We start from the raw sequence: 56,810 nt of genomic DNA on the forward strand, positions 1-56,810 counted from the left end.
GTTCCCGGACCGCCTCACGGATCGTCGACCGGCCCACGCCGAGCTGCGCGGCCAGCGTGGTCTCGCCCGGCAGCTTCTGGCCGAGCGCCCACTCGCCGCTGCCGATCCGGCGGAGCAGCTCCTCGGCGGCCTGCTCGGCCAGTGGGTGACGGCGGATCATGCCGCTCAGTGTAGGGCTCGCCAGGGTCGGAAGTTCTCAGCTTGTCTGAGGAGTTGGTTTCGGGTTAGCGTGGTCCGCATGTCCTCGAACCTCCTGCTTGCGGGCCGCCTCCTTCTTGGCCGCCACGGCGGGAGCTGATTCGACCGGCACCCCCTCCGTGGAGTGCTCTCGCCTGCCGGTCCCGCCTCCCGCACGAGCCGAAGGACCCACCATGGACTGGAACCGCCAGCAGCACTCCCCCATGCCCAGCCACCGCTATCGCGACATCTTCGCCAAGGTCCCGGTCGCCCCGATCGACCGTGAGTGGCCGGACCGCCGGATCACCACCGCACCGCTGTGGGTGCCGGTCGATCTGCGCGACGGCAACCAGGCGCTGGCAGATCCGATGGACCCCGAGCGCAAGCGCCGCTTCTTCGAGCTGATGGTTGCCATGGGCTACAAAGAGGTCGAGGTCGGCTACCCGTCCGCCTCGCAGACCGACTTCGACTTCGTCCGGCTGCTGGCCACGAGCGACCTGGTCCCGCCGGACGTCACGATCGTCGTCTTCACTCCGGCCCGGCCCGAGCTGATCGAGCGGACCGTCGAGTCGATCGCCGGGATGCGCGGCCAGGTCGTCATCCACATGTACGCCGCGACCGCGCCGGTGTGGCGGGACGTCGTACTGCGTCGTACCCGGGAGGAACTGGCGTCGCTCATCTATGCCGGGGCCGAGGACATCCTCAGGCTCGCGGGAGGGCAGGAGAACGTGCGGTTCCAGTTCTCACCGGAGGTGTACAACCTGACCGAGCCGGACTACATCCTCGAGCTGTCCGACCAGCTGACCAAGCGGTGGGACGCGACGCCGCAGCGGCCGGTGATCCTCAACCTGCCGGCCACGGTCGAGGCCGCGACGCCGAACGTGTACGCCGACCAGATCGAGTACATGGACAAGAACCTGCCGCGGCGCGACAGCGTGATCCTGTCGGTGCACCCGCACAACGACCGCGGTACCGGCATCGCCTGCGCGGAGCTCGCCGTACTCGCCGGTGCGCAGCGGGTCGAGGGCTGCATCTTCGGCAACGGCGAACGCACCGGGAACGTCGACATCGCGACGCTCGCACTGAACCTGCACGCGCAGGGCGTCGACCCGATGGTCGACTTCTCCGCCATCGACCGGATCCGGGAGACGGTCGAGTACTGCACCCGGATGCCGATCCACCCGCGGCATCCGTACGTCGGTGAGCTCGTTTACACGGCGTTCTCCGGGACCCACCAGGATGCGATCCGCAAGGGGTTCGCCGAACATCACCGGCGGGCCGCGGAGGTCGGCGTACCGGCGTCGGAACTGGCGTGGGATGTGCCGTATCTGCCGATCGACCCGGCGGACGTCGGGCGCGGGTACGAGGCCGTCGTCCGGGTGAACAGCCAGTCGGGGAAGGGCGGGATCGCGCATGTGCTGGAGTCGTCGTACGGCGTGCGGATGAGCGCGACGGAAGAGGCCGAGTTCGCCCGGCACGTGCAGCGGCACACCGACGAGACCGGCCGGGAAGCGAGTGCGGTGGAGTTGAAGGGTCTTTACGAGGAGGTTTTCGGGTGCTCGAACTGAAGGACGTCGACTTCGTCCGGGACGGCAAACTGCTGCTCGGCGAGGTGTCCTTGACCGTCGGCGAGGGGGAACGTTGGGCGCTGCTCGGGCCGAACGGCGCGGGCAAGAGCACCCTGCTGAACCTCTGCGGCGCCATCACCCACCCGACCCGGGGCACGGTCGAGATCCTCGGCCGTCGCCTCGGCGCGGTCGACATCCGGACCCTGCGCGAGTCGATCGGGCACGTGAACCCACGTCATCCGCTGCGGTCGCCGCTGACGATCCGGCAGGTCGTCCTCACCGGTCTGACCGGGACGATCGAGCTGATGCCACGCTGGGAGCCGACGCCGGACCAGGACGCCCGGGCCGCGGAACTGGTCGAGCTGCTCGGGATCGGTACGCACCTCGACGCGTCCTGGACCAACCTGTCCCAGGGTGAACGCGGTCGCGCGCTGATCGCCCGTGCGCTGATCTCCGACCCGCGCTTACTGCTCCTGGACGAACCGACGACGGGTCTCGACGTCGCCGCCCGCGAACAACTCCTCGAAACCCTCGACCAGGTCCACGCCTCGCATCCCCACCTGGCGTCGATCCTCGTCACCCATCACCTCGAGGAACTCCCGACCTCCACCACCCACGCAGCCCTCCTCCGCGAAGGCCGCCTCCTCACCGCCGGCCCCGCCGAAGACGTCCTCACCACTCCCCTGATCACCCGAACCTTCGCCCACCCCATCACCATCCACCGAACCGCCGGCCGCTGGCGAGCAACCGCCTAGCTAGCTCAGGCCGAGGCGTTTGGTGAGGCGGGGGCCTCGTTTGATTTTTATTTCGCCGAGGATGGCGGTGCCGCGGATGTGGAAGGTGGTGGGGGTGGCGGGCGTGGTGGGGTCGGCGGCGGAGAGGGCGGACTCCTGTTCGGAGATCGAGCCGAGGATGGGGTTGCTGTCCAGGTGGACGATCGCGTTGCGCGGGACGCGGATCTTCACGTCGGCCAGGATCGACTTCACCTCGACGAAGACCTCGGCGGCCGGGAGCTGGGCTTCGGTGTAGTCCAGGGTGACGTCGCCGAGGACGGCGTTGATCTCCTGGCGCTGCGGGACCAGCCAGTTGCCGGTGCGCTTGGTCTCCGACATGAACACGTTGATCACCGGGCCGGCCTCGACCATCGCCCCGCCGTAGTGCGGGCTCACGGCCGGCACCTCCGACGCACCCGGGACGCGCGGGCCGTTCGGCAGGTCCGCGGTGATCTCGACCAGTTCGCCGTACGTCTTGGAGGCGTACAGCTGCTCCAGCCGCTCCTCGAGCTCGGCGTACGACAACCGGCCCTCGCCCGCGGCATCGCGCAGTACGTCGGCGACCTCCTCCCGCTCGAGGTCGGAGACCCGGCGCCGCAGCGCGAGCTCGTCACCCGTCACCGGCGCGGGCTGCGCGGGCACCGAGTCCTGCGGTCGGTTGTCCTGAGGAACCTCATCCTGGGCCACGGCAGCACGATACGCGCGGACAGCACCGCCCGCCGACGGGAATCATCCCCGATTCACCCCTGATCCCGTCCCTGAGTCCGCCGGATAAAGTTGGCTCATCCAGACCACATGCCATGGAGGTACGCCGGTGTCCGCCGACTTCAACTACTCCGATCTGTTGCCCCTGGGCGCCGACGACACGGAGTACCGGCTGCTGACGACCGAAGGTGTCAGCACGTTCACGGCCGGCGACCGGACGTTCCTGCGGATCGAGCCCGACGTACTGCGGGCGCTGACCGCGGAGGCGATGCACGACATCTCGCACTACCTGCGGACCGCGCACCTGGAGCAGCTGCGCCGGATCATCGACGACCCGGAGGCGTCGGGGAACGACCGGTTCGTCGCACTCGATTTGCTGAAGAACGCGAACATCTCGGCCGGCGGCGTACTGCCGATGTGCCAGGACACCGGGACCGCGATCGTGATGGGCAAGAAGTCCGAGGGCGTGCTCACCGGCGCGGCCGACGAGGAGTGGATCAGCCGCGGGGTGTACGACGCGTACACCAAGCTGAACCTGCGCTACTCGCAGATGGCCCCGCTGACCATGTGGGAGGAGAAGAACACCGGTTCCAACCTGCCGGCCCAGGTCGAGCTGTACTCGACCCCGGACCACGGCGACCCGGCGTACAAGTTCCTGTTCATGGCCAAGGGCGGCGGCTCGGCGAACAAGTCGTTCCTGTTTCAGGAGACCAAGGCGGTGCTCAACCCGGACGGGATGATGAAGTTCCTGGACGAGAAGATCCGCTCCCTCGGTACGGCGGCCTGCCCGCCGTACCACCTGGCGATCGTGGTCGGCGGCACCTCGGCGGAGTACGCGTTGAAGACCGCGAAGTACGCCTCCGCGCACTACCTCGACTCGTTGCCGACCTCGGGATCGCCGGTGGGGCACGGGTTCCGCGACCTGGAGCTGGAGGAGGAGGTCTTCAAGCTCACGCAGGAGTTCGGGATCGGCGCGCAGTTCGGCGGCAAGTACTTCTGCCACGACGTGCGGGTGATCCGGCTGCCGCGGCACGGCGCGTCCTGCCCGGTCGCGATCGCGGTGTCGTGCTCGGCGGACCGGCAGGCGCTTGCGAAGATCACGCCGGAGGGTGTGTTCCTCGAGCAGCTCGAGCGGGACCCGGCGCGGTTCCTGCCGGACACCACCGACGAGCACCTCGCCGACGACATCGAGGTGGTCCGGATCGACCTGAACCGGCCGATGAGCGAGATTCGCGCGGAGCTGACCAAACTGCCCGTGAAGACCCGGCTGTCGCTGAGCGGCCCGTTGGTCGTCGCGCGGGACATCGCGCACGCCAAGATCAAGGAGCGGCTGGACGCGGGCGAGCCGATGCCGCAGTACCTGCGCGACCACGCCGTGTACTACGCGGGTCCGGCGAAGACTCCGGAGGGGTACGCGTCCGGGTCCTTCGGGCCGACCACGGCGGGTCGGATGGATGCGTACGTCGATCAGTTCCAGGCCGCCGGTGGATCGTTCGTGATGCTTGCCAAGGGCAACCGCTCGGCCAAGGTGACGCAGGCGTGCAAGGAGCACGGCGGGTTCTATCTCGGGTCGATCGGTGGTCCGGCGGCCCGGCTCGCGCAGGACTGCATCAAGTCGGTGGATGTGATCGAGTACGCCGAGCTCGGGATGGAAGCCGTCTGGAAGATCGAGGTCGAGGACTTCCCGGCGTTCGTGGTGGTGGACGACAAGGGCAACGACTTCTTCACGGACACGCGCAAGCCGGTCCCCCTGACCGTCCGCCCGAGAAGCTGAACCTGCAGGCCATCACAACTGGCTCTCGCCGGCGCGGCTGAGCGTGAGCGTCACGTGGTTGCGGCGATTGTGATGGCCTGGCGGTCCGCGGGTCGCAGGGGTGCTTGACGTCGGCGGGGGATCGCCGGACCCTCGGGAGCGGGGGTGGTCGTGATGGGTCGGCGGATGCTGCGGATGGGGAATCGGATCGGGGTGTGGATGTATCGCACGCTCGATGGGCGGATGGCGAGTGGGAGCAAGGACGTGCACGTCCTGATGCTGACCACGCCCGGCCGGCGGACCGGAGTACCGCACTCGACCTGCGTGCGGTACCTGGAGGCGCCGGACGGGCTACTGGTGTGGGGAACCGGGTCGGGCTCCCGGCAGGATCCGGACTGGTTCTGCAACCTGCGCGCGGTCGAGGTGACCAACGTGCAGATCGGCGCGAAGCACGTCCGGATGCGTCCGCGGGAGTTGACCGGGGTGGAGCGGCAGACCGCGTGGACCGACGTCATCCTGCGCGAGGACCCAGGCATCGGTCGGTACGCGACCAAGGCCAAGCGCACGATACCGGTCGCCGTACTGGAACCGGAGCAGCGCTGACCTCAGCTGGCCTGGCTTTCGACCGGCTCGGGGAGCTTCACCAGGACGGCCCTGGCGGCTCGCACGAGGTCGGCTTCGTTGTGCCCGAAGGCCTGGAGGTAGCACCCGAGGGCGGATCGCAGTAGCTGCAGCTCCTCGGTTTCCAGTTCGATGGTGTACATGATTCCAAGGTAAGTCCGAACCCGGCAGATGGAACCGCTCGTGATGCACCCGTTGTGAGCGGTCAACCGATGGACCAGCCGGCCTTGCCGAGGATCTCGGCCGCGGTCTCCGCGGGGGAGCCGTCGTTGGTGACCGTGAAGTCCTCGATCGGCTGGTGGGCTGCCGCCTCAGCCAGCGCGGCCTGCAGGTCCCAGCCGGGTCCACGGGTCGACCGGGTCCGCGCCGCCACGAGGTCCGGCGGAGTCACCACCCTGACGATCCGTACGTCGCAGTCGGCGAGCGCCTCCATGTACGCCGCTTTGAGCTCGGCGGTCTCGACATGCCCGCTCACGATCAGGAAGCGGGCGCCTGCGTCGCGGTAGGTGGGCCAGACGGCCGCAAGGTTGCGCGCCTTGAGCCGGTCATGAAACCGGAGCCCCAAATCCGACGCTGTACCCGACGCCGCATCCGGTGCCGAATCCAGTGCCGCGGCCGGTGCCTGGGGCGGCGGGCCGAACTGGCCCACGGCGTCCAGGTCGACGACGGCGGTCGGGTGACGATCGGCCGTCAGGAGGCGGGCAATCGCCTGAGCGACCGTGGTCTTGCCAACTCCCCCACCGCCGGCGAGGAGCAGCGCCTTCGCGCTCAAGTGTGCAGCTCTTCGGCGATCAGGACCGGCTGATGTGATGTCGGCGCCGTCGGCAGCCGCCAGTCCGGTGGGGCGGTCCACGTCTGCCAGCCGTCCGAGAATGGCGACGTCCAGGACTCGATGTCACGGACGGCCGCGTGGGCGTCGGCGATGATCCGCTCAGCCTCGGCCGCCGTGAAGCGCCCCGCGGTGACCGCACCCTCCAGTTCGTCCTCGTCTTTCCAGTCGATCGTGCGGTCCGGCCGGATCCACAGGTCAAGGACGTGGTCGACCGTGCTGGTCCGGCGCGCCGCCGCGTCGCGCACGTGCGGGGCCTCGAGGTTCACGTACCAGCCGCGGAAGCTGCCGTCCTCGGCCCAGAAGTGCCACACCGACCACGGCTTGCCCGGCGGCAGCACCTTGAGGATCCCCGTCCCGCGCCAGACGTCGAGCTTCAGCACCCGGTCCTCGGTGAACATCGCGACCGGACCGGCGTGCCTGGTCTCGCGGCCGTCCACCAGCACCGGCTTGATCAGCGGCGTGCCCGGGGCGAGCCAGGCCACCAGGCCGTCCTCGTCGTCACGCACCACGGTCATCGGCCGGACGTTCGGCTTGTCCGCGTGCTGTCCGATCCCCTCGTACACCCACTCGATCGTGGTCCCCGGCTGCCAGAAGCGCGCCTGCGCCGCGGCTGCCGTCACGGCTGGGCCGGCCGGGTCATGGACAGTACGTCGAGGGCCGCGTCCAACTGCTCCTCGGTCAGATCGCCCTTCTCGACGTGCCCGTTCTCGATCACGACCTCGCGGATGGTCTTGCCCTGTTTGAGCGCGCTCTTCGCGACCGCGGCGGCGTTCTCGTAGCCGATGTAGCGGTTCAGCGGCGTCACGATCGACGGCGACGACTCGGCCAGCGCACGGGCGTGGTCGACGTTCGCGGTGATGCCGTCGACGCAACGGTCGGCCAGCAGCCGGGAACTGTTCGCCAGCAGGGTGATCGACTCGAGCAGGTTGCGGGCGATCACCGGCAGCATCACGTTCAGCTCGAAGTTGCCGCCGGCACCGGCCACGGTGATCGTGGTGTCGTTGCCGATCACCTGGGCGGCGACCATCAGCGTCGCCTCGCAGATCACCGGGTTCACCTTGCCCGGCATGATGCTCGAGCCCGGTTGCAGGTCCGGCAGGGCGATCTCGCCGAGCCCGGCGCGCGGCCCGGATCCCATCCAGCGCAGGTCGTTGCAGATCTTGGTCAGGCTGACCGCGATCGTCTTCAGCTGCCCCGACAACTCGACCAGACCGTCGCGCGCACCCTGCGCCTCGAAGTGGTCGTCGGCCTCGCGCAACTCCAGACCGGTACGCCGGTTCAGCTCCGTGATCACCTTGGCCGCAAACCCTGGTGGTGTGTTGATCCCGGTCCCGACCGCCGTGCCGCCCAGTGGAAGCTCGGCGACCCGCGGCAGCGTCGCACGCACCCGCTCCGCACCGCGCCGCACCTGCTGCGCGTACCCGTTGAACTCCTGCCCGAGCGTCACCGGTGTCGCGTCCATCAGGTGGGTGCGCCCGGACTTGACCACCTCGCCGAACTCGGATCCCTTACGGGACAGGGATTCCGCCAGGTGCTCCAGCGCCGGCAGCAGCTCCTCGACGACGCCCGCGGTCGCGGCGACGTGGATCGAGGACGGGAATGTGTCGTTGCTCGACTGCGACGCGTTCACGTGGTCGTTCGGATGTACGTCGGTGCCGAGGGCACGGGTCGCGAGCGTGGCCAGCACCTCGTTCACATTCATGTTCGTCGACGTCCCGGAGCCGGTCTGGAACACGTCGATCGGGAACTCCGCGTCGTACTCACCGCCGGTCACTTGGTCCGCGGCGGCCACGATCGCGGCCGATCGCTCGCTGTCCAGTACGCCGAGCTCGGCGTTCACCACCGCCGCCGAGGCCTTGATCTGGGCGAGCGCATGGATGAGCGCCGGCGCCAGCGGCCGGCCGGAGATCGGGAAGTTCTCCACCGCACGCTGGGTCTGCGCCCGCCACAACGCGTCCCGAGGCACCTTGACCTCGCCCATCGTGTCGTGCTCGATCCTGAATTCCGCATTGTCACCCATACCAGCAGAGTACGTCGCTCCACGCAGTCGCCGACGACCGATTGTCAAACTGTGGATAACGAACCCTGGTACACGTAGTACGTCTCCGCTCGCCCCTGCAAAGTCACCGGGACGGCCGTGACCGCACACGCCCCGAAGACCGCCGTGACCGCGGTCTCCAACGCGTCCGACGCCGACGAGGACCAGACCGTCAGTACGCCGCCAGTCCGCAGCTTCGACCGGCAGACGGTCAGGAACGGCGACGCGTAGATGGCCGAGTTCTCGTTGTAGACAAGGAAGTCCGGGCCGTTGTCCACATCCAGCAGGATCCCGTCGAGCGACGCATCGGACGACGCGGCAACGACCGCACGTACGTCGCCGACGACCACGGACACCCGCGGATCGTCCAGCACCGACGGCACCAGTCCCGACCGCATCCACGCCACCAGGTCCGGCTCGATCTCCGCGACCACGACCTCACCGAGCCGGTCGTCGGTCAGCAAGGCACGGACGGTGTAGCCGAGCCCGAGACCACCGACCAGGACGCGATCAGGACGTCGTACCGAGGCCAGGGCGGCGGACGCGAGCAGCTCCTCGCTGGAGGTCTCACGGTCGTCCATCACGAACACGCCGTTCACCCGCAGCTCGAGGGCTCCGTCGTCGTCACGCCGCCGCAGGACCAGCTCGCCCCGTTCACTGCTCCCCCGCGCGATCTCCGGCACGCCGACATCCTGCCAGGCCTCAGTAGTGCACCTTGAACCGTAGGTGCGTCGCGTTGCCCGACGGTACGACGTCGGTCCGCTCCAGCTGGTACTGCCGGCCGCCGAGGTTCTCGAACAGCGGGGTCCCCGACTGCAGCAGAACCGGCACCAGGTGAATCTGGATCTCGTCGAGCAGTCCGGCGGCCAGGCACTGCTGCGCCGCGCTCGCACCGTGCACCCCGACGACCCCGTCGCCGGCCGCGTCCTTGGCCGCCTTGACCGCCGCCTCGATGCCCTCACTGACGAACGTGAACACCTCCGGCGCCCGCACGGTCTCGGCAGCGGGCGGGTTGTGGGTGAGCACGAAGCACGGCAGCTGCCCGGCCGGACCACCGTCGCCCCAGCCTCCGTCACCCTCGGCCAGGTCGTAGGACCGCCGGCCCATCAGGATCGCTCCGGCCGAGGCGACCATGCCGTCGAGAACCGCGGTGTCCTCCGGGAACGGTTCCCACAGCCAGCGGTGCAGGATGTCGCCGCCGACGCCGAGCTGGTGTTCCCTGGTCACGTCCGGACCGGTGATGTAGCCGTCCAGCGACATCGAGATGCCCGAGATGACGAGTGCCATGATGACTCCTTCGAAGAGAGGATGGTTCCTACTCCTCGAAGCCTGCCGGTCAGACGCCCGTACGCGCCTCCGCGATCAGCACGGAAACACCACGGATCGGGCTCAGTACCAGCCCTTGGCCTGCGAGTGGCCCCAGGCCGAGCACGGGGAGCCGTACGCGTCCTCGATGTAGTCCAGGCCCCACTTGATCTGGGTGACCGGGTTGGTCCGCCAGTCCGAGCCGTACGCCGCCATCCGGTTGCCGGGCAGCGCCTGCGGGATGCCGTACGCCGAGGAGGTCGGGTTGTCGGCGTCGACCCGCCAGCGGGACTCCTTGTTCCACAGCTTCTCGAGGCAGCTGAACTGGCTCTCGCCCCAGCCGTGGTCGGGCAGGAGGTTCATCGCGACCTCCTTGGGCGTGCCCTCGAGCTTCTTCCGCTCGGCGTCGCGGCTGGCCCGCTCCTCGCGCGAGTCGTTGTCCTTCTCCTGTAGCGCCTTGTACCGCTTCAGGGCTGCGTTCTTGGCCGCGCGGACCATGGCGGCCTTGTCCTGGGTCGCCTTGCGCTGGGCCTCGACGGCCTCGATCTGGTTGCGCAGCCGGATGACCTCCTGGGCCTGCTCCTCGGGGGACAGTCCCTTGGGCGAGGGGGTCTTCACCGCGTGGGCCTTCTCGCTGTTCAGCACGGCCATCTCGGCCCGGCCGGACACCTGTTCCGAGGCGACGCTGCTCCCGGGGGAGCTGAAGAGGTCGATACCGGCGACAACGGAGACGACGACGATTCCAGTCACTGAGAGAACCGCGACGGAGCGCTTCGCTTTCATCTGTCCTTCCGAGAAACCCGACCCCCGTCGGCTGGCAACAGGAACATACTCTGGCGTAAACCGACCGTGATCACAAGCAGGTCACAGACAACGGTGCGGCCGCCCGACGGGCGACCGCACCGTGCACGCGCAAGTCTTACGCGTGCTTTACAGACAGAGATTACCTAAAAGTAGAAACGCTCCTTACAGCTGCAGATCGTCCAGCATCTCGGTGACCAGGGCGGCGATCGGCGACCGCTCCGAGCGGGTCAGGGTGACGTGGGCGAACAGCGGGTGCCCCTTCAGTTGCTCGACCACCGCGACCACTCCGTCGTGCCGGCCGACCCGCAGGTTGTCGCGCTGAGCGACGTCGTGGGTGAGCACCACCCGCGAGTTCGCACCGACCCGCGAGAGCACCGTCAGCAGCACGTTGCGCTCCAGCGACTGGGCCTCGTCGACGATCACGAACGCGTCGTGCAGCGAGCGGCCGCGGATGTGGGTCAGCGGCAGCACCTCGAGCATGCCGCGGTCGATCACCTCGTCGATCACGTCACTGCTGGTCAGCGCGCCGAGCGTGTCGTACACGGCCTGCGCCCACGGCTGCATCTTCTCCGACTCCGAGCCGGGCAGGTAGCCGAGCTCCTGGCCGCCGACCGCGAACAGCGGCCGGAAGACGACCACCTTCTTGTGCTGCCGCCGTTCCATCACCGCCTCGAGGCCGGCGCAGAGCGCGAGTGCGGACTTGCCGGTGCCGGCGCGGCCGCCGAGCGAGATGATCCCGACGTCGGGGTCCAGCAGCAGGTCGAGCGCGACCCGCTGCTCGGCCGACCGACCGCGGATCCCGAACGCCTCCCGGTCACCGCGGACCAGCCGGACCCGCTTGTCCGGCATCACCCGGCCGAGCGCACTGCCCCGCTCGGACAGCAGCACCAACCCGGTGTGGGTCGGGAACTCGCCGGCCTGCGGCAGCTCCAGTACGCCGTTCTCGTACAGGTCGTCGACGACGTGGGTCTCGACCTCGAGCTCGCTCATCCCGGTCCAGCCGGACTCCAGCGTCAGCTCGGCCCGGTACTCCTCGGCCATCAGGCCACAGGCCGACGCCTTGACCCGCATCGGCAGGTCCTTCGAGACCAGCGTGACGTCCCTGCCCTCGGACTTGAAGTTGCAGGCCACGGCCAGGATGCGGCTGTCGTTGTCGCCGAGCCGGAAACCGGCCGGCAGGCTCTCCGGATCGGTGTGGTTCAGTTCGACCCGGAGGGTTCCACCCTTCTCCCCCACTGGCAGGGGCGCGTCCAGACGTCCGTACTGGATCCGGAGCTCGTCGAGCAGCCGCAGCGCGGTGCGAGCGAAGTAGCCGAGTTCCGGGTGATGCCGTTTGGCCTCCAATTCGGTGACGACGACCACCGGGACGACCACCTCGTGCTCGTCGAACCGCAGCATCGCGTGCGGGTCGGACAGCAGCACCGAGGTGTCCAGCACGAAGGTGCGCTGGGCCGGTGTGGATGAGGTACTTGACGCCTTGGCGTGGGTGGCAGCCATGTCGCACGTCCTCTCGGGCCGCGACGTGCACCACGCCCGGCCCACCAGTGTTAGGTGATGGACCGGGAACTGACCCCGGGGTCTGGTGCAGACCCCACCCGCCGCGCTGCACGAGCGACGACGGGAACCAGTGAGATCGAGACGCGAGGTCTCGGGCACTCCGTTCTGCCCCTCATGGGGCAACCGGCTGGCGAACGATTCTCAAGCTGATCGGGCCTCCCGGACAGCCGGCTTCCCCTCCGACCGTCACTAAGGAGCGTAGGTCGGCGGCGCAAACCCCGCATTCCGACACGCCCGGCCACGGGGTTAACGGCGTGTTACTTCTTCCCCCCAGGCGGGGGAGGTCGTTCACCCTGCGGAGTGATCCGGTCCGCGACCCCCCGCGACAGTCTCGTCACATGCGGAAGAACTGGCCGGTGTGGACCGGGTACGCGACGGCTCTGTGGTCCCTGACGTACGGCGTTCTGGGCGTCTACTGGGCCTTCGGCGGAACCGGCTATCCGTTCGCGAAAGTGACCGATGATCGTGCAACCGCCTCGATCCTGGAAGGCACGCCCGCCCACGTCGTCGCCCCGGTCATGGCGGCCGTCGGCCTCGGTGGCGCTGTGCTGGCAATCGTGATGACCAGACGCCCGGCCCGAGGTTGGGTGCTCCAGGCAATCGCCGCCGTACTGGCCGTCGGGCTCGCGGTGGTGATCCCTGACTACACACTGATCGCGATGGTTGCCCTCGCCCCCGCACTGGTCGTCTTCGCGTTCACCGGCGTACCGGGTGAACAGGGCGGCGTGGGCGACATCCTCTATTGGCACAGGGTGAACCTGATCATCGTGTTCGTCGGTGGTCTGCTGTGGGCGGCCACCGCGATCGCGTACCACCGCCGCAGCCGGGGCGCCTGTGTTTCCTGCGGTCGCAGCGATCGCCCCGATCCGGCCTGGACGACACCGCGGGAAGCCCTTCGCTGGGGTCGCATCGCGGTCACCGTCGCGGTGGTTGCCAACCTGCCGTACGAGTTCACCCGGGTGGCGTGGTTCTTCGGCTGGCCGGTGGGGATCAGCGACGAGTTCCACCGGATGATGGCCGACACGCCCGGCATGCTGGCGATGGGCCTCGGCCTGGCTGTGATGGGCGTCGGCGGCGGCATCCTGACCCACGGGCTGGTGCACCGCTGGGGCGAGGTCTATCCGCGCTGGATCTGGTTCATGGCGGGCAACCGCGTCCCACCACTCCTCGCGATCATCCCGGCCTCGGTGGTGGCCGTTGTACTCGTCCCGGCCGGTTTGATGAACACCCAGCTCCCCTTGGACGGCGACAACTGGGCCCTCAACGGTCCCGGGATCCTCTGGGTGGTCTGGGGAGCCGCTCTGGGTACGGCGACGTACGCCTACTACCTGCGACGACGTACGACGTGTGCACGCTGCGGACGCGGGGTCACGTCCCGAAGCGGCGCTCCCGTTGTGCGTAGCTCCGGATCGCCCGCAGGAAGTCGACGTGCCGGAAGTCCGGCCACAGGGCTTCACAGAAGTAGAACTCGCTCAGCGCGCTCTGCCAGAGCAGGAAGCCGCCGAGCCGCTGCTCGCCTGACGTCCGGATGACCAGGTCCGGGTCCGGCTGGCCCTTCGTGTACAGGTGCCGCGCGATGTGCTCGACGTCGACGCGCTCGGCCAGTTCCTCGATGGAGATGCCCTGCGCGGCTTCCTCCAGCAGGAGCGACCGGACCGCATCGGCCAGCTCGCGGCGGCCGCCGTACCCGACCGCGACGTTGACGAGCATCCCGTCGACTCCGTGCGTGGCCGTCTCAGCCGCCTTGAGCGTCTCGGCGGTGGCGCCGGGCAGCAGGTCGAGCGCGCCGACCGGGTGGATCCGCCAACGGCCGATCGCTGTCAGCTCGTCAACGGTCTGCTCGATGATCCGCAGCAGCGGCTCCAGCTCGTCGCTCGGCCGGCTCAGGTTGTCGGTGGACAGCATCCAGACGGTGACCACCTTGACGCCGACGTCGTCGCACCAGTCGAGGAACTCGACGATCTTGTTCGCCCCGGCCTCGTGACCGCGCGACACCGGGTCGCCGACGGCCCGGGCCCAGCGCCGGTTGCCGTCGATGATGACGCCGATGTGCCGCGGGATCCGGTCCGGCGACAGCGATCGGACCAGCCGGCGTTCGTACAGTCCGTACACCGCGTCGCGCAGCTTTTGCTTGCCAGGTGTCCGCATGGGCAGGTGCTCTCCTCGAAGACTCTCGGTCACGAGGCTAGCCCAGATCGGCCGCTGTTGAGAGGGCGCGGAGCGGCTCGGAGAAAGCTGCCGGGAAGGTCGAACTTTCGCCGAAGTTCGTGCGTCGGACACGCGGGTGGCGGTGTGCCAACGGGTGATGTCGCCTACATTTCATGCTTATGGCCGTTGGAACCTACGGTCCCGTAAGTTACGGTTGCGTAGGTACTGAACCGCCCGGCACCCCTCGAAAGGACGGCGATGACCGCTACCAGCGCCCAGCCCCAGGAAGTCGGTCACCGGCTGTCCGGACGACTCGCACCGCTGAAGCCCAAGCTTCGCGGCTGGCTGCACGCCGGCACCTTCCCGTTCGCGACCGCCGCCGGCATCGTGCTGATCTGCCTCGCCCCGGGCGCCAGCGCCCGCTGGGCCGCCGCGGTCTACACGATGGGCGCGATGCTGCTGTTCGGCATCTCCGCGCTGTACCACCGGTTCTACTGGGGCCCGACCGGTGAGGCGATCCTGCGCCGGCTCGACCACAGCAACATCTTCCTGCTGATCGCCGGCACCTACACCCCGCTCGGGATGGTCCTGCTGCACGGCGACAACCGGCTGCTGATGCTCGGCCTGGTGTGGGGTGGGGCGCTGCTCGGCATCCTGTTCCGGATCTTCTGGGTGAGCGCACCGCGCTGGCTCTACACGCCGATCTACCTCGCTCTCGGCTGGGTGGCGATCTTCTGGATGGGCGACATCTACCACCAGGGCGGCGCGGCGGTGGTCACGCTGATCGCGGTCGGCGGTGGGCTCTACTCGATCGGCGCGGTCATTTACGGCACCAAGCGGCCGAACCCGTCACCGCTGTGGTTCGGCTTCCACGAGATCTTCCACGCGTTCACCGTGGCCGCGTTCATCTGCCACTACATCGCCGTCAGCATCGCGACGTACCAGGTCGGCTAACGTCCCAGGTCCCTCAGGGTTTCGCGCAGTACGTCGTACCGTTCGCGGCCCAACTGCTGTTCCCACAACTCTTCCACGCGGGCGATCGCGGCCCGGCTGAACTCGACCGCGTCGTCACCACGCGGCGTACGGCGTACCAGCCGGACCCGGCGGTCGCCGCGCAGCCGGTCGGACTCGGTGAACCCCAGCCGCTGCAGGTAGTCGACGTGCTGCCCGAGGCCCTGCTTCGTCATCCCGGCAGCCTCGGCCAGATCGGTGATCCGGCCGCCATCCGGCGGGATCATCTCGAGCAGCCGGTAGTGCGACACCCGTAGCCCGGGGAATGCCTGCTCGGAGTCGGCCAGGATCTCTGCCCGTAATCGCGCCAACACGAGTCCGATCAACCCGGCGATGTGATCGGACCCGACCGGGTCGGTGGGTGTGCCCGAAAGTCCGTTGACGGAAGTCATAAGGCAACTTTACTATCTCGGTAGTAAGGCTGCTTTACTTCTTTCCGTGCTGCCTCTGAAGACTGGCAGAAGGCGCGGGCGGAGGATGGGCGGCAGACTGCATTGGGGGGACGCATGATCACCACTCTGGAACCACTGGGCCGCGACGCCCTGTGTGACGACGACCTGACCGATCTGGTCCGGACCGTCACCGGGGACCCGGCGGCCCGGCCCGGCGAGGTCCGGGTCGAGCCGGTCGACTACCCGATCGGCACTCCAAGCACCGAGGCCCTGTTCCGGCTCTTCGGTACGGCGACCACGGCCGGCGGCGACACGGTCGACTGGTCCTGCTTCATCAAGAAACTCCAGTCCGTCCGGCACTGGGTGTACATCGACTCGGTACCCGAACAGTTCCGCGCCGCGTTCGTCCAGAACCTGCCGTGGCAACTGGAGATCGCCGTCCACCGCAGTGGCATCGCCGACGTGCTCCCGGACGGCCTGCGGCTGGCCACGGCGTACCGCATCGATCTGTACGACGACGATCGCGGCACCCTCTGGATGGAGAATGTCATCCAGGAGCCGGGTCCCTGGCCGATGGAGCGGTTCGAGCGGGCGGCGTACCTGCTCGGGCGCCTCTCCGCCCGTCGTCAGCCGCATCTGGTCGAGCCACTGCTCCCCCGCGACGACATCACCACCCCCGGCATCGGGCTGCGGTACTACACCGGCGGCCGCGTGATGATGACCGCCCTGCCGACCATCGCCGACCCGCAGACGTGGCGGGACCCGCTGCTGGCCGCGGCGGTCTGCCATCTGGGCGACCACCGTCTGCGTGACGACCTGCTCGACCTGGGTGAGCGCTTGCCCGCCGTACTGGACGCGCTCGACGCGCTGCCCCAGTGCTACCAGCACGGGGACGCCAGTCCGCAGAATCTGCTGGTCCCACAGGGCAGTCCGGACGAGTTCGTCGTGATCGACTGGGGGTTCGACTGCCCACAGGCGGTCGGCTTCGACCTGGGTCAACTGCTGGTCGGGCTCGCCCATGCCGGTGAGCTGTCGCCCGAGGCGTTGCCGGCAGTGCACAACGTGATCTTCAAGGCGTTCCTGAAGGGCCTGGCCGAGGATGGGATGCAGGTGACCGAGGAGCAGGTGCTGTACGGCTACCTCGGCTCACTGTGCGCCCGTGCGACGTTCACCGCACTGCCGCTGGAGCAGATCACAAAGACCGCCGACGAAGCGACGCTCACGATGTTCGAGGACCGCGTCCGACTGACCCGCGTGCTGGTCGACCTGGTGTCGCAGGTGGTCTAACAAGAACATCTCGGTCGTGTCACAGCTGCAACGAACCGCCCACCTAGAGGTATCCATGGTGCGTGAGGAACCTCAGGAGCTATGCAGCGGTCGCCACGGTCAGCACGATCGCGGGTCTCGTGCTGGCCGGGTGCGGCGCCGAAGCCGGTAACGACGCGGGCGGTACGCCGTCCTCTCCGTCCAGCAGTACGCCGTCGGTGACCCAGTCGACCCCCGTCGGGTCGGCCCTGCCGATCACGGTCAGCCGGAGCGGCGGTTTCGCCGGCTTCGACGACAAGGTGGTCATCGGGACCGACGGCGTCGCCACGGTGACGTCGCGCGGCAAGGAGACGGTCCGGTGCAAGCTGGACGCCACCTTGCTGACGACCATCCAGACCGCCGCGCAACAGGTCGACTGGGCCAGTCTCACTCCTACCAAGCCGACCACCCGGCACCCCGACGACATGATCCTCGCGGTCACCGCGAACGGGAAGACGGCCCGCATCGAGGACCCGCAGCTCAAGCCGATGTCGGAGTCGGTGAACCAGCTGCTCACCCAGGCCACCATCCCACCGGGCAAACTCTGCAAGCCGGTCTAACGGGGAGTCCGGGGCGCGCGAGCCTGGGCGGAGGCCACGCGCCCCGGACGGGGGCTGTCAGCTCACGGTCAGCGACGTGTCGTCGATGACGAAGCTCGTCTGCAGCGAGGAGTCCTCCTGGCCGACGAACCTCACCGTGACCGTCTTTCCCTTGTACTGCGTCACATCGAGCGTCTTCTGCACGTACGACGTGTTCTTGTTCAGGTTGGAGTACGTCGCCAGCGTGGTGGTCGCACCACCGTCGACGACCTGAACCTTGACCGTGTCATAGACCGTCGAGGACGTCGTCTCCGCGGTGTCGATCCGGATCCACAACGACAGCGACGCCGCCGTCGCCGAAGGCGGGATCGCGACAGACTGACCGACGTTCTCGGTGGTGGCTCGGCCGTTGCCTTGCAGCCAGGCCTTGTACGACCCACCGTGGGCTGGACGCCCGGAGTTGTTGGTGATCACACCGGTGGTGCCGGTCCAGTTCACCGCACCGGATTCGAAGCCCGGGTTGAGGATCAGGTTGGTGCCGCCGGATGGCGGACCGTCGGTGTAGTCCTTCTGGGTGTAGGTCCAGATCATGTGGCCGATGGCATCGATCTGGCGGTCCAGCGAGGTCAGGTCCAGGTTGCTGATGGTGTCGCAGGACCGGTGGTAGCAGCGGTCGAACGCCTGCCCTGCCGTACCACCCCACTTCGCTGCCTGGGCTGACGTCTTGGTCTCCTCGGCGCCGGCGAACGTACCGGCGGTCGGGATGCCGAGCGACCGGAACGCCGCGTGGTCGGACCGGCCCTGGACGTCGATGAACTCGGTCTGGACATTCTGTTGGGTGAAGTACGCGACGAGATCGTCGCGGGCGCCGTTGCCCGCGGGATTGTCGTCGTACACGAAGTAGCCCGGGTTCGGCGACGCGATCATGTCGAAGTTCAGGTACAGCTCGATCTTGTCGCGTTCCGCGGCGGGCAGATTGTTCACGTAGTACTTCGAGCCGACCAGCCCGAGTTCCTCGGCACCCCAGAAGCCGAACCTCAAACGGTTCCTGGGGGTCTGGCCGCTGGCAGCGTAAGCGAGGGCGGTTTCGAGTACGCCGGCGCTGCCGGAGCCGTTGTCGTTGATCCCCGGACCGGCGCTGACGCTGTCCAGGTGGGAGCCGGCCATGACGACGTGGTTCGCGTCGCCGTGGGGCCATTCGGCGATCACGTTGTACGACGTACCGGCCGAGGTCGCGAAGGACTGCAGAGTCGTGGTGTAGCCGGCCGCGTCGAGCTTGGACTTCACCCAGTCGGCCGACGCCTTGTAGCCGGGGCGGCCGGCGGCGCGGTTGCCGCCGTTGCCGGTCGCGATCGACTGGAACTGGTCGAGATGGGCCTTGGCGTTGGTGACGGAGATGTCCGGCGACCCGGCCGCGGTGGCGATGTTGCCTGGGGCAAACACTACACCGGCCACGAGGACGGTGCCGAGTCCGGAGTACAGGAAGGTACGCATGGTGGATCTCCTTCAGCCGGGGCGAGCGAAAGGAAATCCGGGGCGCGCGAGCCTGGGCGGAAGGCCGCGCGCCCCGGACGGGATCACCGCGAGACGGTCAGCTCGCGGTCAGCGACGTGTCGTCGATGACGAAGCTGGTCTGCAGGGAGGAGTCCTCCTGGCCGACGAACTTCACCGTGACGGTCTTTCCCTTGTACTGCGTCACATTGAACGTCTTCTGCACGTACGACGTGTTCTTGTTCAGGTTCGAGTACGTCGCCAGCGTGGTGGTCGTGCCACCGTCGACGATCTGTACCTTCGCCGTGTCGTACACCGTCGAGGTCGTCGTCTCCGCGGTGTCGATCCGGATCCAGAACGAGAGCGACGCCGCCGTCGCCGAAGCCGGGATCGCGACCGACTGGCCGACGTTCTCGGTGGTGGCGCGGCCGTTGCCCTGCAGCCAGAGCTTCCAGCTGCCGGTGCGAGCCGGACGCCCGGTGTTGTTGGTGATCGGGCCGGCGGTGCCGGTCCAGTTCACCGCACCGGACTCGAAGCCCGGGTTCAGCAGCAGGTTGTCGCCGGTGGGCGGCGGCTCGGTGCCACCACCACAGGCGGCCGCGCCGGCCGGGACGGAGATGCCGCTGAAGGCCGCCTCGATGCCCTTGCACTGCGCGGAGTCGGCGCCGTACAGCTCCTTGGCCGAGGTGATCGCACCCTCACGAGCATCCTTGTAGGTGCTGCCCGAGCTGAGCTTGGTGCTCAGGGTGCGGTACCAGACCTTGGAGGCCACGTCGCGGCCGACACCGGTGATGGTCGCGCCGTTGCAGGCGGTGCTGCTGTGCGTCACGCCACCGATGACCTTGCTGCCGGTGCCCTCGGAGGCCAGGTAGAACCAGTGGTTCAGCGGGCCGGACGAGTAGTGCGGGTCGGCGTTGCCGACCGAGCTGCTCCAGCAGTCGTAGCTGGCCCCGTCCTTCGACGGCTTGTCCATGTAGCGCAGCGGCGTGCCGTTGCCGTTGATGTTGATCTTCTCGCCGATCAGGTAGTCACCCGGGTCGGAGGAGTTGTTGGCGGAGAACTCGACCATGGTGCCGAAGATGTCCGAGGTGGACTCGTTCAGGCCACCCGCGTCACCGAAGTAGTTCAGGTTGGCGGTCGCCTCGGTGACACCGTGGCTCATCTCGTGTCCGGCCACGTCGATCGCGGTCAGCGGACGGGCGTTGCCCTGACCGTCGCCGTACGTCATCTGGGTGCCGTCCCAGAACGCGTTCACGTACGCGTTGCCGTAGTGCACCCGGGACCGGGCGCCCTGGCCGTTGTTGAAGATGCCGTTGCGGCCGTGGACGTTCTTGTAGTAGTCCCAGGTCAGCTGCGCACCGTAGTGCGCGTCGACACCGGCGGTCTGGCGGCTGGACGTCGAGCCGTTGCCCCAGGTGTCGTCGGGGTCGGTGAACGTCGTGCCGTTGCCGGAGGTCGCACCGTTGAGGTCGGTGGTGAAGTTGCCACCGCGGCTCGGGTCGCTCATCGTGAAGCTGCCCGACGTGCCGATGCTGACGGTGCCGGAGTACATCGAGTTTCCGGTACCTGTCTTGATCTCGTCGTCCTGGGCCAGCAGGGCGCCGGACTTGGCGTCGATGAACGAGTGCAGCACCGACGGGGTCTGGTCCGGCTTCACACCGGTGGTGACGACCTCGTAGGCGAGCACGGGCTTGGCCGGCGTGACGAACACGACCAGCGCACCCTTGTTGCCGGTGGCCTTGAACTTGGCCGCCTGGGCGCCCTTGGTGAGCGCGGCCGACTGGGACAGAGTCGGCTTGGTCGCGACACCGACGGACTTGGCGCCGAGGTTGTAGGTGACCTGGCCGATCGCCTCACCCTTGCGCTTGACGATCAGGTCACCGCCGACGACCTTCAGGCCGTTGAAGGTCCGGTCGTAGCGGACGTACTCGGTGCCGTCGGCGTCCTTGACCACGTCGCGGACCTTGAGCACCTCACCACCGGCGAGTCCGAGGGCTGCGGCCGTCTGCGCGGTCTGCGCCTGTTCGGCCTGGACGGCGGCCGGCTGGTTGAAGCCGGACGCCGGAAGCGGAGCCGCGCGATTCGCGGCCCCCGCGGTCGAGCCGGTGAACGCCGTCGCAAGACCCGCTGTCGCGACGATGGCCACCGCCCCTGCTGATGTCAGTCGTTTCAAGACAACATCTCCTCACGGTGTGGTCGCTGTTTGGGCGCAGCGACCGAATTCAGTTGGGGACGCCGGATGCGTTGGCGCAGCAGTGCCACTGCCTCAGTTGTGACACTGTGTGTCAAGACGTGCGAGTTCTGTTACATCCGACTGAGGGAGGACTCTCGTCCCCAGCGGGCCCGGAGTCAAGGGATTCTTCCGAAACGACAGGGAAAACCCGCACCGCCGTCGTTGTCAGTTCACCGGGCGGAACTCGCGGCGAAGGTCTTCCGGCAACACGACCGGGAGCCGGCAGGTGAATTTCTGACAGACGTACGCCGCGGGCTGCTCGTGGATCAACGTGCGACCCTCCATCAGCGGTACGGCGAGACCCGGGTCGCCGTGGACGATCGCCGTACCCCAGGGCGCGGCCGCGAACGCGGTCCGGACCAACTCGGGCGAGCGGCCCGCGATGGCGATCTCGAGCGGACCGGCGGCAGTCGTCTCGGCCACCGCAAGGGCACGGCCGGCGAACCGCGGTGCGCGGGCGGCGATGGTGGCCGAGGCCTTCAGAGCCTCGGCGGCCGTCGTCTCATACCGGACCGATCCGGTCATGCTGGCCATCGTCGTGAACGCCTCGGCGGCCAGACTCACGCCGGCCGGGCTGGCGTTGTCGGTCGGGTCCTGCGGACGCCAGACCAGCTGGTCGGCATCGGCCGCCGTGTCGAAATAGGAGCCGTCCGCAACGAACTGCTCGATCGTCCTGTCCAGCAGGCGTTGTGCGGTGTCGTACCACTCGATGTCGCCGCTGGCACCGAACAGCACCAGACAAGCCTGCGCGTACGCCGTGTAGTCCTCGAGGACACCGTGGGCCGTCCCGACAATCCCATCCCGAGAGGTGCGGTGGAGGCGTCCGGTCGCATCGTCGAAATGCACGTCCCGGACCAATCTGGCCGCCCGGGTGGCGGCTTCGACGTACTCGGGGCGGTCCAGGATCACACCGGCTCTGGTGAGGGCTGTGATGGCGAGACCGTTCCACGCGGCAACTACCTTGTCGTCGCGGCCGGGGTAGGTGCGCTGCGCGCGGGCCTCGCGCAGGATCGTCCGGATCCGCTGCCAGCGGTCGGAGTCGTCGGGGTCCTGGCGAAGCTGGAGGACGGAAGACCCGTGCTCGAAGGTCCCGCTGACATCGCAGAGGTCGATGACCCAGCGGGCGTCGTCCTCGGTCAGTGCCTCGTGCAACTGCTCCGGCGTCCAGACGTAGTACTTGCCCTCCACACCTTCGGTGTCGGCGTCGAGAGCGGAGGCGAAGCCGCCCTCCTCGGTCCGGAGCTCGGTGAGGAGGAAGTCGGCGGTCTCCTCGGCGATCCGCCGGGCCAGCGGGTCGGCGCTCACCGCCCACCAATGGGTGTAGACGTCGAGCAGCAGCGCGTTGTCGTAGAGCATCTTCTCGAAGTGCGGAACGATCCACTGGCGGTCGACCGAGTAGCGCGCGAACCCGCCGGCCAGCTGGTCGTACATGCCGCCCCGGGCCATCCGGTCGCACGTCTTCGCGACCATCTCGAGCGCGTCGGCCGAGCCGGTACGGCGATGGTGGCGGAGCAGGAAGTCGAGGACCATCGACGGCGGGAACTTCGGCGCGCCGCCGAAGCCGGCGTCGGCCGGGTCGAAGTCGGTCTTCAGCAGTTCGGCCGCATGGTCCAGCGTCGCGGTGTCGATCGCACCCTCGGCCGCGTGCTGCCGGGCGCCCAGTTGCCCGACCACTCGGCGGCCGATCTCGTCGATCTGATCGCGCTTGGTCCGCCACGCGTCGACCAGCGACTCGAGCACCTGACGGAACGACGCCATCCCACCGCGAGTGTCCTTCGGGAAGTACGTGCCGCAGAAGAACGGCTCGGCGTCCGGGGTCAGGAACACCGACATCGGCCAGCCGCCCTGCCCGACCATCGCCACCGTCGCCGACATGTAGATCGCGTCCACGTCGGGGCGTTCCTCGCGATCCACCTTGATGCTGACGAAGTGCTCGTTCAGGTACGCCGCCGTCGCCTCGTCCTCGAACGACTCGTGCGCCATCACATGACACCAGTGGCAAGCGGAGTACCCGACCGACAGGAAGACCGGTACGTCGCACTCCCGCGCCTCCGCGAACGCTTCAAGGCTCCATTCCCACCAGTCCACCGGATTCTCCGCGTGCTGGAGCAGATAGGGGCTGGTGGTACGCGCCAACCGGTTCGCCATCTCGACACCTCCTGTCCCGGACCGACCTGACGATGCACGGGGTTGGCAGAACCCTGAAACGCCACGCTACCTTCCATGCCCGGCCGGGCCGCCGCGCGGGTGGCGCCCAGGCGTTCCTGCAGTCGCCCGCCCCGCACGGTCCTCTTCGGGGCAGAATCGGACGTCTTCGGGGCACAATCGGACCGGCAGCCGGGCAATGGACGAAATCGATTGCACGGGCTCCACCGGAATGATCAGATGCGCCTACCTGAGGCCCTCCGGAGGAAACGTGCGACGTTCTTCTGCTCGACCGCACCTACTGTCGGTCGCCGCATTCCTACTTCTCGTCACCGGCGTGACGGCGCCTTCGCCGGCCGGCGCCGAGCCCCCACCACCCGCCGCAGGCGCCCCGGCGGCCTCCCGCGGCGCGCCGCTCGAAGTGACCCTGATCACGGGCGACAAGGTCACCGCTGAATCGGGACCGGACGGGACAGTCTCGGTGCAATCCGTCGAGCGCGCGCCGCGGTCGACCGGAGCGGTCCGGGTCACCGTCGAGGCGGGCGACACCTTCGTCCTGCCCGACGAGGCCATGCCGTACGTGGCGACCGGCCGGCTCGACAAGCAGCTCTTCAACATCACCGACCTGGTGGCGCAGGGCTACGACGACGCCCGGACCGACGCACTCCCCCTGATCGTCATCCGCCGGCCGGACGATTCCGCCCGGGGGCAGAGCTTCGCCGCCGGAGCGCTGCCCGGGGCGAACCTCGCACGGGACCTTCCGTCCGTCGGAGGTTCGGCCGTTCACGCCCGGCGGTCGGAGGCCACCACGTTCTGGTCGGCCGTCACCAGCACCGGCGAGACGAACTCCCGCCGGTCCCGGTCCGTGGCCGGCGAATCGTCGTTCGCGGCCGGTATCGACAAGATCTGGCTGGATGTGAAGGCGAAGGCGCAGCTCGCCGACACCACGGCGCAGGTCGGCGCCCCGAAGGCCTGGCAGGCAGGGGCGTCCGGCGCCGGCGTCCGCGTCGCGGTGCTGGACACCGGTGTCGACACCGGCCATCCGGACCTGGCTCCGCGCATCGTGGCGACCCGCAGTTTCATCCCCGGCGTGGACGTGGTCGACCGCGACGGCCATGGAACGCACACCGCGTCCACCGTCGCCGGCACCGGCGCCGCTTCGGACGGGAAGGAGCGCGGGGTCGCTCCCAGCGCCGACCTGGTGGTCGGCAAGGTGCTCGACGACCACGGGTCCGGCCCGATCTCGGGCGTCATCGCCGGGATGGAGTGGGCGGCGCGGACCGAGCACGCCAAGGTGATCAGCATGAGCCTGGGTACGTCGACCTGGCACACGCAGGACGATCCAGTCAGTCAGGCGGTCAACCGGCTCAGCGCCGAGACCGGCGCCCTGTTCGTCGTTGCTGCAGGCAACGAGGGGGACAGTCCGTACACCATCACCGCGCCCGGTACGGCGGATGCCGCCCTGACCGTCGGCGCGGTGGACACGTCCGACCAGCTCGCCTCGTTCTCCAGCATCGGCCCCAGGATGATCGACGACGGCCTCAAGCCCGATCTGACCGCACCCGGAGTGGACGTCCTGGCCGCGCGTTCCCAGTACATGGACGACGGGGCCGAGGGCTACTACCGATTGGAGAGCGGCACCTCGATGGCGACGCCGCATGTGGCCGGTGCGGCAGTGCTGCTGGCGCAGAAGCACCCCGAATGGACCGGACAGCAACTCAAGGACGCGCTGATGAGTTCCAGCGCGGTGACCCCCGCATACACCCCCTACCAAGCCGGCGCCGGGCGCTTGGACGTCGGCACCGCCTACCTCCAGGACCAGATCGTCGCCACCGGATCGGTGGATGCCGGACGGATTGCCTGGAGCCCACGACCCGACCGCACCCCGGTCAAGCGCCAGGTGACCTACCGCAACATCGCGGACAGCCCGATCACGCTGCACTTGTCGGTCGACCACGGCGCCTCACGCACCGGGGTCTTCTCGGTCGCGGCCGATCAGGTCGTGGTCCCTGCGCACGGCACGGCCGCGGTCGGTGTCACGGCGGACCCGCGGGGTCTGCCGCCGGGCCAGTACGGAGCACAGGTGACGGCGCGTTCGGCGACCGGCACGGTGCACACGGCCGTGGGAATGTCCGTCGAGCCGGAGAAGCACGACCTGACTGTCCACCTGAAGGACCGGTCCGGCACACCGGTCAGCGGCGAGGTCGAGATCACCGGCGCCGACGGGAAGACCACCGTGTTGTGGGTGCCTGACGGCAAGCTCACGAGCCGCTGGGCGCCTGGTTCCTACACGATCGTCTCCACGCTGGACGTCGCCGGCCGGCACGGCCCACACTCGATCGGTCTGGCGGTCCTGACCGCCCCGGAAGTCATCCTGACGAAGGCTCGCGACGTCGTCCTGGACGCGTCTCGCAGCCGGGAGATCAAGGTTGCGACTCCGCTGCCGACGGCGGTCACCACCAGCAGGATCGACATCTTCCGCTCGTTCACCTCGGCGCAGCCGACACCCGACGACCGGCAGGCTCTGCACCAGATCCTGATGCCGCCGCCTGCCTACGACAGCCTGTGGACGCTGCCGACCGGGAACAAGGTCAAGCAGGGCAGCTTCGTCTTCACCACCCGGTTCCGGGCCGAGCAGACTCCGCTGCGGATCACGTACGGCGGCGGGAGACTCGACGACACGCCGCTGGTGCAGCCCGGGTCTGCCTCGTTCCAGGACGGCAAGACCCACGTCCCGGCAGTGTTCGCCGGTACGGGGACGCCGGCCGAGTACCAGGGCCTGTCCGTCCGGGGCAAGGCCGCGGTCGTTCGGAGCGACTCCGCGGTGGCCGCGACCGACCAGGCCGCCGCCGCGCACGCGGCCGGTGCGGCGATGCTCCTGGTGGTCAACGACGGCGACGGCCGCAAGAGCGACTGGTACGGCGCCCCGGACGGCAAGACTGCCGGTCCGATCCCGACCGCCGCACTCACCCTCGACGACGGCGAAGCACTGATCAGGAGGATGGCGGGCCCGGGCCGGACCGAGCTCACCGTCGAGGCGCATCCGAAGCCGGCGTACCTGTACGACCTGGTCGACTACCACGACGGAAGCGTGCCGAACGATCCGTCCGCGGCGACCGATCCGGGCAGCCTCGCCCGGATCGAGAACGACTTCGCGGCTCCGGGCGGACGCCCGGTCCTGGAGAGCCGTGAGGACAGTCCCGCGTACGAATACTGGCCGGCCGACTATCCGTACGCCGGTTTCGGGATGATCCGTGTTCCGAGGTTCCCCCGTCAACCGGTCACGGGGCACCGGACGGACTGGGTCTCGGCCGGCGTCAAGTGGCAGCAGTACGGGTCCGTCGACGGCTGGCAGACCTTCACCGACGTGGTGAGCTACCAGCCGCGCAGCGTGCGGAACGAGCGGTGGTTCGGCCCGATCGTCCGGCCCCGGATGCTCGGCTTCGAGGTCCCGCACCGGGTCGGCAGCGGGATGGGCGGCATGATCGCCGGGTTCGGCGACGGAGGATCCGCACACAGCGGAGACGCCATGATGACCCGCAGCTTCGCGCTCTACCAGGGAGACCGGCTGCTGGCGCAGAACGGGCCACGACCGGAGTTCGGCGTGGGCGGCCTGGCGCCGGAGAAACTCCCGTACCGGCTCGTGGCCGACACCGCGGGGAATCCCGACCTGACGCCGTACTCGACCACCACCCATACCGAGTGGACGTTCACCTCCGGCGAGGTCGAGGACCAGGCGCTTCCGCTCGCGCAGCTCGACTATGTGGCAGAGGTGGACGCCGCAGGCCAGGCGAAGCGCACCTCGACCTTCTCCGTCAAGCCCGTCGTCGTCGGCAGCAGCGCCCGTGCGGACGCGGTCACCGCTGTACAGCTGGAGGTCTCCTACGACGACGGTGTGTCCTGGCGACGCGAGGATCTGAAGGAGCACGAAGGGATCTGGCAGGCGCGGTTGCGAGCGCCGGCCGAGGCGAGCCAGGTCTCGGTTCGGGTGACCGCCCGGCAACGCAACGGCGGCGGTATCAGCCAGACCGTCGTCCGGGCGTTCGGCCTGAAGTGAACGGTGCGCGGGCGGCCGGTGTGGACCGGCCGCCCGCGCACGGAATGGACCGCGCCGGCCGGGACTTGAACCTGGCATGGCCGTTCATCCGTTGCTCGCGTCGCGCTTCAGTCCCCTGCGGTTCGATCCCGGGTGCACTGTCACCGAGGACGACGTCGACGTACTGCTCGAGGCGGCGCGCTGGGCGCCCTCGGCCGGCAACTCGCAGCCCTGGGCCTACTTCACCGCGCGGCGCGACGAGCCGGAGCACAAGCGGATCGTGCGCCATCTCGCGGCCAGTTCGGGGCGTTGGGCGCCGAGTGCGGGTCTTCTCGTCGTGACGATGGCGCACCGGTTCGTCGAGGACACGGACTGGGCGTACTCCGACTTCGCGGACTACGACCTGGGCCAGTCAGTGGCCCACCTGACCTTGCAGGCGCACGCGATGGGCCTTGCCTGCAGGCAGTTCCGCGCCTTCGACCTCGACGCGCTGACCGCCGACCTCTCCCCGGGTGCCGGCTGGCACATCGTGTCGATGATCGCGATCGGCCGCGCCGCCGAGGACCGGCCCCAGGACCGCGAACGCCGTACGACCGCCGACCTGCGTGCCGCGCCGTGGTCAGGCGGTCTGTGACAGGGCGACGGACAGGCCCAGCGTGAGAGCCATGACGAAGAGTTCGAAGCCGACGATCCGCCAGAACGGGTTGCCTCCGTCAACCAGGTCACCGATCGCCCGGCGACGGTGCAGCCAGGCCGCGACGATCAGGATCAGGAACGCGGCGATCTTCGCCAGCAGGAGAGCGCCGTACGCGTCCGAAGTGAGCGCGTCGGGGATCGACCCCCAGCCGCCGCCCTTCGCGGCCAGCCGGCCGGCGGCGCTCAGCAGGCCGCTCAGCAGTACGGCGACCGACGAGATCGACGCGACCTCGTTGAACCGCTCGAGCACGATCGGGAGGCCGGTGCGACTCGCCCGTCCGTAGCGAACCAGGCCGGCCAGTCCGCCGACCCAGGTGGTCGCGGCGATGACGTGGACGACGAGGGCCGCGCCGGCGACGACGACGTACGACTCGTTCCGCGGGTACGCCGTCAGGGCGGTCGGGACAAGGGCCGCGATCGCAACGAGGACGCCGAGGCCGGCCGCCGACGACGTCTGCACGCGGCGGATGCCGATCGCCAGCGCGACGACCAGGATGCCGGTGATCAGCAGCGCCTTGACCTCCGGTACGCCGAGGGCGTCGTCCAGCCGGAGGCGGAGCAGGTTCACCGGGGTGTCGAGCAGAATGGACGCGGTGACGATCGCACCGGCGAACGCACAGGCCGCCCAGATGATCGCCGCGTTGCTGGCGTCCCGCACGGCCCGGCGGCCCTGCACTCCGAGCGGACCGCCCTCGATCCGCAGCAGCACCACCGCGGCCAGCAGCGCACCCGCGCAGCCGACGGTCGCGAAGATCGAGATCAGCCGGAACAGCGGCAGCAGCCAGCCGACGAACACCGACGGTCCGCCGATGCCACCCGTGTCCTGCGGTTCACTGCCGGCCGCGAACAGGCCGATGGCGAGCGCCACCGAGGCGACGATCACGGCCGTCAGACCACCCGCTACCAGCCGTCCGGGCATCCGGTGCCGGGCGGCGCGGGTCGCGGTCACAGAGCGAACTCGGCAGCGGCACGATTGAACACGCGCTCACTATAGGGGCGACATCAGTGGGCGGCGCACGCACGACACCATCTCGTGATAACGGTGTCACGAGATGGCGCAGGATCAGTGCTTTGTGTGTTCCTTGGCGTCACTCTGGGTCGGCGTCGTATCCGTCGTACCCGTCGGCTCGGCATCGCCGGCCGGGGCCGCTGAGCTGTCCGTACTCGCTGGGCCGTCGGACGGTGCTGGGGCGTCCGCACCATCGCCGTCGAAGTCGATCTTCTTCAACTGCTTGCCCATGTTGCGCCACAGCAGCACCGTGGCGGCACCGAGAGCGAGCACGATCAGCAGCGCGACCCAGCCGGGGCGCACCGAGTTCGGGTCGATCTCGGCCGCCGGAAGGAAGGTCATCACTGTCACGCCACCAGTCTCTCACTGTCGCGCCCCGCCGTCAGCGCAGCCCCGCGAACAGATCGTCCTCGGGGAGTTCGGACTCGACCACGCTCCGCGCCAGCTCGAAGTCCTCGGTCGGCCAGGCCGCCTGGTGCACCTCCAGCGGCACGGTGAACCAGCCGCCGTCCGGGTCGATCTGGGTGGCGTGCGCGAGCAGCGCCTTGTCCCGGACCTCGAAGTACTCGGCGCACTCCACCCGGGTGGTGATCCGGCGCTCGTTCTCCGGGTCCGGCTTCCAGTCCTTCAGCCGCTCGGCGTACGGCGACTCCAGGCCGCGGGCCACCATCGCGTCGTGCAGGGCCTTCATCCGCTCGCGGTGGAACGTGTGGTGGTAGTACAGCTTCAGCGGCTGCCACGGCTCGCCGAGTTCGGGGTACGCGTCCTTGTCCCCCGCCGCCTCGAACGCGGCCACCGTGATCTGGTGGCACATCACGTGGTCCGGGTGCGGGTAGCCGCCGTTCTCGTCGTACGTCGTGACGACCTGCGGACGGAACTCGCGGATCAGCTTCACCAGCGGGGCCGCGGCGTCCTCGACCTTGAGCGCGGCGAAGCAGCCCTCCGGCAGTGGCGGCAGCGGGTCGCCCTCCGGGAATCCGGAGTCCACCCAGCCGAGCCAGGTCTGCTCGATGCCGAGGATCTCGCGGGCCGTGTCCATTTCCTTGCGGCGGATCTCGGTGATGTTGGCCAGCACCTCCGGCCGGTCCATCTTCGGGTTCAGGATCGACCCGCGTTCCCCACCGGTGCACGTGGCCACCATGACCTCGACGCCCTCGGCCACGTACCGGGCGGTCGAAGCGGCCCCCTTGCTGGACTCGTCATCTGGGTGCGCGTGCACATGCAACAACCGAAGATCTTCACTCACAAGACACAATGGTCCTCCAACCCCGGACCAAACCCACGACCGACCCCCTCTGGACATCCCTTGACGGACCCCACGCCGACCACCCCCTCAACGCCACCCGAAGCCACCGAGGCTCTGAACAACAACACCTCGGCCGCAGCGGCGAGCAACCAGGCAGCGACCGGGCCGGCCGCATTCGCGCCGAGCTCAGGCGGGAGCGGGGATGGGAGTTCGGCAGCCGACCTCGATGCGCGGTACGGGCGGGGGCGGCGGTCCCGGCGGCCGTTGATCATCGGGGTGGTGGCCGTGGTGGCCGCGGCCGGGCTGGCGTGGTTGGCGTGGGCGGCGATCGTCGGGTCGAATCCTCCGGTGACGTCGCGGTTGCTGGGGTTCGAGGTGACGTCGGCGACCAGCGCGAAGGCGACCATCCAGGTGGACCGGACCAAGTCGGTGGAGGCGAACTGCCGGCTGCAGGCCAAGTCGGCCGACTTCTCCATCGTCGGCGAACTCACGCTGACCATCCCGGCCGACTCCCCCAGGCACCAGACCGTGCCCGCGACGCTGACTACGCAACGCTCCGCAACCTCGGTGGTACTGATCGGCTGCACGACCGCCGACTCGCACCGGCCGCACTGACCTCCGGACAGCCGTCCGGCAACCGATTACCGGTCAGTTCGCCGGGATGTGGGAAGAACCACCAAGCAAACGGTTTCCCCGCGTTTGAGCCCTCGCAGAACTGTGGGGTTCTCCGCCGGATCTTGCTACGCTCAGTGGATTGGTCGCCGTCGACGACGGCGGCCAGCAGCTTTTCCTGCCCATCCCACCGACACAAGGAGCAGCCCGTGACGCAGAGGATCGATGAGGACAGCGTTGTCTGGCTGACGCAGGAGGGTTACGACCAGCTGAAGTCGGAGCTCGAGCACCTCAAGGGCCCCGCCCGTGCCGAGATCACGCAGCGCATCAGCGACGCCCGCGACGAGGGCGACCTGAAGGAGAACGGCGGGTACCACGCCGCCAAGGACGAGCAGGGCAAGATCGAGGCCCGGATCCGGCAGCTCGAGGACATGCTCCGCCGTGCCCGGGTCGGCGAGACCCCGAAGGCCGGCGGCAAGGTCGAGCCCGGGATGAAGGTGTCGATCAAGTTCGCCGGTGACGACGACGTCGAGACGTTCCTGCTCGGCTCCCGCGAACTGCTCGCCCTGGACGCGTCGGTCGACATCGACGTGTACTCGCCGCAGTCCCCGCTGGGCTCGGCGATCCTGGGCAAGAAGAAGGGCGACAAGGCCAGCTACGAGGCCCCGAACGGCAAGGACGTCACCGTCGAGATCGTCGCCGCCGAACCTTTCACCGGCTGATCTCCACCCGCCTCGAGCGCCCCGGTGGAGTCCACCGGGGCGCTCGCCAATTCAGTGCACGGTCGGGGCGAAGAGTTCCAGCTGGATGTTGTCCTGGTCGCGGAAGACGAGGACCGAGGCATAGGGCTCGTCCGCGATCGGGGACTGGGTGAGTGGCTTGTCGGCGGTGTCGGCGCGGACCACACCGTGGGCCTCGAGATGGTCCTGCCACTGGATCAGGTCGTCGCGGGACTCGACCGCGAAGCCGGCGTGATCGAGACCGGTCGTCGTCTCCTTGCACAGGCCGCCGTCGTTGGTGTCGTGGCGGTGCAGGGCGATCATCAGCTGATGATCCGCATCGGCGAGGATGCGCCCGACGCCACCTTGATGCGGTACGTCGAGCACCGGGTGGACGCCGAACACTTCGCCGTACCACTGGACGCTCGACTCCAGGTCGGTCACGGTCAGGGCCAGATGATGCAGCCTGGGCTGGGTGACAGTGGACATGATTCCCCCTCGGGATTACACGGACTCCCCGCTCGAGTACTGAGCCAGGAACATCCGGATGACGTCGTCGACGAGGCCGCTCCACCGGTCGCCGCCAGGGTCGTTGGAGACCTGCTGGTCGACCAGACCGGTGGTGATGGCGGTCAGGATGTCGAGCTGACGTTGATCGTGCACGCCGTTGCGTGCGAGGAGCTCGCGGGTCCTCTCCAGGGCGGCGACGGCGAGCTCGTACGACTCGGGCGACGGCTTGAAGCCAGGGACCGAGTGCTGGAACAGCAACTGGTAGCGGGGAATGTCGGACACGCAGAACGTGATGAAGGCGCGCGCCTCGGTCAGCAGGTCCTCGGCCGGCTGGTCCGTCACCGGCAGCGTGGCCTTCAGGTCGAGGAAGGCCTGCGCGGCCTGCGCGAACATCGCGTCCAGGATCGCGTTCTTGGACTCGAAGTACGCGTAGACGGTGGGTGTGGTGATCCCGGCCCGGCGGGCCAGCTCGCGCAGGGACAACGCGGCCAGCCCTTCCTCGCGGACCAGCTCCCACGCGGCCGCGAGCACCGAGGCGCGGGCGTTCTCCCGCCGCGCCTCCCGCCAGTTCCCCCGTTCCTTTAACACAGTTCGAATTATTTGCACGCTGTATAAGCCATGTCAATGACTCAACAGCTCGATGACTCAATGGCTGGTGGCGCTGCGGTACTTCCGGACGGCGAGGGGCGCGAAGACGGCGATGATCACCGCGCACCAGATCAGGGACAGCCAGACCGGGTGCTGCGCGGGGAAGCCGTCGGGACTGGCGAAGGGTGACGGGTTGCCGAACAGGTGGCGGCAAGCGGCGACGATGGAGGAGATCGGGTTCCACTCGGCGACCGGCTGCAGGCCGCTGGGCAGGTTCGGCGTCGGAACGAAGGCGTTGGACAGGAAGGTCAGCGGGAACAGCCAGATCAGCCCTGCCGACGCCGCCACCTCGGGACTGCCGACGGACAGACCGATGAGCGCACCGACCCAGAGCATCGCGAACGCGAACAACAGCAGGATCCCGAACGCCGCCAGCGCCTGACCGAAACCGTGGTGCCAGCGCCAGCCGACGACGAAGCCGCAGATCACCATCACCAGCATCACGAACGCGTTGAACACGACGTCGCCGACCACCCGCCCGGCGATCACGCCGGACCGCGCCATCGGCAGCGACCGGAACCGGTCGATCAGGCCTTTCGACATGTCGTCGGCCAGCCCGACACTCGCCGACGCGACCGCGAATGCCATCGTCTGCGCGAAGATCCCGGCCATCAGGAACTCCCGGTACGCTCGCGGACCCGGGAAGCCGGGGATCGGGATCGCGTTGCCGAACACGTACGCGAACAGCAGCACGAACATGATCGGCTGGATCGTCGCGTAGATCAGCATGTCCGGCGTCCGCGGGATCCGCTTGAGCGTCCGCCACGCCAGGATGCCGGCATCGGAGAACGCCCGGCCGAGCGGATTCGCCTTGGCCGGCTCGTCGATGTCCGCCGCACTCATGAGTCCACCTCCTTCTTCTGCTCGGCCTCATGTCCCGTCAGGGTGAGGAACACGTCGTCCAGCGTCGGCCGCCGCAGCCCGATGTCGGCGATCCGGATGCCACCCGCGTCGAGGGTCCGGATCACCTCGACCAGCGCGCTCGACCCGCCCGGCGCCGGCATGGTGATCCGGCGCGCATGCTCGTCCTTCGTGGTGGAGTCCGGCTCGGTGATGTCGAGCGAACCGATCAGCAACTCGAGCGCCCGGGTGGTCTCCGCCGGGTCGTGAACGACGACCTCGATCCGCTCACCGCCCACCTTCGCCTTGAGCTCGTCCGCCGTACCGCGGGCGATCACCGAACCGTGGTCGACGACCACGATGCTGTCCGCGAGCTCGTCGGCCTCTTCGAGGTACTGCGTCGTGAGCAGGATCGTGACGCCTTCACGGACCCGGTCGCGGATGATCTGCCACAGGTCGATCCGGCTGCGCGGGTCGAGCCCGGTCGTCGGCTCGTCGAGGAACAGCACCCGCGGGTGGGCGATCAGCGAGCCGGCCAGGTCGAGCCGGCGGCGCATGCCACCCGAGTAGGTCTTCAGTGTCCGGTCCGCGGCGTCGGTGAGGTCGAAGATGTCGAGCAGTTCCTCGGCCCGTTGCTTCGCCTGCTGACTGCGCAACTGGTACAGCCGGCCGAACATCCACAGGTTCTCCCGGCCGGTCAGCAGTTCGTCGACGGCGGCGTACTGTCCGGAGAGTCCGACCAGTGAGCGGACGCGGTCTGCCTCCTTCACCACGTCGTGGCCGAGCACGCGGGCCGTGCCCTGGTCGGGCTTCAGCAGTGTGGTCAGCACGCGGACCGCCGTGGTCTTGCCCGCCCCGTTCGGCCCGAGCAGGCCGAGCACCGTCCCTTCGGGAACCTCGAGGTCGATCCCGTCGAGCGCCTTGACTGTGTCCTTCCTGGTCCTGAAAGTCTTCACGAGGCCGGTCGCCTCGACAGCAGCCATTCCGTCGATCCCCCTTCTGGATGTGACGCAGGCCACCATCCTGACCGACCGCATCGACACTTTCGACACTTTTCTTGCCGATCTATTTCAGACTCAGGTTGAGTCGCCGAGACTCAACTTTGTTGATAGTTGAGTCGACAGGACTCAAGTCTCGGCCTAGCGTCGCGGCATGACCTCCCAGAGCATCCTCAGACACCCCGATTTCCGGCGGTTGTGGATCGCTGATCTGCTCAGTCAGCTCGGCAGCCGCCTGAGCATGATCGCGATCCCCCTGCTCGCCGTTCTCACCCTCGACGCGTCCACCCTCCAGGTCTCGCTCCTGAGGACCTGCGAGACGGCAGCCTGGCTGCTACTCGGGCTGTTCGCCGGTGCCTGGGTCGACCGGATCCGGTGTCTCCCGGTGCTCGTGTACGCCGATCTGGGGCGCGCACTGCTCTTCGCGACGATCCCGGTCGCCGCCTGGTTCGGCGTACTGAGTCTCACGCAGCTGTACGTCGTACTGGTGCTGACCGGCGTCCTCACGGTGCTCTTCGACGTGGCACACAGCTCCTACCCGCCTCGGCTGCTGGATCCTGACCAGCTGCTGCCCGGCAACGCCAAGCTGGCGGCCAACCACTCCGTCGGCGCAGTGATAGGCGCGGGCGCGGGCGGCGTACTCGTGCAATGGCTCGGTGCGGCAGTCACGATCGGCGTGGACGCCCTGAGCTTCCTGTGGTCCGCGCTGTGGCTTCGCTCGATCCGTACGCCGGAAGCACAGCCGGCCAAGGCGGACCGGCCGAACCTCAAGCGGGAGATCGCGGAGGGGATGCGGTACGTCTTCAGCCACCCGCTGCTGCGGCCGATGGCGCTCAACACGGCGACGACCATGCTGTTCCAGGCAGCCGCCGGCGCGATCATGATCGTCTACCTGGTCCGCGAGGTTCACCTGCAGCCGGGCACCATCGGCGTACTGAGCATGATCGGCCTCGGCGGGGCGATCGTGGCGTCAGGCGTGACCGAGAAGATCAGCAACAGGTACGGCGACGCCCGCACGTTGCTCCTGTCGTCGACGGGCATCGGTGTCGCGTTCACCCTCCAGGCGCTGACCGCACCGGGCTGGCTGGTGAGCTGGTACGTCGTGTCGATGCTGCTCGCCGGCTTCTGCATCATCGTCTGCTACATCCTGCAGGTGAGCACCCGGCAGCGCGTCTGCCTACCAGAACTGCAGGGACGAGTCAGCGCCACCATGAGCTTCGTCAGCTGGGGCGCAGCTCCGCTCGGCAGCCTGCTGGGCGGTGCGCTCGGTACGGCGTTCGGCTTGCACGCGACCTTGTGGGTCGCCGGCCTGGCGGCCCTGGCCGGCAACGCGTTCCTCTATTTCTCACCGTTCCGCACCTTGCGCACCGTCCCGGCCACGCAACAGGTCGATCAGTCGGAGGCAATCTGAGCGGTGCCGACGAGGACCTCGACGTCGAGGGCGGCGCGGCCGCGGCCGATCTCCACGTCCTTGGACTGGCCGGAGACCGCGCCGGTCCAGGTGACCCGGCCGAGCTGGGCCTCAGTGTGGACGCGAACGTCGGAGCCGCGGCGCAGCGCGACGTTCGCGGTGCCGGATTCGACCCGGACGCGGGACCGGCCCTTGGTGAGCTGGGCGTCCAGGTTGGCCGAACCGGCCTGGACGAGCAGGTCGATCGGGCCGTCCACGTCCGAGACCTTCGCCGTACCGGCCGTGACGCGGACCCGGCTCAGCCCGGGCAGGCGCTCGGCGTGCACGCTGCCGCCCGTCACCTCGACCTCGACCTGGAGGCCGGGGTTGACCCGGATGGACAGTTCCTTGGCGAGGCCGTTCACGTGCGACTTCAGGTCGGTCGGGTTGCGCAGCATGCTGAACCCGTCGATCGAGACGCCCATGTCGCCTTCGCTGCTGATCGCGAGGGTGTCGCCGTCACGCTTGATCACGTGCGGGCCGTCCACCGCGACGCCGTTGACGGCCGGCTCGCCGATCAACCGCACCCGGCGCCCGATCGCCCGCACCGTCACCCGCTGGACCCCCGCCGGCATCGGCACGTTGCTGTGCTCCTCCTGGACCTCTTCAACCTCTTCGATCTCGTCGGTACCGGAGTTCTCAGAAGTCGCAGGGCTCTCGGCGGGAGCTTCGTCGACCACGCTGTCCTGCACGCCGTTCCCGGCGGCAGCATGCCGCCCGCCCGGCGTCGCGCCGGCCTCGCCACCATTCGCGGCGCCCTGGGGTGCCGCCGTGTCGGCGGCGTCCGGGGCGTCCACCACATCGGCCCAGACCGAGGTGGACGGGAGGTCCTCCGCGGCCGGCCAATCAGTGGACGGCGCGTCCTTGGTCGAGTCTTCGGCAACCGGAGGCGTTGGCGCCGGCTTGTCAGCCTCGGTGGTCGTCGGGGCCTGAATGGCGGCGATCAGGGTGGTGGCTTCCTCAGGTGAGAGGTGGCCTTTGGCGACCCGGTCGAGGACGTCCTTGACCCGCCGGTCGTAATCGCTCTGGTTGCTCATGCCCCCAGTCCAGCATCCCCGTGGGTCGAAACCAATCCGGGATCGCCCGGAATCCACTCCGAACACAGCGGTGCGGATCCCGGGGAGTAGCCCGCGACCCGCACCAGCTGGGTTTCTCATATGTGCACAGCCCACACAGGGCTGGTTGTTGTCACGCGGCCGGGGTCATCTCCTCCGCGGCCAGTTCGTCCTGTACGGCGGCCAACTCGGCAGCCTCGGCCTCCTCAGCGGCCCGCCGGCTGCGCAGACCACGCAGACCAGTCAGGGCCACCACCAGTCCGAGCGCCGCGATCCCCGTCACCACAGCCAGACCCGGCTTGTACGCCGACAGCATCCCGGCCGACGTGGTCACGCCGTCCGACCTGCTGCTGATCACCGCGGTCACGATCGCGAGGACCACTGCGCCACCGACCTGGTTGGAGGTGTTGAACAGCCCGGACGCCAACCCCTGCTCGTGGTCCGGGACCCCGGACACGGCCTGGATGTTCAGGGCCGGGAACCCGATCGCGAACCCGAGACCGAGCAGCATGATCGTCGGGAACACGGTCGAGAAGTACGCCGACTCCGGACCGATCCGCAGCGACAGGGCGTACCCGACGACGAACAGCGCCATCGACGCGATGATCATCGTCTCGGTGCCGAGCCGGTCGGCCAGCTTGCCCGCGTTCGGAGACAGCGTGGCGACCAGCAGACCGGCGGGCAGGAAGGCCAGCGCGGTCTGGAACGACGACCAGCCGAGCAGGTTCTGCAGGTACATGGTGCCGATCAACTGGAAGGCGACGTACGCGCCGAAGACGGTCAGGATGGCCAGGTTCGCCCGCCGGAGCGAGGCGTTGCGGAGGATGCCGAGCCGGACCAGCGGGTGCTTCGACCGGAGTTCGATCGCGACGAAGCCGGCCAGCAGGACGATCGCGAGCGCGAACATCCCGAAGGTCTGCACCGACACCCAACCGGCGTGCTCCGCGCCGACGACGGCGTACACCAGGGACAGCATGCCGCCGGTAACGGTGATCGCTCCGGGGACGTCGTACCCGCCGGAAGCGTTGTCGCGCGGGCTGTTCGGGATCAGCTTGATCGCGAACAGCAGCACGATCAGGGCGACCGGGCCGGGCATCAGGAAGGTCCAGCGCCAGCCGACCTCGGTCAGCGCGCCGCCGAGGATCAGGCCCATCGAGAAGCCGCTGGCGGCGCAGGTGGTGAAGATGCTGAGGGCACGGTTACGGTCCGGGCCCTCGTGGAAGGTCGTGGTGATGATGGAGAGCGCGGCCGGCGCGGTGAACGCGGCGGCGACGCCCTTGACGAACCGCGCGGCGATGAGCAGTTCGGGGTTCGTGGCCAGCGAGCTCAGCATCGAGACCGCGGCGAACACGGCCAGCGCGATCAGGAAGACGCGGCGCCGGCCGAGCAGGTCGGCGGTCCGGCCGCCGAGCAGCAGCAGGCCGCCGTACCCGAGCACGTAGCCGGTCACGACCCACTGCAGAGAAGAGAGGGAGACGCCCAAGTCGGCGCCGATGGACGGCAGGGACATACCGACCATGGACACGTCCAGGCCGTCGAGGAAGATCACGCCGCAGACCACCAGGAGGGCGCCCCACAGGCGCGCGTCCCAAGTCATCCGGGCCGGTGATGTGGTGTGCGTTGTCTGTGTCACGAGGAGAGACTATTCCATGCGTGTGCATCTAATGTCTAGGCATTAAATGCGTTTGCATTGAATGCGCGTGCATGCTATGGTCGCCTCCATGGCCGCCACGAAGGTCAGCGCAGGTCCTGGTGAGACCCGCGCCGATGTCAGTGCAGATGTGAGGGAATGGCGCGAGCTGCTCGCTCGCCACGCCGACCTGACCTGCGCCCTCGATCGGGCTCTGCAGGCCGGCCACTCGCTCGGTATGAGTGAGTACGAGGTGCTCGAGCGTCTCGCCGAGCTGCCCGAGCACTCCGCCAAGGTGCAGACGATCGCGAAGTCGGTCCATCTCAGCCAGAGCGCACTGTCCCGGGTGATCGGCCGGCTGGAGACCGCCGGCTTGGTCGAGCGGCACATGTGCCCCGAGGACCGGCGCGCGGTCAATGTCCGGCTCACCGACGACGGTCTGCACCTTCAGGCAGAGGCTGAGCCGACCCAGCGCCGGGTGCTCGCCGAGCGGCTGCACGCACCGCTGGTGAAGAGCTGTGAGCCCCCTACCATCGGTGAATGACTGACGAACCGCTCCTGACCGCCGAGGAAGCTCGGGAAGTCATCGAGGACCTGAACCGCATCGTCGCGCCCGACGGCATCCAGGAGACGTACCAGCTCCGGGCCGGAGGCATCGACCACTGGGTCTACGCCCGTGGTCAGGACCGGTCGAACCCGGTCATCCTGTTCGTGCACGGTGGACCCGCGTCGCCGCTGTCGCCGGTGATGTGGCAGTTCCAGCGGCCGATCGAGGAGTACTTCACGGTCGTCACCTACGACCAGCGCGGCGCCGGCCGGACCTTTCGTACGGTCGATCCGGACACCATCGCGGACACGCTGAAGATCCAGCAGTACGTCGCCGACGCGATCGAGCTCACCGAGCAGATCCGGGAGCGGTACGGCGTCGACAAGGTGATCCTGATGGGTCACAGCTGGGGCACCGTGATCGCGACGCACGCCGCCCTCGCCCGGCCCGACCTGTTCCACGCGTACGTCGGGATCGGCCAGTTCATCAACTCCCGGACCAACGAGCGGCTCTCGTTCGAGTACGCCGTCGAGCAGGCCCGCGAACACAACCACACCGAGGCCCTCGAGCAGCTCGAGTCGATCGCGCCGTACCCCGGTGACGAGCCGGTGACCCGGGACCGGATCATCATCGCCCGCGAATGGGCGCAGTACCGCGGCGGCCTGACGGCGTACCGGAGCGACTCGACGTACTTCTTCCAGGCGGCGCTGCTGTCGCCGGAGTACACCCTCGACGAGGGGGAAACCATTGGCGAGGGCAACATGTTCACCCTCGGCCGGGTGCTGGACGAGTTGCTGGAGGTCGACTTCACCGGGGTGACCGAGTTCCCGATCCCGGTGGTCATGTTCCTCGGGCGGCACGACTACACGACGCCGAGTGCGCCGACCGCCGAGTGGATCGAGGCCGTCAAGGCGCCGTACAAGCAGGCCGTCTGGTTCGAGCGCTCGTCACACATGCTGCCGTGGGAGGAGCCCGGCAAGATGCTGGTCAGCCTGCTCGCCCACGTCCGGCCGCAGGTCAGTTGAGCGTGTACGTGTAGCCGTTGCCGGTCAGACCGGCCAGGACGCGGTCGCGGTGGTCCTCACCCCGCAGTTCGAGTTGCAGTGCCACCTCGACCTCGTCCAGGTTCAGCGTCTCCGAGATGCGCTCGTGCAGTACCTCGATGAGGTTGGCGTCCATCCCGGCCAGTTGCGTCAGCAGTGTGGCCAGCCCGCCGGGCGTGTCCGGGATCCGCACTCGCAGCGACAGGTACCGCCCGGCCGCGGCCATGCCGTGCCGGATGACACGCATCAGCAGCAGCGGGTCGATGTTGCCGCCGGACAGCACCGCAACGACCGGCGGCTTGAACCGCTCCGGCTCGTCCAGTACGGCGGCCACCGCGGCGGCACCGGCCGGTTCGACCACGAGCTTCGCCCGCTCCAGCAGCAGCAAAAGGGCCTTGGACAACGAGTCCTCGCCGACCGTGAGCATCTCTCCGACGTACTGCTGCACCGCCTCGAACGGGACCTTGCCCGGCAGTCCGACCGCGATCCCGTCCGCCATCGTCGCCATCTCCGCCAGCTGGACCGGCTCGCCGGCTGCCAGTGAGGGCGGGTACGCCGCCGCGCCCGCGGCCTGCACGCCGACGACCTCGATCGGCGCCCCGTCGCGTTGCATCGCCGACGCGATCCCGGCGATCAGGCCGCCACCACCGGTCGGTACGACGATCGTCCGGACCTGCGGGCACTGCTCGACGATCTCCAGCCCGGCGGTGGCCTGCCCGGCGACGATGTCAGGGTGGTCGAACGGGTGGATCAGCACCGCTCCGGTCTCGGCCGCGAACGCGTGCGCCGCCCGCAGGCAGTCGTCGATCGACGTGCCGACGAAGCGGATCTCCGCGCCGTACGCGCGGGTCGCCTTCTCCTTCGGGATCGGTGCGCCGTGCGGCATGAACACGGTCGCCCTGATGCCGAGCAGTTGGGCCGCGAGTGCGACGCCCTGGGCGTGGTTGCCCGCGCTCGCCGCGACCACACCGCGCGCCCGCTCGGCCTTGGACAGCCTCGCCATCCGCACGTAAGCGCCGCGCAGCTTGAACGACCCTGTGCGCTGCAGGTTCTCGCACTTCAGGAACACGTCGCCGCCGACCAGTTCACTCAGCCAGCGCGAGTACTCCAGGGGCGTCGGCGCGACCACGTCATGCAACAGGTCTGCCGCTCGCACGATGTCCTTGGCATCGATCACGTCCTAACCCTACGCAGCTAAACCACTTGCACCCGCCACATACGCTGCGGCTCATGAAGGTCACGGCTGTCGTGGTTCGCCCGTCGGACGAGGCGGTCCTCGTGCTGCCTGCCGGTCTGCCGCAGGTGGAGGTCGCCGAGAAGTTCTGGTTCCCGGACGTGCAGGCTGCGATCCGGGCGCTGCGCGAGCAGCTGTCGATCGAGGCCGTCGTCCTCACCTGCCTCGACGAAGAGCCGACCACCTACCTCATGCTCTCCACCGGCACGGTTCCGGCGGATGCCCGGTGGGTGGATGACCTCGACGATCCGGCGGTCGTGGCCGCGCGCGAACACCTCGCCCTGCCGGCGGACTCCCCCGTGACGCCGGCGTGGACCGGGCCGGGCTGGTACGACGAAGCGCTGCCGTGGATCGACGAACAGCTCGCGCGGACGGGTCCGTGGTCCCATGTGCGCTCGTGGGGGCTGTCGAACGTACTGCGTATCCCGACGGCGCAGGGAGACGTGTACTTCAAGGCACTTGCGCACTCCAGCACCATCCGGCCGGCGCGGGCGGATGCGCTGCCGTTGTTGTTCGCGCACGAGCCGATGTTGTTGAAGCAGCTCTCCGAGGAGCGGCCCGGTGAGGTGCCTGCGCCCCTGGCCGTGGACGAGAAGCGGGCGTGGATGTTGCTGCCGGACCTCGGACCCCCGTTGGCCGACTATCCGGACGTTCCGCTGTGGATCGACGCACTGCGCGGGCATGCCAGGTTGCAGCGCAGCTATGCGGATCAGCCGGATCGGCTGCTGGAGTTCAGCTGTGTCGACCGCCGGCTCGCCGTACTCGAGGCAGAGATCGATCGGTTGCTCGGGCCGACCCCCGCCACCGATCGGCTCGAACCCGCGGAACGCGCGCTGCTGCCGAGACGAGCGGAACAGTTGCGTGAGGCAATCACCGAGCTCGCGGCGATCGGCGTACCGGAGACTCTGCTGCACGGTGATCTGCATCCGCGGAACCTCGCTGTCCGGGACGGCCGGGTGTTGGCCTTCGACTGGACGGACGCCGCTGTGTCCCATCCGTTCCTGGACCTCGTGACGTTCTTCGAGCAACGGTCGCCGCTGTCGGCGGATCCGCGGCTGAAGGATGCCTATCTGGCCGAGTGGGAGTCGTACGCCTCGCCCGCGGACCTGCGTCGTGCGCTCGAGCTGGCCGAAGAGCTGGGGGCACTCCACCAGGTCATGACCTACGCGCACCTGCCGTATCACCTGTCCGGACCGAGCAAGGAGTCGATGCTCCGCGGCGGCGTCTGGTGGCTCCGTCGGATCCTTGCGCGGTAGTCATCGGTGCAGCACGGCCAACTGGTTGCGCATACCGCGGCGGACCGGCGGATCGAGGTGCCGGTCCCACGTCGGACGACGCTCTCCGCGCAGCAAGGCGTAGTACGCGAGCGCCTCGGACAACGCGGCTTCACGGAGGTACCCGCGCGCCAGCGGCTGCTTGCCCCGCCCGTTCGGTCGCGGCCGTCGCTCGTACGCCGCGTTCGCGGTGAAGATCCCGAGTCCGTAGAACACGGTGAGTAGATCGGTGAGCGGTTCGTGGTCGGGCCGGCGCGCCACCGAGATCCGGCTGCTGCCGAGCAGCAGTTCGTGCCCGGCTTCATGGGCGAAGATCGCGATCAGCGCGACCGGGTCCGCGGCCAGCGTCGGCGAGAGCTGGATCTGGTTGCGCTCGGCGCCGCGGATCCACCGTCCGGACGGTTCCTTCACCACCGCTGCCGACCTGCGGTACGCCGGCCGCCGGATGCCGTCACCGACGAGTTCGAAGCTGAGGGCGCACTGGTCCGGCCGAAGATCCATCCGCTCGCCGACCAGCCGGCACAACTCCTCCGCGGCCGGCCGGCTGCCGTCGTACCCGGCCGGGATGAGGTCGGTGGGCAGCACGATCGGCCGCAGCACAACGTCGCGGCCGAACTCGGTGATCATCCACTCCATCGACGACCGGATCCATCGGCGGCTGCCACCCGGCAAGCGCTCCCGTGGCGCCTTCAACTGGGACCGCACCTGCTGGCTCCGCCGCAACACCCCGATCGGATTCCTCACCCGCCGGATCATGCCAATCGGACGCCGATGTAAACCCGGTTGGTTCCACAGAGTTCCCGATCGGGTACGTCGAGCTACTTGAGCAGGAGCTTGCCGAGGCGTTGGGAGGCTATGTACATGCCGATCGTGCCCATGGCGGCGAGGTAGAGGGCGTGGACGAGGAGGAACCAGCCGACCGTGCCGGTGGTGAGCGCGCGTTCGAGCACGACGCCCTGGTAGAGCGGGGTGATCTCGACCAGCCAGCGGATGGCCTCCGGGTACGTCTCGACCGGATAGAAGGTGGCCGAGAACAGGAACATCGGCATCGCCGCGAGCTGGACGAACTCGAAGTCCTGCCAGCTGCGCATGAACGTCGTCAGCGCCATCCCCGCGCCGGCGAACGCGAACGCGATCAGGACCGAGGCGGGCAGCGCGAGCAGCGCCCACCACGACGTGATCAGGCCCATCCCCAGCATCACCGCGATGAACATCGCCGAGTAGCAGGCACCACGCAGCAACGCCCAGGTCACCTCGCCGGTCGCGATGTCCCACGGTCGCAGCGGCGTCGCCAGCATCGAGTCGTAGAGCTTCGCGTACTTCATCCGGAAGAAGATGTTGTACGTCGAGTCGAAGATCGCACCGTTCATCGCCGAACTGGCCAGCATCGCCGGCGCGACGAAGGCGGCGTACCCGATCGTGGTGCCGTCGGACAGCGTGAAGTCGCCGACCAGTTGCGCGACGCCGATGCCGATGGAGAGCAGGTAGAACAGCGGCTCGAAGAAGCCGGACAGGAAGACGATCCAGGACCGGCGGTAGAGGAGGAAGTTGCGCTCCACGATGTGCCGGCCGCGGCCGCCGCCGAGGACGCGGGCCGGGACCGGGACGACCCGGGCGGTGAGGGTCGTCATCAGCCCACCAGCCTCTTGGTGAAGCCGCGGACGGCGAACCACGTGCCGACCGCGAACCAGGTGAGCAGGTAGACGACGTTGAGTAGCGCGAGCGGCGGGTTGATCGTGCCCATCGCCAGATCACGGGACAGGGCCACGCCGTGCCACAGCGGGCTGAGGTACGCGAGCCACTCGATCCAGTTCGGCAACTGCGAGACCGGGAAGAACGCACCGGAGAACAGGAACGCCGGGATCACCCCGAAGCGGAAGATCATCGCGAAGCCGGAGTCGTTCTCCAGCCTCGACGCCACCGCCGCGACCGGCGCCGCGGCAGCCATCCCGACCAGCAACGCCACCGGCAGCGCAAGCACACCGAGCGGCGACTCCAGTCCGCCGAACACCGCGATCACCGCCAGGAAGACCGCACACGTGCTGCCCACCCGAAAGGCGATGAAGCCGAGCTGACCGCCGACCACGTCCACCGGCCGCAGCGGCGTCGCGATCATCGAGTGGAAGAACTTCTGCCACTTCAGTCCACTCATCACCGGGTACGTCGCTTCGCCGACAGCCACCTGCAACGCGGTGGCGGCCAGCAACCCGGGCGCGATGAACTGCAGGTAGCTCACGCCACCGAGCGCACCCGTCCCGTTCCGGTCGACGAAGGAGCCGAGGCCGATCCCCATCGCGGCCAGATAGAGCAGTGGCAGCAGGAAGCTGCTGATCAGCGTGCCCTTCCAGGTCCGCTTGTAGACGGTCAGCCAGTAGTCGAACTGGCGACGGCCGTTCTCCAGTGCGAGCGCCATCAGGGCGTGTCTCCTAACTCCGCGCCGTAGCGAGCAGGTGCTCGGTGCGGTGCATCGGCGTGCGGGAGCGAAGGTCTCGATGCGGAGCATCGTGGCCTTTGCTCACGTGCGGTGAGGTGCCGTGCCGAGTGCCGCACAGTAGGCGGGGAGTTGGGAGACATGCCCTAATCCACCAACGTCCGGCCGGTGAGCCGGAGGAACACGTCCTCGAGGGTCGAGCGCCGGACCAGGACCGAGGCCGGCTGCAGACCGCGCTCGTGCACCGCCGCGACCGCGTGCTCGCCGTCGTCGGTGTAGAGCAGCAGGCGGTCCGGCAGCACCTCGATGCGCTGGGCCAGGTCCTCGACCTTCCCTGCCAGGGCGTCGTGGTCGGACGACATGACCTCGGGCCCGAACCGCAGCTCGGTCACCTCACGCGTCGAGTAGTCCCGGATCAGGTCGGCCGGCGACCCCTCGGCCGCGATCAGACCGCCGTCCATCACGACCAGCCGGTCGCAGAGCTGCTCGGCCTCGTCCATGTAGTGCGTGGTGATGATCAGCGTCACGCCGGCCTGCTTCAGCCGGAACAACTTGTCCCACAACAGATGCCGGGCCTGTGGGTCGAGCCCGGTCGTCGGCTCGTCGAGCAGCAGGAGGTCGGGGTTGCTCACCAGCGAGCGCGCGATCGTCAGCCGCCGCTTCATCCCGCCGGAGAGCTCGTCGACCTTGACGTCCGCCTTCTCGGTGAGCGAGACGAACTCGAGCAACTCGTCCGCGCGACTACGGCACTCCGCCCGGCTCAGACCGAAGTACCGGCCGTAGATGGTCAGGTTCTCCCGGACGGACAGCTCGGTGTCGAGGGTGTCGTCCTGCGGGCACACGCCGAGCCGGGCCCGGATCGACGGGCCGTCGGTGGCCGGGTCCATGCCGAGGATCCGCAGGGTGCCGCCGCTGGTCGGGGAGACCGCGCCGATCATCCGCATCGTCGACGACTTGCCCGCGCCGTTCGGCCCGAGGAACCCGAACGCCTCCCCGCGCCACACATCCAGGTCGATGCCCTTGACCGCCTCGAAGTCGCCGTACGACTTCCGCAGTCCACGGACATGGACCAGGGACTCCCGCTGCTCACTCACGGTCCCGACCCTAGACGGGCCGGCCGACAGTTTCTTGTCGTTTCGGGCGGTTCCATCCATCGACGCTAGAACCTCAACACGACTGGAGGTCAACCGCGGCCGACGTACGGCATGCCCGCGGCCATCACTGTCAGGTGCGGTACGGCGACCGACGTCGGGAGCTGGGCGATCCGGACCACGAAGTCCGCCACGATCTTCGGATCGAACGTCGGCTCGACCGCGATCGACCCGTCCGGCTGCAGCACGCCCTGCCCCATCCGCTCGGTCATCGGGGTCGCGGCGTTCCCGATGTCGATCTGGCAGGCCGTGATCCCGTGCGCACGGCCTTCCAGCTCGAGGCCCTTCGTCAAACCGGTGACAGCGTGCTTGCTGGCCGTGTACGCGATCCCCTGCGGCCGCGGGACATGCGCCGAGATCGAGCCGTTGTTGATGATCCGTCCACCCTTCGGGTCCTGCCGCAGCATCAACGCGAACGCCGCCTGCGCACACAGGAACGACCCGGTCAGGTTGGTGTCCACCACCCGCCGCCAGTCCTCCTCGGCCAGATCCTCCACCCCAGCCGCCGGCGCGCCGGTCCCCGCGTTGTTGACCAGTACGTCGATCCGCTCGAGCTCACCGAAGAGCGCACGCACCGCCCCGCCATCGGCGACATCCAGCACCGCGGTCCGCACTCTCCCCTCAGCCGACAGGGCAGCGGTCTCGCGCAGCTTCTCCTCGGTCCGCCCGGTGACAGTCACCTCGAACCCAGCCGCCGCGAGCGCCAGCGCCATCTCGCGCCCGAGCCCCGAACCACCACCGGTCACCACTGCTACCTGCGCCATCCTGGTTCTCTCCTGTCGCTCGCCGAATCGGCGTCCAGGATCGCAGGATCCTCAGTACGACGGCGCCGCGGGAGCGCGTCGCCAGTACCAGCCGACCGCGGCGGCCGTGGCGGTCACGACCAGAAGTTCCACCCAGACACCGTTGCCGAGCGGAGGGATCAGCTCCTCGCTGAGGTTCCACGCCGCGTGCACGAGGATCGCCGCCGGTACGCCGCCACGGAGGCGTTCGGTGACGAACAGCATCACGTAGGTCAGCGGGAACAGCCCCAGGAAGAAGGTCAGTCCCTGCTGGGTGAACAGCCCGTCGTCATGCTGACCGGTGCCGTTCAGGAAGTACAGCGGCACGTGCCAGAGCCCCCACGCCGCGCCCAGGACCGCGGTGGTGGCCAACTGCCCGTGATACCTGCGCAGCCGGGGCTGCACATAGCCCCGCCAGCCGAACTCTTCCGAGACCGGTCCGGCCAGGAACGTGTAGGCCAGCGCCCCGAGTGGTCCGCCGGCGCCGGCAATCACGTCGGCGGCATGGTCGGGAAACGCGGCGAGGTGTCCGGTCAGCGCTGACGCCGCCAGTGGCGGAAGTGCACCGAGCAGTACGGCGGCGAGCGGCCACCGCCACGACCACGTCATCAGCCGCTGCTTCTCACGCCGCCACAGCCACATCCCCAAGGCGGCCAGCGACGGCCCGGACGCCGCCAGGACGAAGACGAGCATCCCGCCGCCCTTGTCGAGGTTCGCGCCCAGCACGCCCAGGACCGCCCAGGGCAACCAGGTCAGGGCGATACAGACCGCTCCGAACTCCAGCAGCCGGCGCCTCGTCGTCGCCTTGCTGTCCACCGACCGGTCGTCGATCGCCGTCACGCGTCCCCCAGCAGCTCGCAGGAATGTCTCCCGAGCCAGCCTCGTTGCGGTGAGAGGGGCAGGCCAGGGTGCCAGACCGACCAACCACCGGGGTCCTAGACCCACCCTGCGTCACAGAACGCACCCGTCCGCCGTCACTAGATCGTGTACCGATTCTCGTCTGCCACGAACAGTGACCAGCTGAAAACTGTAAGTAAGTGAGTGGCAGCTCACTCAAGAACCTTGGAAACTCATTTGCGTGTATCACGCAAGCATGTATATGCTTGCAGCATGCAAGTAAACGACGCGTACTCTCCGCAGACCCCGATCGAGGGCGTGCTGCACGCGTTTACCAGGATCGGCCGGCGGCTGAAGGCCAAGCAGCCCGGGGACACGATCGACCACAGCGTCCACCTGGTGCTGTTCGTACTGCGGTGCAGCGGAGCGCTGCGCCTGTCCGACCTGGCCAACCGGATGGAGCTGGACGCCTCGACCGCGAGCCGCCATGTGCGGTCGCTGGAGCAGCTGGGCCTGGTCCGCCGCTCCCCCGACCCCGACGACGGCCGCGCCTTCCGGGTCGAGCTGACCGAGAAGGGCATCGAGGAGTGGGACGCCGGCGCCCGACGCCGGATGGAGCTGCTGAGCGCGGCCATGGACGGCTGGTCCGAAGACGACGTCCTGACCTTCGAGCGCCTGATGACACGGTTCGCCGACGGAGTCGCGAGCCTGACCGACCCGGCCATCGAGAAGAGCTGGGCAGACAAGGGCTGGGCCGCTGTTGCCCCGCGGCTACGCCCGACACCCGCGGCAGAGCGCCGTACCCAAGACTTCGCGACCAGCGGCGACCCTGCTGCTCGCGAGAACACCGACAAGAAGCTGGGGAGCACCACATGAGCACCACCGAGCCCGCCACCACCGGCGGCGCTGCGCCTGAAACTCCGGGATACCTGTCCCACAAACAAATCCTCGTCGTCCTCGGCGGCCTGATGGCCGGCATGTTCCTGGCGGCGCTCGACCAGAGCATCGTCGGAACCGCGCTGCCGCAGATCGTCAGCGAGTTCAACAGCCTGGACAAGCTGTCCTGGGTGGTCACGGCGTACCTGCTGACCTCGACCGCCTCCACGCCCCTGTGGGGCAAGATCTCCGACCTGTACGGCCGTCGCCCGCTGTTCATCGCGGCGATCGTCACCTTCCTGGCCGGCTCCGTGCTGGCCGCGCTGTCGCAGAACATCGAGATGCTGATCGGCTTCCGGGCCGTCCAGGGTCTTGGCGCCGGTGGCCTGATGTCACTGGCCTTCGCCACCATCGGCGACGTGATCCCGCCGCGCGAGCGCGGTAAGTACATGGGGTACTTCGGTGCCGTCTTCGGCCTGTCGTCCGTGGCCGGCCCGCTGCTCGGCGGTCTGCTCACCGACGGTCCCGGCTGGCGCTGGATCTTCTGGATCAACCTGCCGATCGGACTCGTTGCCCTGGGCATCGTCGGCGCCGTCCTCCGGCTGCCGCACGTGAAGCGTTCACACAAGATCGACTACCTCGGTGCCGCGGTGGTCACCGGAGCCGTCACCTCGCTGCTGCTGGCCGTCTCCTGGAGCGGCCCGACCAACGGCTGGGGCACCGGAACCACGATCGCCCTGCTGGCCGCGTCCGTCGTACTGGCCGTCACCTTCGTGCTGGTCGAGCTGCGGGTGTCCGAGCCGATCATCCCGATGGACCTGTTCAAGGGCCGGATCTTCTCCGGGTACGCCGGGTACGCGTTCCTGCTCGGGTTCGCGATGTTCGGTGCGCTGATCTTCCTGCCGCTGTACCTGCAGGCGGTCAAGGACATGTCGCCGACCCGGTCCGGCCTGGCGCTGCTGCCGATGATCGTCGGTATCTTCTCCGCGTCGATCCCGAGCGGTCAGCTGATGAGCAAGACCGGGCGCTACAAGGTCTACCCGATGATCTCCGCGGTCCTGGTCGGTGGCGCGATGCTGCTGCTGTCCACGCTGAGCCTGGGTACGCCGTACTGGCACCTGGCGATCTACATGTTCATCATGGGCGCCGGTCTGGGTCTGTCGATGCAGATCACCGTCACCGCCGCGCAGAACAGCGTGCCCCGCAAGCACATGGGCAGCGCGACCTCGACGATGACCTTCTTCCGCTCGATGGGTGGCGCGATCGGTACCGCGGTGTACGGCGCGGTGCTGACCAGCCGGCTCAAGGAGCACCTGGGCGACATCGTTCCGAACGCGACCCAGACCGTGGTCGACGGGCTCGCCAAGGCGGCCAACAGCGTCCAGGCGCTGCACGGCCTGAAGGAGCCGATGAAGGGCTGGGCCCTGCACGGTCTGGTCGACGCGATGGGCGACGTGTTCCTGGTCTCCCTGCCGTTCCTGGCGATCGCACTGGTCCTGGCGATCATCACCCCGGAGCAGCGGCTGGCCGGCCGCTCCGACGATGGACCGAAGCCGGAAGGCGAGGGCGAGGAAGGCTCGATGGAGGCCTCCGGGGCCGCCGCGATGCACTGACCCTCCGCACCAACCGAACGACCGGCCGTCCTCTCCCGAGGGCGGCCGGTCGTCGCACGTTAGGCTTGCGGTGATGTCACGCCTGCAAGGATTCGGAAACCAGCTCGTCGCCTTCCACGATCAACTCCGCGACCAGATCGACGTACTGCGGGAACAGACGGCACCGGACGGCAGGGATCTCCTGGCCCACTGTCTCGCGTTCTGCGGGGCGCTCACCCGTCATCACACCGGTGAGGACGACGGCGCGTTCCTGGTGCTCGCGGAGGAGTACCCCGACCTTCGCCCGGTGCTCGAGGAGCTGGCCCGTGATCACCTGATCATCGCGGAAGCCCTGCAGCGGTTGGAGAAACTCGCCGAACTCGATCCGGCCGAGCGGAAGCGGGAGCTCGACACCGTGGCCGCCCTGATGGAGACCCACTTCACCTACGAGGAACGCAAACTCGTCACCGCCCTGAACGCCCTCGATGACGACGGGACGGGGCGCCTAGCCCTCCCCTTCCGCTGACTCCGCCGCGGGTCTCTCCCGGAAGAGGTATCTGCGCGGCAACGGTCGCGGTGGTTCCGGATCGACGTCGTTGCCGGCCAGGTGGTTGACGATCGCGTTCAGTACGGCGGCCGTCGGTACGGCGATCAGCGCGCCGACGATCCCGGCGATGACCACGCCGGTGGCGATCGACAAGATGATGGCGAGCGGGTGGACGCTGACCGCGCGGCCGAGCAGGAACGGCTGCAGCACATGCGCTTCGAGCTGCTGGACGCCGATCACCACGGCCAGCATGATGATCGCGATGATCGGTCCCTTGGCGACCAGCGCGACCAGTACGGCGACCCCGCCGCTGATCAGCGCGCCGACGACCGGGATGAACGCGCCGACGAACACCAGGATGCCGATCGCGCTCACCAGCGGCAGACCGAGGATCGCCGCGCCCAGTGAGATCCCGATCGCGTCGACCGCCGCGACGATGATGGTGGCCCGGACGAACGCCGTGAGCGAGACCCACGCCTTCCGCCCGGACGAGTCGGCCTTCTCGCGCGCCTGCCGCGGGAACAACCGGATCAGCCACGCCCAGATCCGCTCGCCCTGGTAGAGGAAGAAGAACAGGCAGAACAGCGCGATGAACAGGCCGGCCACGACATGCGTCGCCGTCGTACCGACCTCGGCCGCCCGCTGACCGAGAGCACCACCGGACGTGATCTCGTCCTGCAATCGCTTGAAGGCGTCGGTGATGTCGCGGTCACTCAGCCCGAAGTTGATCCGGGCCAGGTCGCGCAGTTTCTGCACACCTTCGCCGACCTGTGTGGACAGACTCTCGAACTGGCCGGCGATCTGCGTCCCGACCAGGGTCAGCAGTCCGGCGACGAGGATGATGGTCGCCAGGACGGTGATGCCCGCCGCGGGACCGCGGGGAATGCGGAGCCGCTGCAGGCCGTCCGTCACCGGCACCAGCAGAGCCGTCAGCAGTACGCCGACCGTGACCGGGACGACCACCTCGGACAGATAGCGCATCCCGTACGCGATCACCAGCACGGCCGCGACGATCACCAGGAACCGCCAGGCCCAGGCACTGGCGATCTGCATCCCCGGAGTGACGCCTGTGTCCACGCTCCCCCGGCTGGACGACGCGATCTGGTGATCGTCGGCCACCACCGTCGCGCTGGCCTCGTCGAGCACCTCGTTGTCAGCCACCGGACTCTTGTGGTCCCGCCCGACGTCCGGCACCTCGGTCTCGTCGCCCCGCCCCGACTCGCTCATGCCACCTCCGCAGCTCACGCGCTTGGTGCTGAGACTAGTGCCCGGTGCGGACCGTTCCATGAATGTGCGCCGCGAGCCCTTCGGCTGCGGCTGGGGCGCGGTCGGCGAGCAGGCCGACGCCGGCGAGGACGTAGTCCTTGTCGACGCAGACCTCGGCGCGTTCCGGGACGAGCCAGCCTTCCTCCTGTGCGTTCACCCCGACGGAGCCCAGGATCCGCGCGGCGATATCCGGCCCGTTGTGCCGCAGCACTCCTCCGGACCCGACAAGCAGGTCCACCTCGCGCAGGTCCTTGCCCGACCGCTCGATCACCCGACCGCCCGGCCCGAAGACAATCCGCTGGCGACCCGCGTGCCGCCGCAACGCCACCGTCGCCGCAACCCTCGCGAGCAACTCGTCGTACGACGCCTCTCGCTCGCTGTCGGGGAGGTACGACGGATCCGCGTGCCGGCGAGCGGCCGCCGTACTGAGGAGGTCATCGTCCGGGATGAGACCGGACTCGACGCCGGCGGCGACTACTGGGACCGCGCTCCAGCGCATGCCGAGGTCGCCCTCGACCGTGCGCGTCACGGGGTGCGTCGCGACCACCTCGCGCCCGAGGTTCGCGTCCTCCGGGTCGAGCTCGATCACCGAGTGCACGTCCGTGGTCGCACCACCGATGTCCACGACCGCGACATCGCCGTGCAACCCGGCCAGCACCTCGACTCCGCGCAGTACGACGTCCGGCGTGGCGGCGCGGACCATCCGCGCGAACGCCGGGTCCCGGGACAGGTTCTTCCCGCCGATCACATGGGCGAGGAACATCTCCCGGATCGCGGCCCGCGCACTGTCCGGCGCGAACACTCCGATCTCGGGTACGACGTTGTCCGCCAGGACGTGTGGTACACCGGCAGCCGCAAGGGTCTCGCCGATCCCGGCCCGCGCATCAATGTTGCCTGCGACAACGACCGGTCGACGCCACTTGTACCTGGCCAGCACCTCGGCAGCGTTGCGCAGTACTGCCGCGTTGCCACCGTCCGTGCCGCCGAGCAGCAGGACCACGTCCGGGCGGTCCTTGCGCAGCTCCTTCAGGGAAGTTGCCGTGAGCCCGCCGTTGACCACGGCAACCACTCGGCCTCCGCTGGACAGCGCGACCCGCCGGCCGGCTTCCGCGGTGACCAGCTCTTCGTTGCCGACGACACCGATCCGGAGACCGCCGCCCGCACTCGAACAGGCCAGCACCTCGGCGCGATCGACGCCGCGATCGACGTCCAGCAAGGCGTTCCGGCAGGCGTGCCAGCCGTCCATCACGTCCGTGTCGATCGTGGTCCGGTGTTCGGCCCGGGCGACCAGGTCGCCCGAGCCGGAGTCCACCGCGATCGCCTTCGTGAACGTCGACCCGAAGTCGACGGCCACCAACAGGCCCGCCAACTACGCCATCGCGCGGTCGAGGTCCAGCAGCAGGTCGTCGATCGTCTCGATCCCGACGCTGAGCCGGATCAGGTCGGCCGGCACCTCGAGCGGCGTACCGGCGACCGAGGCGTGGGTCATCTTGCCGGGGTGCTCGATCAGCGACTCGACACCGCCGAGCGACTCGCCCAGGGTGAAGACCTCGGCCTTGTTGCAGATGTCCAGCGCGTGCTGCTCTCCTCCGGTGACCCGGAAGGACACGATGCCGCCGTACCGCTTCATCTGCTTGGCGGCGGTCTCGTGGCCGGGGTGGCCGTCGATGCCCGGGTACAGCACCTGGCTGACGGCCTTGTGCCGCTGCAGGAACTCGACGACCTTCTCGGCGTTGTCGCTGTGCCGGTCCATCCGCACGCCGAGGGTCTTGATCCCGCGCAGCACCAGCCAGGCGTCGAACGGGCCGGCGACCGCTCCGATCGCGTTCTGGTGGAAGGCGATCTTGTCGGCCAGCCCGGCGTCGCGGACGATCAGCCCACCGCCGACGACGTCGGAGTGACCGCCCATGTACTTCGTGGTCGAGTGCACGACGACGTCCGCGCCGAGCTCCAGCGGCTGCTGCAGGTACGGCGTGGCGAAGGTGTTGTCGACCACCAGCAGGGCACCGGCGTCGTGCGCGATCTGGGCGACGATGGCGATGTCGGCGACGTTCAGCAGTGGGTTCGTCGGCGTCTCGAGCCAGACGATCTTGGTCTTGCCCGGGCGGATCGCAGCCCGGATCGCCTCCGGGTGGGTGACCGCGACCGGCGTCATCTCGACACCCCAGTTGCCCAGCACCTTGGAGAACAGCCGGAACGTGCCGCCGTACGCGTCGTCGGGGAACACCATGTGGTCGCCCGGGACGCAGAGCGAGCGGATCAGCGTGTCCTCCGCGGCCAGGCCGCTGGCGAACGCGAAGCCGCGGTTGCCCGCCTCGATCGCGGCCAGACACTCCTCCAGCGCGGTCCGGGTCGGGTTCGCCGACCGGGAGTACTCGTAGCCGTTGCGCAGCCCGCCGACGCCGTCCTGCTTGTAGGTGCTGGTCGCGTAGATCGGCGGCACCACCGAACCGGTGGTGGGGTCGGGCTCGTTCCCGGCGTGGATGGCGAGCGTCTCGAAGCCGTAGTGGTGGTCCGTGTTCACCGGACCAGCGTACGGCCTGGTCTGCTCCGTCCCGCACCGGCCGTCCGGCGCCGAGACTCTTGACGCAACCAACAGGTTGCCATATGTTGGATCGCAACCAGAGAGTTGCTATTCACCAGGAGGATTGAGATGGGATTTCCTGACCAGATCGAGCGGACCGTCGAGCTCGCCCACCCGCCGGCGAAGGTGTGGGCGGCGCTGACCACGGCCGAGGGTCTCGGCACCTGGTTCGGCCACCAGGCGAAGATCGACCTGCGGCCGGGCGGAGCCGCGGAGATGACGTGGACCAGCGGCGACCGGGCCGAGATGCGGATCGAGCGGGTCGACGAGCCGACCACGTTCGGCTTCACCTGGCACATCTACGGCCTGCCGGCCGAGGACGAACGCCGTACGTACGTCGAGTTCACGCTGGAGCCGGTCGACGCCGGCACCCGGCTGACTGTCGTCGAGTCGGGCTTCGCGCAACTGCCGGACGGCGAGTACGCCAAGGCGTTCGGCGCCAACACCGAAGGCTGGGCGTCCGAACTCGGCGAACTCGTCGACTACCTCGACGCCGCCTGACCTGCCATGCCCGCCACAGACCAGGTCGAGGCGGTGGCGGAGCAGGTGTTCGTGGCCTTGGCGGATCCGCGGCGGCGCGGCGTACTCGCCGTACTCGCGGCGAACGGGCCTTCAACCGCGACGGACCTGGCGGATCGCCTGCCGATCACCCGGCAGGCGATCGCCAAGCACCTCGCACTCCTGGCCGAGGCGGGCCTCGTCACCGCCGAGCACGGCGAACGCCGCCGGGTCCGCTACGGCCTCCGGCCCGCCCCGATGCAACTGGCCCAGCAGTTCCTCGCCGCACTCACCCGCGACTGGGACCACCGCCTCAACGCCCTCAGAACCCACCTGGAGCGCTAAGCCCCTAGGGCACCTCGGTCTTCAGCCGGACCGTGAAGATCGGCAGGAGGACGTGGACGAGAGGGCCGATCGACAGGGCGTAGACGACGGTGCCGACGCCGATCACGCCGCCGAGCAGGAAGCCGATGACGAGCACGGTCAGCTCGATCGTGGTCCGGACGAGGCGGACGCTGAGGCCGGTACGACGGACCAGGCCGGTCATCAGGCCGTCGCGGGGCCCGGGGCCGAACTGCGCGCCGATGTAGAGCGCGCCGGCCAGCGCGTTCACCACGACACCCGCGAGCATGAACACGATCCGGAGCCAGAGCGCGTCCGGCCGGTCGACCGTCGCCAGAGTCAGGTCCGTCACCAGGCCGATCACGATCGCGTTGCTGATCGTGCCGAGCCCGGGCCACTGCCGCAGCGGGATCCAGGCCAGCAGTACGACGAAGCTCATCGCGATCACCACGGTGCCGAAGCTCAGCGGCAGGTGCTTGGTGATGCCGGAGTGGAACACGTCCCACGGATCCAGGCCGAGATTGCCCTGGATCATCAGGCCCATCGAGGCGCCGTACAGGGTGAGGCCGACGTACAACTGGACCAGGCGCCGGGGCAGGTGGCCTGCCTTCAGCTGCTGGATGGGGTTCAGGGGCGCCAGTTGGCGCGGCGGTGCGGGGGAAGTGGCGGTCACTTCTCCAGTTTGCGGAGCAACTGGCCTGGTGATCGATAGCCAATTGCGCAATAGTGGACTGCATGCAGCGGCAATATCTCCCCGCCAGTACGCTCGCCGGCCTGCTCGGGTCCTGGGCCGACGACTCCGGCCCGGCGTACCGGGTGCTGGCCGACCGGCTCCGGTTGCTGATCGCGGACGGCCGGATCATCCCTGGCTCACGGCTCCCGAGCGAGCGCGAGTTGACCGAAGCCCTCGGGGTGAGCCGTACGACGGTCGCCTCGGCGTACCGCGAGTTGCGCGACAGC

Annotated in this window: 56 protein-coding genes (2 of these 56 only partly in view); 21 read left to right on the top strand and 35 right to left on the bottom strand. The window is 68.7% G+C overall.

The genetic code is table 11. From position 1 onward, the window contains the following. Positions 1–160: the beginning of a FadR/GntR family transcriptional regulator gene (locus tag ACGFH6_RS00865; RefSeq protein ID WP_393379327.1), read on the bottom strand. 509 nt of this gene lie to the left of the window's left edge; the window shows 160 of its 669 coding nt (coding positions 1–160); it begins with the start codon at positions 158–160; the stop codon falls past the left edge of the window. Between the two features lie 211 nt (positions 161–371). On the opposite strand from ACGFH6_RS00865, the gene ACGFH6_RS00870 reads away from it, so the two are divergent. Continuing rightward, positions 372–1,745 (top strand): 2-isopropylmalate synthase, encoded by a 1,374-nt coding sequence (locus ACGFH6_RS00870; protein WP_393379329.1) that lies wholly within the window; start codon positions 372–374, stop codon positions 1,743–1,745. Next, entirely contained in the window at positions 1,733–2,500 is a 768-nt protein-coding gene (locus ACGFH6_RS00875) for an ABC transporter ATP-binding protein (RefSeq protein WP_393379331.1), read from the top strand. Before ACGFH6_RS00870 ends, ACGFH6_RS00875 begins: the two co-directional genes overlap by 13 nt. On the opposite strand, the gene ACGFH6_RS00880 is transcribed toward ACGFH6_RS00875, so the two are convergent. Further along, complete coding sequence (locus tag ACGFH6_RS00880; protein WP_393379333.1) at positions 2,501–3,205, bottom strand: DUF1707 domain-containing protein; 705 nt, start codon at positions 3,203–3,205, stop codon at positions 2,501–2,503. A gap of 127 nt (positions 3,206–3,332) precedes the next feature. On the opposite strand from ACGFH6_RS00880, the gene ACGFH6_RS00885 reads away from it, so the two are divergent. Both ACGFH6_RS00885 and ACGFH6_RS00890 read left to right on the top strand, forming a co-directional pair. Beyond that, a complete protein-coding gene (locus tag ACGFH6_RS00885; RefSeq protein ID WP_393379334.1) occupies positions 3,333–4,997 on the top strand; it encodes a fumarate hydratase in 1,665 nt (554 codons plus the stop codon). A gap of 153 nt (positions 4,998–5,150) precedes the next feature. Next, a complete protein-coding gene (locus ACGFH6_RS00890; protein ID WP_393379336.1) occupies positions 5,151–5,579 on the top strand; it encodes a nitroreductase/quinone reductase family protein in 429 nt (142 codons plus the stop codon). Between the two features lie 2 nt (positions 5,580–5,581). Here ACGFH6_RS00890 and ACGFH6_RS00895 read toward each other — a convergent pair whose 3' ends face one another. From ACGFH6_RS00895 to ACGFH6_RS00935, 9 genes are all read right to left on the bottom strand, one after another. Continuing rightward, positions 5,582–5,740, bottom strand: a complete 159-nt coding sequence (locus tag ACGFH6_RS00895; RefSeq protein ID WP_165555766.1) for a hypothetical protein — start codon at positions 5,738–5,740, stop codon at positions 5,582–5,584. A gap of 62 nt (positions 5,741–5,802) precedes the next feature. Beyond that, positions 5,803–6,369, bottom strand: coding sequence for a hypothetical protein (locus tag ACGFH6_RS00900; RefSeq protein WP_393379338.1), 567 nt, complete (start codon positions 6,367–6,369; stop codon positions 5,803–5,805). Then, a complete protein-coding gene (locus ACGFH6_RS00905) occupies positions 6,366–7,049 on the bottom strand; it encodes a DUF402 domain-containing protein (protein WP_393379340.1) in 684 nt (227 codons plus the stop codon). Before ACGFH6_RS00905 ends, ACGFH6_RS00900 begins: the two co-directional genes overlap by 4 nt. Beyond that, positions 7,046–8,449: a class II fumarate hydratase gene (locus ACGFH6_RS00910; protein WP_393379342.1), complete on the bottom strand. Its 1,404-nt coding sequence runs from the start codon at positions 8,447–8,449 to the stop codon at positions 7,046–7,048. Before ACGFH6_RS00910 ends, ACGFH6_RS00905 begins: the two co-directional genes overlap by 4 nt. A gap of 44 nt (positions 8,450–8,493) precedes the next feature. Beyond that, positions 8,494–9,150 carry a hypothetical protein gene (locus ACGFH6_RS00915; RefSeq protein ID WP_393379344.1) on the bottom strand — a complete coding sequence of 219 codons (657 nt, stop codon included), beginning with the start codon at positions 9,148–9,150 and terminating at the stop codon, positions 8,494–8,496. A gap of 19 nt (positions 9,151–9,169) precedes the next feature. Beyond that, a complete protein-coding gene (locus ACGFH6_RS00920) occupies positions 9,170–9,754 on the bottom strand; it encodes a dihydrofolate reductase family protein (protein ID WP_393379346.1) in 585 nt (194 codons plus the stop codon). Positions 9,755–9,856: 102 nt separating this feature from the next. After that, on the bottom strand, positions 9,857–10,522 hold the full coding sequence (locus ACGFH6_RS00925) for a hypothetical protein (RefSeq protein WP_393379348.1): 666 nt from the start codon (positions 10,520–10,522) through the stop codon (positions 9,857–9,859). 216 nt (positions 10,523–10,738) lie between these two features. Further along, positions 10,739–12,073 (bottom strand): PhoH family protein, encoded by a 1,335-nt coding sequence (locus tag ACGFH6_RS00930; protein WP_131516496.1) that lies wholly within the window; start codon positions 12,071–12,073, stop codon positions 10,739–10,741. Positions 12,074–13,501: 1,428 nt separating this feature from the next. Next, entirely contained in the window at positions 13,502–14,281 is a 780-nt protein-coding gene (locus ACGFH6_RS00935) for an isoprenyl transferase (RefSeq protein ID WP_393379349.1), read from the bottom strand. A gap of 258 nt (positions 14,282–14,539) precedes the next feature. Here ACGFH6_RS00935 and ACGFH6_RS00940 point away from each other — a divergent pair, with 258 nt between their 5' ends. After that, complete coding sequence (locus tag ACGFH6_RS00940) at positions 14,540–15,235, top strand: hemolysin III family protein (RefSeq protein ID WP_393379351.1); 696 nt, start codon at positions 14,540–14,542, stop codon at positions 15,233–15,235. Here ACGFH6_RS00940 and ACGFH6_RS00945 read toward each other — a convergent pair. Continuing rightward, the gene (locus ACGFH6_RS00945; RefSeq protein WP_393379353.1) at positions 15,232–15,684 is read right to left on the bottom strand and encodes a MarR family winged helix-turn-helix transcriptional regulator; all 453 of its coding nucleotides are present in this window, start codon (positions 15,682–15,684) and stop codon (positions 15,232–15,234) included. The genes ACGFH6_RS00940 and ACGFH6_RS00945 overlap by 4 nt on opposite strands. Before the next feature lie 114 nt (positions 15,685–15,798). Between ACGFH6_RS00945 and ACGFH6_RS00950 the strand changes: the two genes are divergently transcribed. After that, positions 15,799–16,971, top strand: a complete 1,173-nt coding sequence (locus ACGFH6_RS00950) for a phosphotransferase (RefSeq protein ID WP_393379355.1) — start codon at positions 15,799–15,801, stop codon at positions 16,969–16,971. A gap of 62 nt (positions 16,972–17,033) precedes the next feature. Then, on the top strand, positions 17,034–17,549 hold the full coding sequence (locus ACGFH6_RS00955; protein WP_393379357.1) for a hypothetical protein: 516 nt from the start codon (positions 17,034–17,036) through the stop codon (positions 17,547–17,549). A 57-nt stretch (positions 17,550–17,606) separates the two neighbouring features. Here ACGFH6_RS00955 and ACGFH6_RS00960 read toward each other — a convergent pair whose 3' ends face one another. The 3 genes from ACGFH6_RS00960 to ACGFH6_RS00970 all read right to left on the bottom strand — a co-directional run bounded on the left by ACGFH6_RS00960 (position 17,607) and on the right by ACGFH6_RS00970 (position 23,400). Then, entirely contained in the window at positions 17,607–19,022 is a 1,416-nt protein-coding gene (locus ACGFH6_RS00960) for a M20/M25/M40 family metallo-hydrolase (RefSeq protein WP_393379358.1), read from the bottom strand. 97 nt (positions 19,023–19,119) lie between these two features. Beyond that, entirely contained in the window at positions 19,120–21,192 is a 2,073-nt protein-coding gene (locus tag ACGFH6_RS00965; protein ID WP_393379359.1) for a M4 family metallopeptidase, read from the bottom strand. A gap of 225 nt (positions 21,193–21,417) precedes the next feature. Next, a complete protein-coding gene (locus tag ACGFH6_RS00970; protein WP_393379360.1) occupies positions 21,418–23,400 on the bottom strand; it encodes a thioredoxin domain-containing protein in 1,983 nt (660 codons plus the stop codon). Positions 23,401–23,734: 334 nt separating this feature from the next. Here ACGFH6_RS00970 and ACGFH6_RS00975 point away from each other — a divergent pair, with 334 nt between their 5' ends. Both ACGFH6_RS00975 and ACGFH6_RS00980 read left to right on the top strand, forming a co-directional pair. After that, positions 23,735–27,454, top strand: a complete 3,720-nt coding sequence (locus ACGFH6_RS00975; protein WP_393379362.1) for a S8 family serine peptidase — start codon at positions 23,735–23,737, stop codon at positions 27,452–27,454. Between the two features lie 76 nt (positions 27,455–27,530). Next, entirely contained in the window at positions 27,531–28,067 is a 537-nt protein-coding gene (locus ACGFH6_RS00980; protein ID WP_393379363.1) for a nitroreductase family protein, read from the top strand. Here ACGFH6_RS00980 and ACGFH6_RS00985 read toward each other — a convergent pair. The 3 genes from ACGFH6_RS00985 to mca all read right to left on the bottom strand — a co-directional run bounded on the left by ACGFH6_RS00985 (position 28,053) and on the right by mca (position 30,384). Next, positions 28,053–29,078: a CopD family protein gene (locus tag ACGFH6_RS00985; protein ID WP_393379365.1), complete on the bottom strand. Its 1,026-nt coding sequence runs from the start codon at positions 29,076–29,078 to the stop codon at positions 28,053–28,055. The genes ACGFH6_RS00980 and ACGFH6_RS00985 overlap by 15 nt on opposite strands. Positions 29,079–29,192: 114 nt before the next feature. Further along, entirely contained in the window at positions 29,193–29,489 is a 297-nt protein-coding gene (locus tag ACGFH6_RS00990; RefSeq protein ID WP_393379366.1) for a hypothetical protein, read from the bottom strand. Between the two features lie 31 nt (positions 29,490–29,520). Further along, on the bottom strand, positions 29,521–30,384 hold the full coding sequence (gene mca / locus ACGFH6_RS00995; RefSeq protein WP_393379368.1) for a mycothiol conjugate amidase Mca: 864 nt from the start codon (positions 30,382–30,384) through the stop codon (positions 29,521–29,523). A gap of 60 nt (positions 30,385–30,444) precedes the next feature. Between mca and ACGFH6_RS01000 the strand changes: the two genes are divergently transcribed. Next, complete coding sequence (locus tag ACGFH6_RS01000) at positions 30,445–30,999, top strand: DUF4307 domain-containing protein (protein WP_393379370.1); 555 nt, start codon at positions 30,445–30,447, stop codon at positions 30,997–30,999. Between the two features lie 206 nt (positions 31,000–31,205). Continuing rightward, on the top strand, positions 31,206–31,718 hold the full coding sequence (gene greA / locus ACGFH6_RS01005) for a transcription elongation factor GreA (protein ID WP_131359418.1): 513 nt from the start codon (positions 31,206–31,208) through the stop codon (positions 31,716–31,718). A gap of 51 nt (positions 31,719–31,769) precedes the next feature. On the opposite strand, the gene ACGFH6_RS01010 is transcribed toward greA, so the two are convergent. The 4 genes from ACGFH6_RS01010 to ACGFH6_RS01025 are packed head-to-tail and all read right to left on the bottom strand — an operon-like array spanning position 31,770 to position 34,696. Next, positions 31,770–32,204: a VOC family protein gene (locus tag ACGFH6_RS01010; RefSeq protein ID WP_393379372.1), complete on the bottom strand. Its 435-nt coding sequence runs from the start codon at positions 32,202–32,204 to the stop codon at positions 31,770–31,772. Between the two features lie 15 nt (positions 32,205–32,219). Continuing rightward, complete coding sequence (locus ACGFH6_RS01015; RefSeq protein WP_393379374.1) at positions 32,220–32,813, bottom strand: TetR/AcrR family transcriptional regulator; 594 nt, start codon at positions 32,811–32,813, stop codon at positions 32,220–32,222. A gap of 57 nt (positions 32,814–32,870) precedes the next feature. After that, positions 32,871–33,716: an ABC transporter permease gene (locus tag ACGFH6_RS01020; RefSeq protein WP_393379376.1), complete on the bottom strand. Its 846-nt coding sequence runs from the start codon at positions 33,714–33,716 to the stop codon at positions 32,871–32,873. Further along, positions 33,713–34,696 carry an ATP-binding cassette domain-containing protein gene (locus ACGFH6_RS01025; RefSeq protein ID WP_393379378.1) on the bottom strand — a complete coding sequence of 328 codons (984 nt, stop codon included), beginning with the start codon at positions 34,694–34,696 and terminating at the stop codon, positions 33,713–33,715. The genes ACGFH6_RS01020 and ACGFH6_RS01025 overlap by 4 nt, the downstream gene beginning before the upstream one ends. Before the next feature lie 169 nt (positions 34,697–34,865). Between ACGFH6_RS01025 and ACGFH6_RS01030 the strand changes: the two genes are divergently transcribed. Continuing rightward, a complete protein-coding gene (locus ACGFH6_RS01030; RefSeq protein WP_393379379.1) occupies positions 34,866–36,122 on the top strand; it encodes an MFS transporter in 1,257 nt (418 codons plus the stop codon). Here the strand turns inward: ACGFH6_RS01030 and ACGFH6_RS01035 are convergent. Beyond that, entirely contained in the window at positions 36,104–37,198 is a 1,095-nt protein-coding gene (locus tag ACGFH6_RS01035; RefSeq protein WP_393379381.1) for a hypothetical protein, read from the bottom strand. The genes ACGFH6_RS01030 and ACGFH6_RS01035 overlap by 19 nt on opposite strands. A gap of 151 nt (positions 37,199–37,349) precedes the next feature. Then, on the bottom strand, positions 37,350–38,849 hold the full coding sequence (locus ACGFH6_RS01040) for an MFS transporter (RefSeq protein WP_393379383.1): 1,500 nt from the start codon (positions 38,847–38,849) through the stop codon (positions 37,350–37,352). A gap of 88 nt (positions 38,850–38,937) precedes the next feature. Between ACGFH6_RS01040 and ACGFH6_RS01045 the strand changes: the two genes are divergently transcribed. Continuing rightward, on the top strand, positions 38,938–39,390 hold the full coding sequence (locus ACGFH6_RS01045) for a MarR family winged helix-turn-helix transcriptional regulator (protein WP_393379385.1): 453 nt from the start codon (positions 38,938–38,940) through the stop codon (positions 39,388–39,390). Then, positions 39,387–40,418: an alpha/beta fold hydrolase gene (locus ACGFH6_RS01050; protein ID WP_393379386.1), complete on the top strand. Its 1,032-nt coding sequence runs from the start codon at positions 39,387–39,389 to the stop codon at positions 40,416–40,418. The genes ACGFH6_RS01045 and ACGFH6_RS01050 overlap by 4 nt, the downstream gene beginning before the upstream one ends. On the opposite strand, the gene ilvA is transcribed toward ACGFH6_RS01050, so the two are convergent. After that, entirely contained in the window at positions 40,411–41,613 is a 1,203-nt protein-coding gene (ilvA, locus tag ACGFH6_RS01055; RefSeq protein ID WP_393379388.1) for a threonine ammonia-lyase, read from the bottom strand. The genes ACGFH6_RS01050 and ilvA overlap by 8 nt on opposite strands. 53 nt (positions 41,614–41,666) lie before the next feature. Here ilvA and ACGFH6_RS01060 point away from each other — a divergent pair, with 53 nt between their 5' ends. Beyond that, positions 41,667–42,926 (top strand): phosphotransferase, encoded by a 1,260-nt coding sequence (locus ACGFH6_RS01060; protein ID WP_393379389.1) that lies wholly within the window; start codon positions 41,667–41,669, stop codon positions 42,924–42,926. On the opposite strand, the gene ACGFH6_RS01065 is transcribed toward ACGFH6_RS01060, so the two are convergent. The 6 genes from ACGFH6_RS01065 to ACGFH6_RS01090 form a co-directional block, all read right to left on the bottom strand. Next, complete coding sequence (locus ACGFH6_RS01065; protein ID WP_393379391.1) at positions 42,927–43,688, bottom strand: hypothetical protein; 762 nt, start codon at positions 43,686–43,688, stop codon at positions 42,927–42,929. A 74-nt stretch (positions 43,689–43,762) separates the two neighbouring features. Continuing rightward, entirely contained in the window at positions 43,763–44,575 is an 813-nt protein-coding gene (locus ACGFH6_RS01070; RefSeq protein ID WP_393379393.1) for an ABC transporter permease, read from the bottom strand. Beyond that, positions 44,575–45,357: an ABC transporter permease gene (locus ACGFH6_RS01075; protein ID WP_393379394.1), complete on the bottom strand. Its 783-nt coding sequence runs from the start codon at positions 45,355–45,357 to the stop codon at positions 44,575–44,577. Before ACGFH6_RS01075 ends, ACGFH6_RS01070 begins: the two co-directional genes overlap by 1 nt. 164 nt (positions 45,358–45,521) lie before the next feature. Next, on the bottom strand, positions 45,522–46,469 hold the full coding sequence (locus ACGFH6_RS01080; protein ID WP_393379396.1) for an ABC transporter ATP-binding protein: 948 nt from the start codon (positions 46,467–46,469) through the stop codon (positions 45,522–45,524). 89 nt (positions 46,470–46,558) lie between these two features. Further along, positions 46,559–47,290, bottom strand: coding sequence for an SDR family oxidoreductase (locus ACGFH6_RS01085; RefSeq protein WP_393379398.1), 732 nt, complete (start codon positions 47,288–47,290; stop codon positions 46,559–46,561). Positions 47,291–47,341: 51 nt separating this feature from the next. Beyond that, entirely contained in the window at positions 47,342–48,148 is an 807-nt protein-coding gene (locus tag ACGFH6_RS01090) for a type II CAAX prenyl endopeptidase Rce1 family protein (RefSeq protein WP_393379400.1), read from the bottom strand. A gap of 270 nt (positions 48,149–48,418) precedes the next feature. Between ACGFH6_RS01090 and ACGFH6_RS01095 the strand changes: the two genes are divergently transcribed. The 3 genes from ACGFH6_RS01095 to ACGFH6_RS01105 all read left to right on the top strand — a co-directional run bounded on the left by ACGFH6_RS01095 (position 48,419) and on the right by ACGFH6_RS01105 (position 51,139). Further along, positions 48,419–49,021, top strand: coding sequence for a MarR family winged helix-turn-helix transcriptional regulator (locus ACGFH6_RS01095; protein ID WP_393379402.1), 603 nt, complete (start codon positions 48,419–48,421; stop codon positions 49,019–49,021). Beyond that, positions 49,018–50,634 (top strand): MDR family MFS transporter, encoded by a 1,617-nt coding sequence (locus ACGFH6_RS01100; RefSeq protein ID WP_393379404.1) that lies wholly within the window; start codon positions 49,018–49,020, stop codon positions 50,632–50,634. Before ACGFH6_RS01095 ends, ACGFH6_RS01100 begins: the two co-directional genes overlap by 4 nt. Before the next feature lie 73 nt (positions 50,635–50,707). Beyond that, the gene (locus tag ACGFH6_RS01105; RefSeq protein ID WP_393379406.1) at positions 50,708–51,139 is read left to right on the top strand and encodes a hemerythrin domain-containing protein; all 432 of its coding nucleotides are present in this window, start codon (positions 50,708–50,710) and stop codon (positions 51,137–51,139) included. Here ACGFH6_RS01105 and ACGFH6_RS01110 read toward each other — a convergent pair. From ACGFH6_RS01110 to ACGFH6_RS01120, 3 genes are read right to left on the bottom strand one after another with little or no spacing between them, the layout of a single operon-like run. Continuing rightward, positions 51,119–52,387, bottom strand: a complete 1,269-nt coding sequence (locus tag ACGFH6_RS01110; RefSeq protein WP_393379407.1) for an AI-2E family transporter — start codon at positions 52,385–52,387, stop codon at positions 51,119–51,121. The two genes, ACGFH6_RS01105 and ACGFH6_RS01110, sit on opposite strands and share 21 nt — an antisense overlap. A gap of 34 nt (positions 52,388–52,421) precedes the next feature. After that, a complete protein-coding gene (locus tag ACGFH6_RS01115) occupies positions 52,422–53,795 on the bottom strand; it encodes a glutamate mutase L (RefSeq protein WP_393379409.1) in 1,374 nt (457 codons plus the stop codon). Continuing rightward, on the bottom strand, positions 53,796–54,950 hold the full coding sequence (locus tag ACGFH6_RS01120; RefSeq protein ID WP_393379411.1) for a cystathionine gamma-synthase: 1,155 nt from the start codon (positions 54,948–54,950) through the stop codon (positions 53,796–53,798). 129 nt (positions 54,951–55,079) lie between these two features. Between ACGFH6_RS01120 and ACGFH6_RS01125 the strand changes: the two genes are divergently transcribed. Both ACGFH6_RS01125 and ACGFH6_RS01130 read left to right on the top strand, forming a co-directional pair. Next, positions 55,080–55,511, top strand: coding sequence for an SRPBCC domain-containing protein (locus tag ACGFH6_RS01125; protein ID WP_393379413.1), 432 nt, complete (start codon positions 55,080–55,082; stop codon positions 55,509–55,511). A 6-nt stretch (positions 55,512–55,517) separates the two neighbouring features. Next, entirely contained in the window at positions 55,518–55,853 is a 336-nt protein-coding gene (locus ACGFH6_RS01130) for an ArsR/SmtB family transcription factor (protein ID WP_393379415.1), read from the top strand. A 4-nt stretch (positions 55,854–55,857) separates the two neighbouring features. Here ACGFH6_RS01130 and ACGFH6_RS01135 read toward each other — a convergent pair whose 3' ends face one another. Continuing rightward, a complete protein-coding gene (locus ACGFH6_RS01135; RefSeq protein ID WP_393379417.1) occupies positions 55,858–56,523 on the bottom strand; it encodes a YitT family protein in 666 nt (221 codons plus the stop codon). Between the two features lie 62 nt (positions 56,524–56,585). Between ACGFH6_RS01135 and ACGFH6_RS01140 the strand changes: the two genes are divergently transcribed. Further along, positions 56,586–56,810, top strand: partial view of a PLP-dependent aminotransferase family protein gene (locus tag ACGFH6_RS01140; RefSeq protein WP_393379419.1) — the 5' end (the start) only. Its footprint extends 1,218 nt past the window's final position; only the first 225 of its 1,443 coding nucleotides appear in the window; its start codon is at positions 56,586–56,588; the stop codon falls past the right edge of the window.

This window comes from Kribbella sp. NPDC049227, from assembly GCF_043197265.1.
In the GTDB taxonomy this organism is placed as follows: Bacteria; Actinomycetota; Actinomycetes; order Propionibacteriales; family Kribbellaceae; genus Kribbella.

Bases quoted from the DNA above. Each gene is read 5' to 3' on its own strand.
- ACGFH6_RS00870 (WP_393379329.1), top strand. From the start codon at position 372: ATGGACTGGAACCGCCAGCAGCACTCCCCCATGCCCAGCCACCGCTAT.
- ACGFH6_RS00890 (WP_393379336.1), top strand. From the start codon at position 5,151: ATGGGTCGGCGGATGCTGCGGATGGGGAATCGGATCGGGGTGTGGATG.
- ACGFH6_RS00895 (WP_165555766.1), bottom strand. From the start codon at position 5,740: ATGTACACCATCGAACTGGAAACCGAGGAGCTGCAGCTACTGCGATCC.
- ACGFH6_RS00910 (WP_393379342.1), bottom strand. From the start codon at position 8,449: ATGGGTGACAATGCGGAATTCAGGATCGAGCACGACACGATGGGCGAG.
- ACGFH6_RS00920 (WP_393379346.1), bottom strand. From the start codon at position 9,754: ATGGCACTCGTCATCTCGGGCATCTCGATGTCGCTGGACGGCTACATC.
- ACGFH6_RS00930 (WP_131516496.1), bottom strand. From the start codon at position 12,073: ATGGCTGCCACCCACGCCAAGGCGTCAAGTACCTCATCCACACCGGCC.
- ACGFH6_RS00935 (WP_393379349.1), bottom strand. From the start codon at position 14,281: ATGCGGACACCTGGCAAGCAAAAGCTGCGCGACGCGGTGTACGGACTG.
- ACGFH6_RS00940 (WP_393379351.1), top strand. From the start codon at position 14,540: ATGACCGCTACCAGCGCCCAGCCCCAGGAAGTCGGTCACCGGCTGTCC.
- ACGFH6_RS00945 (WP_393379353.1), bottom strand. From the start codon at position 15,684: ATGACTTCCGTCAACGGACTTTCGGGCACACCCACCGACCCGGTCGGG.
- ACGFH6_RS00950 (WP_393379355.1), top strand. From the start codon at position 15,799: ATGATCACCACTCTGGAACCACTGGGCCGCGACGCCCTGTGTGACGAC.
- ACGFH6_RS00960 (WP_393379358.1), bottom strand. From the start codon at position 19,022: ATGCGTACCTTCCTGTACTCCGGACTCGGCACCGTCCTCGTGGCCGGT.
- ACGFH6_RS00970 (WP_393379360.1), bottom strand. From the start codon at position 23,400: ATGGCGAACCGGTTGGCGCGTACCACCAGCCCCTATCTGCTCCAGCAC.
- ACGFH6_RS00980 (WP_393379363.1), top strand. From the start codon at position 27,531: ATGGCCGTTCATCCGTTGCTCGCGTCGCGCTTCAGTCCCCTGCGGTTC.
- ACGFH6_RS01010 (WP_393379372.1), bottom strand. From the start codon at position 32,204: ATGTCCACTGTCACCCAGCCCAGGCTGCATCATCTGGCCCTGACCGTG.
- ACGFH6_RS01020 (WP_393379376.1), bottom strand. From the start codon at position 33,716: ATGAGTGCGGCGGACATCGACGAGCCGGCCAAGGCGAATCCGCTCGGC.
- ACGFH6_RS01025 (WP_393379378.1), bottom strand. From the start codon at position 34,696: ATGGCTGCTGTCGAGGCGACCGGCCTCGTGAAGACTTTCAGGACCAGG.
- ACGFH6_RS01030 (WP_393379379.1), top strand. From the start codon at position 34,866: ATGACCTCCCAGAGCATCCTCAGACACCCCGATTTCCGGCGGTTGTGG.
- ACGFH6_RS01035 (WP_393379381.1), bottom strand. From the start codon at position 37,198: ATGAGCAACCAGAGCGATTACGACCGGCGGGTCAAGGACGTCCTCGAC.
- ACGFH6_RS01045 (WP_393379385.1), top strand. From the start codon at position 38,938: ATGGCCGCCACGAAGGTCAGCGCAGGTCCTGGTGAGACCCGCGCCGAT.
- ACGFH6_RS01050 (WP_393379386.1), top strand. From the start codon at position 39,387: ATGACTGACGAACCGCTCCTGACCGCCGAGGAAGCTCGGGAAGTCATC.
- ACGFH6_RS01060 (WP_393379389.1), top strand. From the start codon at position 41,667: ATGAAGGTCACGGCTGTCGTGGTTCGCCCGTCGGACGAGGCGGTCCTC.
- ACGFH6_RS01070 (WP_393379393.1), bottom strand. From the start codon at position 44,575: ATGACGACCCTCACCGCCCGGGTCGTCCCGGTCCCGGCCCGCGTCCTC.
- ACGFH6_RS01075 (WP_393379394.1), bottom strand. From the start codon at position 45,357: ATGGCGCTCGCACTGGAGAACGGCCGTCGCCAGTTCGACTACTGGCTG.
- ACGFH6_RS01085 (WP_393379398.1), bottom strand. From the start codon at position 47,290: ATGGCGCAGGTAGCAGTGGTGACCGGTGGTGGTTCGGGGCTCGGGCGC.
- ACGFH6_RS01095 (WP_393379402.1), top strand. From the start codon at position 48,419: ATGCAAGTAAACGACGCGTACTCTCCGCAGACCCCGATCGAGGGCGTG.
- ACGFH6_RS01100 (WP_393379404.1), top strand. From the start codon at position 49,018: ATGAGCACCACCGAGCCCGCCACCACCGGCGGCGCTGCGCCTGAAACT.
- ACGFH6_RS01105 (WP_393379406.1), top strand. From the start codon at position 50,708: ATGTCACGCCTGCAAGGATTCGGAAACCAGCTCGTCGCCTTCCACGAT.
- ACGFH6_RS01110 (WP_393379407.1), bottom strand. From the start codon at position 52,387: ATGAGCGAGTCGGGGCGGGGCGACGAGACCGAGGTGCCGGACGTCGGG.
- ACGFH6_RS01125 (WP_393379413.1), top strand. From the start codon at position 55,080: ATGGGATTTCCTGACCAGATCGAGCGGACCGTCGAGCTCGCCCACCCG.
- ACGFH6_RS01130 (WP_393379415.1), top strand. From the start codon at position 55,518: ATGCCCGCCACAGACCAGGTCGAGGCGGTGGCGGAGCAGGTGTTCGTG.